Source organism: Arthrobacter sp. efr-133-TYG-104, assembly GCF_030208915.1.
Lineage (GTDB): Bacteria > Actinomycetota > Actinomycetes > Actinomycetales > Micrococcaceae > Arthrobacter.
On the sequence record NZ_JARVTA010000012.1, the window covers coordinates 56357 to 113461 of the forward strand.

55 protein-coding genes and 1 riboswitch (2 of these 56 only partly in view) are annotated in these 57105 nt (G+C 63.3%); of the genes, 32 read left to right on the forward strand and 23 right to left on the reverse strand.

Annotation, left to right across the window (positions count from 1 at the left end; translation table 11 throughout):
• Positions 1–136 carry the end of a succinyl-diaminopimelate desuccinylase gene (gene dapE, locus QRN04_RS10455; RefSeq protein WP_284975961.1) on the forward strand. It extends 989 nt beyond the left edge of the window, so the window shows 136 of its 1125 coding nt (coding positions 990–1125); the start codon falls outside the window, past its left edge; it ends in the stop codon at positions 134–136.
• Between the two features lie 20 nt (positions 137–156).
• Here dapE and QRN04_RS10460 read toward each other — a convergent pair whose 3' ends face one another.
• The 4 genes from QRN04_RS10460 to QRN04_RS10475 form a co-directional block, all read right to left on the reverse strand.
• Complete coding sequence (locus QRN04_RS10460; RefSeq protein ID WP_284975962.1) at positions 157–1008, reverse strand: amino acid ABC transporter permease; 852 nt, start codon at positions 1006–1008, stop codon at positions 157–159.
• Positions 1005–1655, reverse strand: a complete 651-nt coding sequence (locus tag QRN04_RS10465; protein ID WP_284975963.1) for an amino acid ABC transporter permease — start codon at positions 1653–1655, stop codon at positions 1005–1007. The genes QRN04_RS10460 and QRN04_RS10465 overlap by 4 nt, the downstream gene beginning before the upstream one ends.
• Positions 1656–1750: 95 nt before the next feature.
• Positions 1751–2629 (reverse strand): glutamate ABC transporter substrate-binding protein, encoded by an 879-nt coding sequence (locus QRN04_RS10470; RefSeq protein ID WP_284975964.1) that lies wholly within the window; start codon positions 2627–2629, stop codon positions 1751–1753.
• 52 nt (positions 2630–2681) lie between these two features.
• Positions 2682–3437, reverse strand: a complete 756-nt coding sequence (locus tag QRN04_RS10475) for an amino acid ABC transporter ATP-binding protein (RefSeq protein ID WP_410549250.1) — start codon at positions 3435–3437, stop codon at positions 2682–2684.
• 182 nt (positions 3438–3619) lie between these two features.
• Between QRN04_RS10475 and QRN04_RS10480 the strand changes: the two genes are divergently transcribed.
• The 4 genes from QRN04_RS10480 (at position 3620) to QRN04_RS10495 (ending at position 6506) form a co-directional block, all read left to right on the forward strand.
• Positions 3620–4459, forward strand: coding sequence for an LOG family protein (locus tag QRN04_RS10480; RefSeq protein WP_284975965.1), 840 nt, complete (start codon positions 3620–3622; stop codon positions 4457–4459).
• Positions 4460–4477: 18 nt separating this feature from the next.
• Positions 4478–4819 (forward strand): DivIVA domain-containing protein, encoded by a 342-nt coding sequence (locus QRN04_RS10485; RefSeq protein ID WP_284975966.1) that lies wholly within the window; start codon positions 4478–4480, stop codon positions 4817–4819.
• A gap of 80 nt (positions 4820–4899) precedes the next feature.
• Positions 4900–6114 carry a hypothetical protein gene (locus tag QRN04_RS10490; protein WP_284976018.1) on the forward strand — a complete coding sequence of 405 codons (1215 nt, stop codon included), beginning with the start codon at positions 4900–4902 and terminating at the stop codon, positions 6112–6114.
• 224 nt (positions 6115–6338) lie between these two features.
• The gene (locus tag QRN04_RS10495; protein WP_284975967.1) at positions 6339–6506 is read left to right on the forward strand and encodes a DUF3117 domain-containing protein; all 168 of its coding nucleotides are present in this window, start codon (positions 6339–6341) and stop codon (positions 6504–6506) included.
• Positions 6507–6579: 73 nt separating this feature from the next.
• Here QRN04_RS10495 and QRN04_RS10500 read toward each other — a convergent pair whose 3' ends face one another.
• Entirely contained in the window at positions 6580–7212 is a 633-nt protein-coding gene (locus QRN04_RS10500; RefSeq protein ID WP_284975968.1) for an O-methyltransferase, read from the reverse strand.
• 204 nt (positions 7213–7416) lie between these two features.
• On the opposite strand from QRN04_RS10500, the gene sigE reads away from it, so the two are divergent.
• Genes sigE through QRN04_RS10515 form a run of 3 tightly spaced genes read left to right on the forward strand, consistent with a single transcriptional unit; the run spans position 7417 to position 9383 of the window.
• Positions 7417–8040, forward strand: a complete 624-nt coding sequence (gene sigE, locus QRN04_RS10505) for an RNA polymerase sigma factor SigE (RefSeq protein ID WP_284975969.1) — start codon at positions 7417–7419, stop codon at positions 8038–8040.
• A gap of 7 nt (positions 8041–8047) precedes the next feature.
• Positions 8048–8962 carry a hypothetical protein gene (locus tag QRN04_RS10510; RefSeq protein ID WP_284975970.1) on the forward strand — a complete coding sequence of 305 codons (915 nt, stop codon included), beginning with the start codon at positions 8048–8050 and terminating at the stop codon, positions 8960–8962.
• Between the two features lie 31 nt (positions 8963–8993).
• Positions 8994–9383, forward strand: coding sequence for a twin-arginine translocase TatA/TatE family subunit (locus tag QRN04_RS10515; protein ID WP_284975971.1), 390 nt, complete (start codon positions 8994–8996; stop codon positions 9381–9383).
• A gap of 18 nt (positions 9384–9401) precedes the next feature.
• On the opposite strand, the gene QRN04_RS10520 is transcribed toward QRN04_RS10515, so the two are convergent.
• From QRN04_RS10520 to QRN04_RS10530, 3 genes are read right to left on the reverse strand one after another with little or no spacing between them, the layout of a single operon-like run.
• Positions 9402–10529 carry an Mrp/NBP35 family ATP-binding protein gene (locus tag QRN04_RS10520; protein ID WP_284975972.1) on the reverse strand — a complete coding sequence of 376 codons (1128 nt, stop codon included), beginning with the start codon at positions 10527–10529 and terminating at the stop codon, positions 9402–9404.
• Between the two features lie 2 nt (positions 10530–10531).
• Positions 10532–11248, reverse strand: a complete 717-nt coding sequence (locus QRN04_RS10525; RefSeq protein WP_284976019.1) for a DUF1003 domain-containing protein — start codon at positions 11246–11248, stop codon at positions 10532–10534.
• A 28-nt stretch (positions 11249–11276) separates the two neighbouring features.
• Positions 11277–12560 (reverse strand): magnesium transporter MgtE N-terminal domain-containing protein, encoded by a 1284-nt coding sequence (locus QRN04_RS10530; RefSeq protein WP_284975973.1) that lies wholly within the window; start codon positions 12558–12560, stop codon positions 11277–11279.
• Positions 12561–12636: 76 nt separating this feature from the next.
• Between QRN04_RS10530 and QRN04_RS10535 the strand changes: the two genes are divergently transcribed.
• Positions 12637–13464 (forward strand): general stress protein, encoded by an 828-nt coding sequence (locus tag QRN04_RS10535; protein WP_284975974.1) that lies wholly within the window; start codon positions 12637–12639, stop codon positions 13462–13464.
• Between the two features lie 3 nt (positions 13465–13467).
• On the opposite strand, the gene QRN04_RS10540 is transcribed toward QRN04_RS10535, so the two are convergent.
• The gene (locus QRN04_RS10540; RefSeq protein WP_284975975.1) at positions 13468–15051 is read right to left on the reverse strand and encodes an aminopeptidase P family protein; all 1584 of its coding nucleotides are present in this window, start codon (positions 15049–15051) and stop codon (positions 13468–13470) included.
• Between the two features lie 80 nt (positions 15052–15131).
• Between QRN04_RS10540 and QRN04_RS10545 the strand changes: the two genes are divergently transcribed.
• Positions 15132–15977: a PHP domain-containing protein gene (locus tag QRN04_RS10545; protein WP_284975976.1), complete on the forward strand. Its 846-nt coding sequence runs from the start codon at positions 15132–15134 to the stop codon at positions 15975–15977.
• 49 nt (positions 15978–16026) lie between these two features.
• The gene (locus QRN04_RS10550; RefSeq protein ID WP_284975977.1) at positions 16027–16635 is read left to right on the forward strand and encodes a MarC family protein; all 609 of its coding nucleotides are present in this window, start codon (positions 16027–16029) and stop codon (positions 16633–16635) included.
• On the opposite strand, the gene QRN04_RS10555 is transcribed toward QRN04_RS10550, so the two are convergent.
• The 4 genes from QRN04_RS10555 to thiE all read right to left on the reverse strand — a co-directional run bounded on the left by QRN04_RS10555 (position 16573) and on the right by thiE (position 21646).
• The gene (locus QRN04_RS10555) at positions 16573–17499 is read right to left on the reverse strand and encodes a DNA-methyltransferase (RefSeq protein WP_284975978.1); all 927 of its coding nucleotides are present in this window, start codon (positions 17497–17499) and stop codon (positions 16573–16575) included. The two genes, QRN04_RS10550 and QRN04_RS10555, sit on opposite strands and share 63 nt — an antisense overlap.
• Positions 17500–17507: 8 nt before the next feature.
• Positions 17508–19151, reverse strand: coding sequence for a DEAD/DEAH box helicase (locus QRN04_RS10560; protein ID WP_284975979.1), 1644 nt, complete (start codon positions 19149–19151; stop codon positions 17508–17510).
• 232 nt (positions 19152–19383) lie between these two features.
• Positions 19384–20895, reverse strand: a complete 1512-nt coding sequence (locus QRN04_RS10565) for an RNB domain-containing ribonuclease (protein ID WP_284975980.1) — start codon at positions 20893–20895, stop codon at positions 19384–19386.
• Between the two features lie 67 nt (positions 20896–20962).
• Positions 20963–21646, reverse strand: a complete 684-nt coding sequence (thiE, locus tag QRN04_RS10570; RefSeq protein ID WP_284975981.1) for a thiamine phosphate synthase — start codon at positions 21644–21646, stop codon at positions 20963–20965.
• Between the two features lie 26 nt (positions 21647–21672).
• A riboswitch (TPP riboswitch) is annotated at positions 21673–21789 on the forward strand.
• Between thiE and thiO the strand changes: the two genes are divergently transcribed.
• The 3 genes from thiO to QRN04_RS10585 all read left to right on the forward strand — a co-directional run bounded on the left by thiO (position 21782) and on the right by QRN04_RS10585 (position 24126).
• Entirely contained in the window at positions 21782–23062 is a 1281-nt protein-coding gene (gene thiO / locus QRN04_RS10575; protein WP_284975982.1) for a glycine oxidase ThiO, read from the forward strand. Its footprint overlaps the riboswitch before it by 8 nt.
• The gene (gene thiS / locus QRN04_RS10580) at positions 23059–23295 is read left to right on the forward strand and encodes a sulfur carrier protein ThiS (protein WP_284975983.1); all 237 of its coding nucleotides are present in this window, start codon (positions 23059–23061) and stop codon (positions 23293–23295) included. The genes thiO and thiS overlap by 4 nt, the downstream gene beginning before the upstream one ends.
• A 3-nt stretch (positions 23296–23298) precedes the next feature.
• A complete protein-coding gene (locus QRN04_RS10585) occupies positions 23299–24126 on the forward strand; it encodes a thiazole synthase (RefSeq protein WP_284975984.1) in 828 nt (275 codons plus the stop codon).
• Positions 24127–24253: 127 nt separating this feature from the next.
• Here QRN04_RS10585 and QRN04_RS10590 read toward each other — a convergent pair whose 3' ends face one another.
• Genes QRN04_RS10590 through QRN04_RS10600 form a run of 3 tightly spaced genes read right to left on the reverse strand, consistent with a single transcriptional unit; the run spans position 24254 to position 25626 of the window.
• Positions 24254–24556: a cytochrome c-type biogenesis protein gene (locus QRN04_RS10590; protein ID WP_284975985.1), complete on the reverse strand. Its 303-nt coding sequence runs from the start codon at positions 24554–24556 to the stop codon at positions 24254–24256.
• A 60-nt stretch (positions 24557–24616) separates the two neighbouring features.
• A complete protein-coding gene (locus QRN04_RS10595; RefSeq protein WP_284975986.1) occupies positions 24617–24841 on the reverse strand; it encodes a DUF3107 domain-containing protein in 225 nt (74 codons plus the stop codon).
• A gap of 50 nt (positions 24842–24891) precedes the next feature.
• On the reverse strand, positions 24892–25626 hold the full coding sequence (locus QRN04_RS10600) for a TetR/AcrR family transcriptional regulator (RefSeq protein WP_284975987.1): 735 nt from the start codon (positions 25624–25626) through the stop codon (positions 24892–24894).
• A gap of 6 nt (positions 25627–25632) precedes the next feature.
• On the opposite strand from QRN04_RS10600, the gene moeB reads away from it, so the two are divergent.
• Both moeB and QRN04_RS10610 read left to right on the forward strand, forming a co-directional pair.
• Positions 25633–26835 (forward strand): molybdopterin-synthase adenylyltransferase MoeB, encoded by a 1203-nt coding sequence (gene moeB, locus QRN04_RS10605; protein ID WP_284975988.1) that lies wholly within the window; start codon positions 25633–25635, stop codon positions 26833–26835.
• A 47-nt stretch (positions 26836–26882) separates the two neighbouring features.
• Complete coding sequence (locus tag QRN04_RS10610) at positions 26883–27872, forward strand: SDR family NAD(P)-dependent oxidoreductase (protein ID WP_284975989.1); 990 nt, start codon at positions 26883–26885, stop codon at positions 27870–27872.
• A gap of 16 nt (positions 27873–27888) precedes the next feature.
• Here QRN04_RS10610 and QRN04_RS10615 read toward each other — a convergent pair whose 3' ends face one another.
• Complete coding sequence (locus QRN04_RS10615; RefSeq protein ID WP_284975990.1) at positions 27889–29211, reverse strand: glutamyl-tRNA reductase; 1323 nt, start codon at positions 29209–29211, stop codon at positions 27889–27891.
• 192 nt (positions 29212–29403) lie between these two features.
• On the opposite strand from QRN04_RS10615, the gene hemE reads away from it, so the two are divergent.
• From hemE to QRN04_RS10665, 10 genes are all read left to right on the forward strand, one after another.
• Positions 29404–30519: a uroporphyrinogen decarboxylase gene (gene hemE, locus QRN04_RS10620; protein WP_284975991.1), complete on the forward strand. Its 1116-nt coding sequence runs from the start codon at positions 29404–29406 to the stop codon at positions 30517–30519.
• A 5-nt stretch (positions 30520–30524) separates the two neighbouring features.
• The gene (hemG, locus tag QRN04_RS10625) at positions 30525–32003 is read left to right on the forward strand and encodes a protoporphyrinogen oxidase (protein ID WP_284976020.1); all 1479 of its coding nucleotides are present in this window, start codon (positions 30525–30527) and stop codon (positions 32001–32003) included.
• Positions 32004–32081: 78 nt separating this feature from the next.
• Positions 32082–32783, forward strand: coding sequence for a hydrogen peroxide-dependent heme synthase (gene hemQ / locus QRN04_RS10630; protein WP_284975992.1), 702 nt, complete (start codon positions 32082–32084; stop codon positions 32781–32783).
• A complete protein-coding gene (locus QRN04_RS10635) occupies positions 32780–34003 on the forward strand; it encodes a ferrochelatase (protein WP_284975993.1) in 1224 nt (407 codons plus the stop codon). The genes hemQ and QRN04_RS10635 overlap by 4 nt, the downstream gene beginning before the upstream one ends.
• Complete coding sequence (gene hemC / locus QRN04_RS10640; protein WP_284975994.1) at positions 34000–34998, forward strand: hydroxymethylbilane synthase; 999 nt, start codon at positions 34000–34002, stop codon at positions 34996–34998. Before QRN04_RS10635 ends, hemC begins: the two co-directional genes overlap by 4 nt.
• Positions 34985–35860, forward strand: a complete 876-nt coding sequence (locus QRN04_RS10645; RefSeq protein ID WP_284975995.1) for a uroporphyrinogen-III synthase — start codon at positions 34985–34987, stop codon at positions 35858–35860. Before hemC ends, QRN04_RS10645 begins: the two co-directional genes overlap by 14 nt.
• Entirely contained in the window at positions 35857–36837 is a 981-nt protein-coding gene (gene hemB / locus QRN04_RS10650) for a porphobilinogen synthase (protein ID WP_284975996.1), read from the forward strand. The genes QRN04_RS10645 and hemB overlap by 4 nt, the downstream gene beginning before the upstream one ends.
• Positions 36837–37913, forward strand: a complete 1077-nt coding sequence (locus QRN04_RS10655) for an LLM class flavin-dependent oxidoreductase (protein ID WP_284975997.1) — start codon at positions 36837–36839, stop codon at positions 37911–37913. Before hemB ends, QRN04_RS10655 begins: the two co-directional genes overlap by 1 nt.
• A 67-nt stretch (positions 37914–37980) precedes the next feature.
• Complete coding sequence (gene hemL, locus QRN04_RS10660) at positions 37981–39300, forward strand: glutamate-1-semialdehyde 2,1-aminomutase (RefSeq protein ID WP_284975998.1); 1320 nt, start codon at positions 37981–37983, stop codon at positions 39298–39300.
• Positions 39301–39424: 124 nt separating this feature from the next.
• Positions 39425–40702, forward strand: coding sequence for a glycoside hydrolase family 3 N-terminal domain-containing protein (locus QRN04_RS10665; RefSeq protein ID WP_284975999.1), 1278 nt, complete (start codon positions 39425–39427; stop codon positions 40700–40702).
• Between the two features lie 91 nt (positions 40703–40793).
• On the opposite strand, the gene QRN04_RS10670 is transcribed toward QRN04_RS10665, so the two are convergent.
• The 4 genes from QRN04_RS10670 to QRN04_RS10685 all read right to left on the reverse strand — a co-directional run bounded on the left by QRN04_RS10670 (position 40794) and on the right by QRN04_RS10685 (position 44310).
• Entirely contained in the window at positions 40794–41531 is a 738-nt protein-coding gene (locus tag QRN04_RS10670; protein ID WP_284976000.1) for an amino acid ABC transporter ATP-binding protein, read from the reverse strand.
• On the reverse strand, positions 41528–42292 hold the full coding sequence (locus QRN04_RS10675; RefSeq protein ID WP_284976001.1) for an amino acid ABC transporter permease: 765 nt from the start codon (positions 42290–42292) through the stop codon (positions 41528–41530). The genes QRN04_RS10670 and QRN04_RS10675 overlap by 4 nt, the downstream gene beginning before the upstream one ends.
• A 12-nt stretch (positions 42293–42304) precedes the next feature.
• Positions 42305–43255 carry an ABC transporter substrate-binding protein gene (locus QRN04_RS10680; protein ID WP_284976002.1) on the reverse strand — a complete coding sequence of 317 codons (951 nt, stop codon included), beginning with the start codon at positions 43253–43255 and terminating at the stop codon, positions 42305–42307.
• Between the two features lie 344 nt (positions 43256–43599).
• Positions 43600–44310, reverse strand: coding sequence for a 3'-5' exonuclease (locus QRN04_RS10685; protein ID WP_284976003.1), 711 nt, complete (start codon positions 44308–44310; stop codon positions 43600–43602).
• 89 nt (positions 44311–44399) lie between these two features.
• Between QRN04_RS10685 and QRN04_RS10690 the strand changes: the two genes are divergently transcribed.
• The 3 genes from QRN04_RS10690 to QRN04_RS10700 are packed head-to-tail and all read left to right on the forward strand — an operon-like array spanning position 44400 to position 51699.
• Positions 44400–44816 carry an MGMT family protein gene (locus QRN04_RS10690; protein WP_284976004.1) on the forward strand — a complete coding sequence of 139 codons (417 nt, stop codon included), beginning with the start codon at positions 44400–44402 and terminating at the stop codon, positions 44814–44816.
• Complete coding sequence (locus QRN04_RS10695; protein ID WP_284976005.1) at positions 44813–48190, forward strand: ATP-dependent helicase; 3378 nt, start codon at positions 44813–44815, stop codon at positions 48188–48190. Before QRN04_RS10690 ends, QRN04_RS10695 begins: the two co-directional genes overlap by 4 nt.
• Complete coding sequence (locus QRN04_RS10700; protein ID WP_284976006.1) at positions 48187–51699, forward strand: ATP-dependent helicase; 3513 nt, start codon at positions 48187–48189, stop codon at positions 51697–51699. Before QRN04_RS10695 ends, QRN04_RS10700 begins: the two co-directional genes overlap by 4 nt.
• Positions 51700–51703: 4 nt before the next feature.
• On the opposite strand, the gene QRN04_RS10705 is transcribed toward QRN04_RS10700, so the two are convergent.
• Entirely contained in the window at positions 51704–52939 is a 1236-nt protein-coding gene (locus QRN04_RS10705; protein ID WP_284976007.1) for a macrolide 2'-phosphotransferase, read from the reverse strand.
• A gap of 177 nt (positions 52940–53116) precedes the next feature.
• Here QRN04_RS10705 and nudC point away from each other — a divergent pair, with 177 nt between their 5' ends.
• From nudC to QRN04_RS10720, 3 genes are read left to right on the forward strand one after another with little or no spacing between them, the layout of a single operon-like run.
• On the forward strand, positions 53117–54097 hold the full coding sequence (nudC, locus tag QRN04_RS10710) for an NAD(+) diphosphatase (protein WP_284976008.1): 981 nt from the start codon (positions 53117–53119) through the stop codon (positions 54095–54097).
• Positions 54094–56226, forward strand: coding sequence for an ATP-dependent DNA helicase UvrD2 (locus QRN04_RS10715; RefSeq protein ID WP_284976009.1), 2133 nt, complete (start codon positions 54094–54096; stop codon positions 56224–56226). The genes nudC and QRN04_RS10715 overlap by 4 nt, the downstream gene beginning before the upstream one ends.
• A complete protein-coding gene (locus QRN04_RS10720) occupies positions 56226–56849 on the forward strand; it encodes a M48 metallopeptidase family protein (protein ID WP_284976010.1) in 624 nt (207 codons plus the stop codon). Before QRN04_RS10715 ends, QRN04_RS10720 begins: the two co-directional genes overlap by 1 nt.
• A 39-nt stretch (positions 56850–56888) precedes the next feature.
• Here QRN04_RS10720 and QRN04_RS10725 read toward each other — a convergent pair whose 3' ends face one another.
• A protein-coding gene (locus tag QRN04_RS10725) for a zinc-dependent metalloprotease (RefSeq protein ID WP_284976011.1) crosses the window boundary here: on the reverse strand, positions 56889–57105 show its final stretch. 1235 nt of this gene lie beyond the right edge of the window; the window shows 217 of its 1452 coding nt (coding positions 1236–1452); its start codon lies off the right edge, out of view; it ends in the stop codon at positions 56889–56891.

The following is a 57105-nucleotide window of genomic DNA, read 5'->3' on the forward strand; positions in this document are numbered from 1 at the left end:
GTTCAGTGAACTCGGCATCCCGGCGGTGAACTTCGGACCCGGCGATCCGCTGCTGGCCCACAAGGACAACGAACACGTCGACGCCGACGCCGTCCGGGAGTGCCTCCGGGCACTGCGGACATGGCTGGGGCAGTAGCCGAGCCGTTTGGACTGGCGCTACTGCGGCGCGTTGACGTCCAAGTCGACTGTCTTGATGGCGGAGGCCACGCCACCTGCGGCTTTCTTGGTACCGCGCCGTTCGATCATGATGGCAAGCCGGGAAACGGACAGGTTGATCAGGATGTAGATTGCCGCGCCTACGAAGAACGCAGAGAACAGCAGGCTGGGTTCAAGGTCGGCTATCAGTTTGACCTTCCTCAGCAGTTCCTCGTACGCCACGATGTAGCCCAGCGACGTGTCCTTCAGGAGGACCACCAACTGCGCAATCAGCGAGGGAAGCATACGCCGGATTGCCTGCGGGAATTCGATGCTCATGCGTGACTGGAAGCTGCGCAGGCCTATGGCCAAACCGGCCTCCCGCTGCCCCTTGGGCAAGGACTGGATTCCGGCCCTGAGGATCTCGGCAAAGATCGCGGCGTTGTACAGGACGAGGCCGCTCACGACGGCGGTGAAAGGGCTCGTGGCGAAGACCAGGAGTACAAAGAGGATCATCAGCACCACGGGCATGCCGCGCAGGAATTCGAGGACCACCTGGGTGGGGATCCTGACCCATGGGATCAGCGAGATCCGCAGGAGGCAGAAGGCGACTCCCAGGGGGAAAGCGATGATCGCGGCGACACCTGCGGCTTGCAGCGTGGCAAGGACGCCGAGGCCCAGTTGGGTCCACACGTCAGCGGCGTACTCGTTGACGAAGACTTCCCACCGGGAGGAGTTGAAAATCCCCTGCGACGAGAGGATGACAATAGCCCCCACTACGCCGGCGGCAATGATGACGGAACCGATGATCGAACCGATGAGGGAGATACGCCGGGCTTTGGGACCGGGAACGTCGTAAAGAACTGAAGTCATCGGGCGATCGCCACCTTTTTCTCAATGAAGTGGGCCAACAAGCCCAATGGGACGGTGATCAGCAGGTAGAAGAAGGCCACACCGATCAGGATCCACATGACGGCGTCGCCATGGCTGTTGGTGAGTTGAAGGCCATAACCGAAGAGCTCCATGACGAAGAAAGCGCCTGCAACGGATGAGTTCTTGACCAGGGCGATCATGATATTGATCAACGGCGGCACCACTGTTCGAAGGGCCTGGGGAAGGATGACCAAGCCAAGTACCTGGGTGAATGTCATGCCGATGCTGCGGGCTGCTTCGGCCTGTCCTACAGGGACGCTGTTGACGCCGGACCGCACGGCCTCGGCGACGAAGGCCGCGGTGTAGGTGCTCAGTGCGATGATGGCGGCCACTTCGAATTGCTCGAACTTGATGCCCAGCCTTGGAAGCACGATCGCCGAGAAGAAGAAGATGATCGTCAGGGGAGTGTTCCTGGCGACTTCAACATAGAAGGTGCTGAAGCCCCGCAAAGCCGCTACCGGCGAAACGCGCATGGCGGCCAGGATGGTACCGACAATCAGGGCGATGACGCCGGAAATGACGGCGAGGAAGAGGGTGCGGAGGAATCCGTCCCAATATTGGGGGAGGCTTTCGAAGATGGCGTCCATGGCTTCTTTCGGCTACGGCGGAAAGGTGAGTGAATCCGTAGAATCTGTGGTTGCCGCCGTTCCCGTTCAAGGGCTGGCGGCAACCACAGGATTCTTTAGTAGCGGCTGATCGTGGGCAGCTCAGGAGCGGTCTTGATGACCTTTCCGGCCGTTGCTTCCCATGCCTTCTTGTACGTGCCGTCCTTGCCGAAGGCCTCAAGCTGATCGTTGATCCAGTTGCGGAACACGGTGTCGTCCTTCTTGAGTCCGATGCCGTACGGCTCCTTGGTGAAGGTCTGGTCCGAGGCCAGCTTGAAAGCGTCCGGCTCCTTGTCCACGTACCCTGCGAGGATGACGTTGTCCGTGGTAACGGCCACAACTTGCTTGTTACGCAGCGGTTCCAGGCAAGCAGTGTAGTTAGCGGCCGGAACCAGATCCGCGCCGTACTTGTCAACGATGGTCTTTGCCGGCGTTGAACCTGTTACGGAGCACACCTTCTTGCCCTTGACGTCCTCGGGCTTGGTGATGGAGTTGTCGTCCTTGTTCACCAACAGTGCTTGCCCTGCTTGGTAGTAGGGGCCAGCGAAGGACACCTTCTGCTTGCGGGCATCGGTGATCGTGTAGGTCGCAATAACGATGTCAACCCGACCTTGTTCGATGAAGGACTCACGGTTGGCCGATACGGTCTCCACCCATTCGATCTTGTCGGCGGGGATGCCCAGCTTGGCGGCGATGCTCTTGCCGATTTCGACGTCGAAACCAACCGGCTTGCCGTCCAGGCCCTTCTGTCCGAACAACGGCTGGTCGAACTTGGTGCCGATGACGATCTTGCCGGCCTTGTTCAACTTCTCCATGGTGGTGCCGGCAGCGAACGAGGGCTTGTCAACGGGGGCCGGCGCGGAGCCGCTTCCGCCACCGCAGGCGCTCAGTGAGAGGGCAAGCGCGGCGGATGCGGCAACCAGGAGCGACTTCCTCCGGGTGATAAGTGACTTCATGACGTTCCTTTCATTGGGTGGCCTAGGGGGCCGGGTGCAAGCGATGGGGAAGCTAGTGGGTCAGTAGCTTGGAGAGGAAGTCCTTGGCCCGGGCGCTCTTCGGGTTGGTGAAGAACTCCTCGGGTGTGGCATCCTCGACGATCTGGCCGTCGGCCATGAACACGACGCGGTCAGCAGCCTTCCGGGCGAAGCCCATCTCGTGGGTGACCACGATCATCGTCATGCCTTCCTTGGCGAGCTGGATCATGACGTCGAGGACCTCGTTGATCATCTCGGGATCCAGGGCCGACGTGGGCTCGTCGAACAGCATCACCTTCGGCTTCATGGCCAACGCGCGGGCAATGGCCACACGCTGTTGCTGGCCACCGGAGAGCTGGGCGGGAAGCTTCGGGGCCTGGTGTCCGACGCCGACGCGTTCGAGGAGTGCCATGGCCTCCTTTTCAGCGGCGGCTTTGGCCATTCCCTTGACCTTGATGGGGCCCAGAGTAACGTTCTCGAGGATCGTTTTGTGGGCGAACAGGTTGAAGGACTGGAACACCATTCCGACGTCGGCACGCAGGCGGGCGAGGTCCTTGCCTTCTTCGGGGAGCTTCTTCCCGTCAATGGCGATATCGCCGTCGTCGATTGTTTCGAGCCGGTTGATGGCACGGCACAGGGTCGACTTGCCGGAACCGGACGGGCCGATGACCACCACCACTTCACCCTTCCGGACGTGGAGGTTGATGTCTTTGAGGACGTGGAGTTGACCGTAGTGTTTGTTAACACCATTCAGGGAGACCAGCTCATCGCCGGACACTTGTGTAGTCATACCAAGAATCTAGCGAACGAAGTTCTTCCTATGACCGTGGTCACGGCACTTGTCCAAGATCGTGATTGAACAGAAACCTTATTTCCAGATTAATTCCAGCCTTAAGTGGTGGCGGCCCGGGCGTCGGCAACGGGACGAGTCATTGCGCAGGGGCTGCGGCCGATAAGCGCTAGCCTTGGGCAATGAGTATGAGCCAGCACCCAGTTCCTCGTCCGGACGCCAACGGCGGCGTGCCAGCCGGCCAAGCACCCCTCCCTTCTGACATCGCCCCGGCGAAATACAAGGGCCCGCTGGAACTTCGCCGCAAACAAGCTGATTCCGGCATGTCCGATCAGCACTTGTTGGATTCAAACGGGGCTGATCAGTTCATCCATACGGATCCGTGGCGGGTGCTGCGGATCCAAAGCGAATTCGTTGAGGGTTTTGGTGCCTTGGCAGACCTCGGCCCGGCCGTCAGCGTCTTTGGCTCCGCGCGCACCAAACCAGGAACGGTCTACTACGACATGGGAGTGGAGGTGGGGCGCAAGCTTGCTGAAGCGGGCGTTGCCGTCATCACCGGCGGCGGTCCGGGTTCCATGGAGGCAGCCAACAGGGGCGCCGTGGAAGGCAACGGCGTGTCGGTGGGGCTCGGTATTGAACTTCCGTTCGAACAAGGCCTCAACCAGTGGGTGGATCTGGGGATCAACTTCCGCTACTTCTTTGCCCGGAAGACCATGTTCGTCAAGTATGCACAAGGGTTCGTGGTGCTGCCGGGTGGTCTCGGTACCTTGGATGAGCTCTTCGAAGCAATGGTGCTGGTGCAGACCCGAAAGGTCACCTCGTTCCCCATCGTTCTGTTGGGCGTCCGTTTCTGGGGGCCGATGCTCGAGTGGATTAAGGGCACGTTGGTGGAGGAGGGGATGGTCTCCGAAAAGGACCTGGACCTGATCCAACTGGTAGACGATCCTGCCGACGCAGTTCACCGCGTGCTCCACGGAGCACCCCTCCCGCCGGCGGCCAACGGCAACCAACGCCCTGAATAGCCGCGTCTTTCTGGCACCATGGACCCTGTGAGCTTTTTCCTGGTGTTTCTCGCGATCGTCCTTGTTGGAGCCGCGCTCTATTTCGGGGCGGGCATCGTGCAGGGACGTTCCCTGGGGTCCGGCTTGGATGATCCGGTGCCGAACCTGCCTCCTGTGTTGCTTGCCCACAATCCGGAAGCGCGCGACGTCGATGCCGTTCGCTTTGCGCTGGGGCTGCGGGGTTACCGGATGGACCAGGTGGACCAGGTCCTCGATGAACTGCGTGACCAGTTGCAGGCAAAAGACCGTGAAATCGAGAGGCTGCAAGCGTTGGTGGAGGCACTTCCCGAGGACAGCGCCTCCGCCCCTGGCCCGCAGTGATGAAAGCTGCGGCGCGCCCGGCGGGTCAAGAGGGCGTCACGGACGCGCTGTCCCGTTTGCTGTCAACCACGGTGTGGCGGATGTCCGGTTGGCCGTGGTGGCTGCACGTCGCGGTGGTCTTCGTGGCAGCACGGCTGGTGAGTGCGTGCATCTTTGCCGCCGCTGCCCTGCACCAAGGGACCAACCCGTGGTTCGCCCCTGCGCCTGATTACTGGAACTTCATCACCATTTGGGATGGGCGCTGGTATCAAACTGCCGCTGATGAGGGCTACCCGTCCGTCCTGCCACTGGATGAAACCGGAGTGGTCAAGGAGAACACCTGGGCGTTCTACCCGCTGTTCCCGCTGCTGGGCCGAGGGCTGGGCGCCCTAACGGGGCTAGGTACCTTGCAGTCTCTCACCACCGTTGCGATGGTGGCGGGCTTGGGTGCGGCGTTGGTCATCTACAAGCTTTTCCTCGAGTTCACTGGCAGGCGCACCGCACTATGGGGAGTCGTCTTCGTATCCACCTTTCCGGTGTCGGCGATCCTTCAAGTTCCGTACGCCGAATCCCTGAACCTGCTGCTGCTCGCTGCGGCGCTGCTGCTGGTGGTACGTGGCCGATACCTGAGTGCCATCCCGGTGGTTCTGCTGATGTGTCTTTCCAGGCCCACAGGTGTGCCGTTCGCGTTAATGCTGGGACTACTGCTGGTGGGGAAGTTGTGGCAGCGTTTCGGACCCAACCAGGTGGAACGTCGAAGAGAACAGGCCGAACAAGCCGGTCAAGCCGACCAGCCGACGTCGCTGGTCCGCTTGGTGCCGTTGACAGTCCTGGCGGGAGTTGCCGCGTTGGGAGCTCTGGCCTGGCCGGCCATCGCGTGGGCTGCCACGGGGGACCCGACGGCCTACACCCGCACTGAAACTGCTTGGCGTGGTACGGACTTGGTGCCGTTCAAGCCGTGGTTCGACGCCGGCCAAATGCTGCTTGGACCGGTCGCCGGGGTAATTGCGCCCTTTGTCTTCGTTGGGCTTTTCGCGCTTGTCATGGTCTCCAGGCCGGTCAGGGCTTTGGGAACTGAACTGCGGCTCTGGTGCGCCTGCTACATGGGCTACCTTCTGGTCTTCCTGCAACCGCAGACGAGCACTTTCCGGATGCTCCTGCCCATGTTCCCGCTGGCACTTGGCGTCGCCTTCCTTTCGAAGTCCAAGGCCTACCGGGGCACGGTGGTGGTGATGTTCATCCTGCTCCAGATAGTGTGGATCGTCTGGCTCTGGGCTTGGGCCCAGCTGCCCGGCGGCGGTGATTACCCGCCCTGACGTGGCGTTATAGGGCCCGGACGCAGTAAGTACAGAGTCCGGACGAATATGCCGTTGATTTCGCTACCGGGCGTTAAGTACGGGATAATGGGGTAAGAGCAAGAAGAAGCACCCTAACAGGTGCCCGGCCAAGGCGGCCGCCCGTGTGCCGCCGGCTGGAATTGCGATGAGCATCCAGCCCGCCGGGTTGGCGTGACATAGGACAAATGGAGGGGATTTTCCTAATGGCGGCTATGAAACCACGAACTGGCGACGGCCCTATGGAAGTTACCAAAGAGGGACGCAGCCTGATCATGCGTGTGCCGCTCGAAGGTGGAGGCCGGCTTGTGGTCGAGCTCAACGCCGCCGAAGCGGAGAACCTCAGGGAATGCCTCGTAGGCGTTACTGGCTAGGACCTTACCAGCCAGCTTCATAGGGCAGGGCCCGGCGCGAGCCGGCGCCCTGTTTTGCGTTGGGAAGTCCCCGCTACTTCTTGACTGCCACCAAGAGTCCGTCTCCTGTCGGGAGCATGGCTGAGGCGAGGCGGTCGTCGTCGCGAATCGACCTGCCGATCTGGCGGAGGACCACCGTGGTGGCGTCCCGCGCCGCCGGGTTGGAAACCCGGTCTTTGTCCAAAGCATCATTGATCACCAGCGTTCCGCCGGACTTGAGCAAACGGACAGCCTGCTCAACGTAGACGGGGAAGTTTGGCTTGTCTGCGTCGATGAAGACGAGATCGTACGCGGCATCGGTAAGCCTGGGGAGGACGTCCGCCGCGCGACCGGAAATGGTGCGCGTCCTGTTGGCCGGACTGCCGGACTCGAGGAAGGCCTCGCGCGCGGCCTTGAGGTGTTCGACGTCGAGGTCGATGGTGGTCAGGACTGCCTGCGATCCCAGGCCACGCAAGAGGCACACACCCGAGACTCCGGCGCCGGAGCCGACTTCAACCACGGTCTGCGCCTTGGAAGCGGCCGCCAGCACTGTGAGCACCGCACCTACACCCGGGCTCACCGGGGTGACGCCGAGCTCGTACGAACGTTCCCGGGCCCGCAACAACACGTCATCTTCGGCCGGCAGATCTTCTGCGTAGGACCAGCTGCTTGACTTGTCGGCACTCATGAAGGGATTCGCTCTCCGCGTGTAGGGGTGTTGTACCAGAGTACTGTGTCCCGCGTGCCGGCCGGGTTCGCGCCGTTTCGCCGAGCGTGGAAAATGTTGGTTGATCAGGCAATTCCCAGACAAATCTGGGATGATACTTGTCCGGTCATCCATGAGGTGGACGGCACCGGGCTACGGTGTACCACAGTTTGAGGGGAGTGGACGATGCCGGCATCGCATGCTGAGCCAGTCCAAACATCGGAAAGCCTTGAGGCAGTTGCTGAGTGGGTGATGCCCAGCTGGGAGGACGTGGTGGCCAACCACTCCGCCAAGGTCTATCGCCTTGCCTACCGCCTGACAGGCAACAAGTTCGACGCCGAGGACCTCACCCAAGAGGTGTTCGTCCGGGTGTTCCGGTCACTTGAGAATTTTAAGCCTGGCACCTTGGATGGTTGGTTGCACCGCATCACCACCAACTTGTTCCTCGATCAAGCCCGGCGCAAGAGCCGGATCCGTTTCGACGCCCTTGGAGAAGATGCCGAGTCCCGCCTTCCCGGCCGCGAGCCTGGCCCGGAGCAAAGCTACGAACACAACAATCTTGATCTTGACGTCCAGCGGGCATTGGAAGAACTGCCGCCGGATTTCCGTGCTGCTGTGGTGCTGTGTGATCTGGAAGGCCTCTCTTACGACGAGGTTGCTGAGGCCTTGGGCGTGAAGCTGGGTACCGTCAGGTCCCGAATCCACCGCGGCCGGACGATGCTGCGCGAGAAGCTGGCCCATCGTGATCCGCGCCCCGTCACCACGCGCAAGCCGCGCCTAAAGATGCCGCGCATCGCTGGGCTTCACTAGGACTCCAATGCCTCGTCGCCATCTCCGGCTTGGCGCGCTCCGCCGGTCGTCGTGGCGTGCCCTACGCCACACCCGCAATCCCACGCACGTCGCTGCGTGTGCCCGGTGCCAGGCCGCCCACCTCCGCGAACAGCAATACTTGGAACGGTTAAGGGGTTCCACTGTGCCCGAAGCCAGCCAAGACCTCGCCGCACGCTTGATCCAACAGACAGCATCGCTGGCCAACCAGAGGGATACTCTCTGCAGCGCGCGATCGAGGCAGCCACACGTCCGCCGGTCCCTGCGGATCACGGCAGTCTTTGCTGGAACACTGGCGCTCAGCGCAGGAGCGCTTGCCGCCACCGCCTACGCTGTGGGGGGCGACGCGGAACCACCCGCCCGCACCGCTGCCAGCGACGCCGCGCCACTGGCCGGAGGTATGGCGACGGGCCCGGCCGAGCTCATTTTCGACTCCACTCCCACGCCCAATACTGCAAGCCTGAGCCCTGAGCAGATTGGTCTTTTACGGGCCAATGGCTGGGCCTGCCCGGAGATGGCCCAATTGGGTTTCCACGTCATCGCGGCCCGCGCCACTGAGGTGGATGGGAACCCCGTCGTCGAGCTGGATCTCGAAAACAATGGCCACTCGGCTACGGTTCTGGAGGAACACATGCAGGGCCAGGATCGAGGCGGCTCCGGGCAACATGACCCTGCGCGGCTTTCCATTACGCAGGGATCACCCTGGGAGGCCGTCTACACAACGCCGTCCGCCATCATCAAGTACACTGCCGACCTGCCGGCAACCCAAGCCGCGGACGCAGTTCCGGAACTGGTCAGGGCAGGGGACTCCATGAGCCTGGCATCAGCAGCGCGTCCATCCGAAGCCGGTTACCAGAGGCTGCTGCGAGGGCTTGAGGCCCTCCTGCGTCCGGCTGGTTTATGAGCGGCACCACAGACAAGGTAATCTTCGAAGCGTGTTTGGAATCAATGGCCCGGAGTTCATCGTCCTCTTGATCATCGGCGTGCTCGTCATCGGTCCCAGCCGCCTACCCGAATACACGCAGAAGCTCGCAAACTTGGTCAGGGAAGTGCGCCGGATGGCCTCCGGCGCACGCGAACAGATCAAAGAAGAAGTCGGCATCGACATCGATGACGTCGACTGGAAGAAATACGATCCCCGGCAGTACGATCCGCGCCGGATCATCAAGGACGCCCTGCTCGAAGACGATCCCAAGCCTGTCAGTGCCGGAGCACCAGCCGCTGCCCCGGCGGTCGCTGAACCAAGCAGGCCGAAGGCTCCCGAACGGATCATTCAGCGACTTGCGGACGGCGAAGCAGCACCGTTCGACACCGAAGCCACCTAAGGGTCCCGGCTCAAGAAATCAGCGGGGTGCAATCCCCAGCTTCAACCCGGACAGCCCCCGCGGACGAGTTGCCAGCTTAGCTGCAATGCTGGTCAGTGCCGCACCGGCCGCGCTTTCCCCGGCTCCGAGGACCACCGGCTTTCCGGCATCCCCGCCTTCGCGCAGGCGGATGTCCAAGGGGATCTGGCCCAGCAGCGGGACATCCGTGCCCACCGCGCGGCTCAACCGTTCAGCCAGTACCGCTCCGCCGCCGCTTCCGAACAGCTCCATGCGGCCGCCGTCGGGCATGTCCAGGAAGGACATGTTTTCGATGACCCCGGCCACCTTCTGCCCGGTTTGGGTGGCAATGGTTCCGGCACGTTCGGCGACGTCGGCGGCGGCTGCCTGGGGCGTCGTCACCACGATGATCTCCGCTGTAGGAAGCAATTGCGCCACTGAGATGGCGATGTCGCCCGTGCCCGGCGGGAGGTCGAGGAAGAGCGCATCGAGGTCCCCGAAATAGACGTCCGTGAGGAACTGCTCCAAGGCCCTGTGCAGCATGGGCCCGCGCCAGGCCACCGGCTGGTTGCCCACCACGAACATGCCGACGGACACGACTTTGACACCGAAAGCCAAGGGAGGCAGGATCATGTCGTCCACCTGCGTGGGCTTCTGCGTGATGCCCATAAGTCCCGGTACAGAGAATCCGTGAACGTCGGCGTCCACGATGCCTACACGCAGGCCTTGGGCCGCGAGGGCGCACGCCAAGTTCACAGTAACCGTTGACTTGCCCACCCCGCCCTTGCCGCTGGCCACCGCGTACACCTTGGTGAGGGACCCAGGCTGCGCGAAAGGTATGACCCGCTGGGCGCCCGGACCCCGGAGCTTGTCCTTGAGCGCTTGGCGTTGGGCGGGCGTCATCACCTTCAGTTCAACGTCCACGGCCGAAACGCCAGCGACGCCGGAGAGCGCTTCAGTGGCGTCCCGGGTGATGGTGTCCCGCAGCGGACAGCCGGCAATGGTCAGCAGGACTGCCAGGCGGACTGTGCCGTCCTCGGCAGCCGACACCGACTCAACCATGCCGAGCTCTGTGATGGGGCGGCGGAGCTCCGGGTCGATGACAGTGGCCAGCGCAGCGTCCAGGGCTTGGGAGGATATGTGGCCCACGCCTAGGCCAAGCTTTCCGGAGCGTCGGGCGCGTCGGGAGTTTCGGGTCTTCTCAAGGGCTTGCCCGTGGAATGCTGCGGGCCTGAGCCCTTGGGGCGAACCTTGGGGATCTGTTGGGTTCGCGGACTGCGGGATTTATCCCGCTTTTCCTTGATCCGTTCCTTCACTTTCTCGCGCGGGGATTCCGTTTCGTCCGGAGCGGTTTCATTTTCCCGCAGTTCTTCCTGGGCATCGATGATGTCTTCCAACAAGCCGCGCAGCTCTGCACGGACGTAGTCGCGCGTGGCCACTTCCCGCAGGGCGATCCGCAGCGACGCCAGTTCCCGAGTCAAGTACTCGGTGTCGGAAAGGTTCCGTTCGGCACGCTGGCGATCTTGCTGCAGGGACACCCGGTCCCGGTCATCTTGCCGGTTCTGTGCAAGGAGCAAGAGGGGAGCGGCGTAGGAGGCTTGGAGGGACAGCATCAACGTCAACAGGGTGAAACCAAGCTCCACGCGGTCGAACTGCCACTCGGTGGGGGCAAAGGTATTCCACACAAGCCAAAAGACGCAGAACACCGTCATGTAGACGAGGAACTGCGGTGTACCCATGAACCGCGCGAAACCCTCCGTTGCCTTGCCGAAAGCGTCCGGGTTGGGGGACAACTTGGGTAGGAACCGCTGGCGACCGGTCAGCGGAGTGTCAAGGCTCCCGTAGCTGTTGCCTGCTTGGCGTGCGATGGCCTTGGGGGAACGGGTGGAGTTGTTCTCAGCCAATGCGGCCTCCGAGTTTCCTTATTGGGGCGTCATCATCATGGGCGCGCCAGTCATCCGGCAACAAGTGATCCAACACGTCGTCAACAGTCACCGCCCCCACAAGGCGCCCATCGTCGTCGACGACGGGAAGCGAATTGAGGTTGTAGGTGGCCAAGGTGCGGGCGACTTCGCTGATGTGCGCCTGATCGGACAAGGGCTCAAGGCTCTTGTCGACGAGGTTTCCCAGCGGCTCCGGCGGGGGAAAGCGCAAAAGTTGTTGGATGTGCACCACGCCCAAGAACCGGCCAGTGGGCGTTTCGAGGGGGGGACGGGTAATAAAGATGGAGGAAGCCAAAGCGGGTGAAAGTTCCTCCCGCCGGACGTGTGCCAGCGCCTCCGCCACGGTGGCTTCCGGGGGGAGGATAACCGGGACCGGCGTCATCAATCCACCGGCTGTGTCTTCGTCGTATTCAAGGAGACGGCGGACGTCCTCAGCCTCCTGCGGCTCCATCAGTTGCAGGAGTTCCTCGGCCTGTGCCGAGGGAAGCTCTGCCAGGAGGTCGGCGGCGTCGTCGGGATCCATCTCCTCGAGGATATCCGCGGCGCGTTCAACGTCCAGGGCAGAGAGAATCTCCACCTGGTCATCTTCCGGGAGTTCCTGCAGGACATCGGCGAGCCGCTCGTCCTGCAGTTCGCTGGCTACTTCGAACCGGCGCTTGTCGCTCATCTCCTGGAGGGCTTCGGCGAAGTCGGCCGGTTTCAGGTCCTCGTGGGTGGCCACGAACTGCGTTGCCGCCTGGGGCTCGTTCGGCGCTTCGGTGCGCGCGTCGGCCCAGTCGATAATGAGCGTTTCATTGCGCCGGAGCCTGCTGAGCGGTGACATGGAATGCCCACGGCGGACGAACAATTTGCTGACGAACCAGTCTTTTGAACGGTGCTGGTCCATGGCGATGTCCTCGATGGTGGCATCCCCGCTGCCATCGGCCAAGGTGACGCGGCGATCGAACATCTCCGCCACAACCAACATTTCGGCCCCGCGCTGCTCGAAGCGCCGGAGGTTGACCAAGCCCGTGCAAATGATCTGGGTTTGGTCGATGGAGGTGATCCGGGTCATTGGTACGAATACCCGTTTTTTACCCGGAACTTCCACAACGATGCCAACTACATGTGGAGCCCCGCGCGTACCGCGTGAGAGCACCACGACATCACGCAGCCGGCCAAGACGGTCGCCCAAGGGGTCGAAGACGTCCAGTCCGAGCAAGCGCGCGACAAAGACGCGTGAAGGATGTGTGCTCATGTTCATAGGCTACCGAGTCTGCACTCTTTTAGCTGAATTCCAGCCGCTTCCCATGTCGATGCGACACAATGAAGCTATGTCTAACATTTTTGGTGCTCCCAAAGCCCTTGAGGAATCCCGCAGTGTGCCGCAAGGAGACACTGTTGGCTCGTATACCTCGTATTTGGATGCCCAGAAGGCGGTGGACTACCTCGCGGACCAGCAATTCCCGGTTCAGCACGTCTCAATCGTGGGTAACGACCTGAAAATGGTGGAGCGGGTCACCGGCCGGCTGAGTTACCCGCGGGTGGCCCTGTCTGGTGCCCTGAGCGGCATGTGGTTCGGCCTCTTCGTCGGCGTCATGCTCTCTTTCTTCACGCCCGCCGGCGGGCCGTTTTCGATTATCACCTCTGTGTTGATGGGCGCAGCCTTCTTCATGCTGTTCGGCATCGTCACCTACGCCACCCAGCGTGGAAAGCGTGACTTCACATCCACCAGCCAAGTGGTGGCCACCAATTACGACGTCATCGTCGCCTTTGAAGCTGCCCACGAAGCACGCAGGTTGCTCCAGCAACTGCCGATGAACTCATCCCAAGCCGGCGGCCGCCCAGGGCCCTACAGCACACCGAGCGCACCGTTCCAGCAGCCGGGCCGGGCCCCTGAACGTCCCTCGACATGGCACGACCCCTACGGCCAGCGCACCCCGGGTAACGATGGCTCGGGCGCTCCCACAGGCCAGAATGTGCCTACGGCAGGGGCAAGTCCAGCGGACCAGGCTACGCAAAAGCCCGCTTCGGGCGCCGTTCGGTACCCGGACCTCCCCGACGGTCGACCCCAATACGGGGTCCGCGTGAACGAAGGTAATGCAGCACCGCAGGGCGACGCCCAGCCGCCTGCTGCCGGGGAGAACCCCCGGCAGCAGTAGTGGTTAGCCCGCGGCCTCTTGGTAAATCCCGGCCATCCATGATTCGACGTCGTCGACCGTACGGGGGAGGGCGGCACTGAGGTTCAGCGGGCCGTCCGCGGTCATCAGAATGTCGTCCTCGATCCGGACGCCGATGCCACGGTACTCCTCGGGAATAGCCAAGTCCTCGTTCTTGAAGTACAGTCCGGGCTCGATGGTGAAGATCATTCCCTCGGTGAGGACCCCGTCCAAGTAGAGTTCGCGCTTGGCTTGTGCGCAGTCATGGACGTCCAGGCCCAGGTGGTGGCTGGTGCCGTGCGGCATCCAGCGCCGGTGCTGCTGGCCCTCGGGGCTGATCGCTTCTTCGACAGAGACCGGCAACAGGCCCCACTCCGCCAGGCGTTCGGCGAGCACCGTGGTGGCAGCAGTGTGGATGTCGCGGAACTTGACGCCCGGACGCGCAGCAGCGAATCCGGCGTCGGCGGCGTCGAGGACAGCTTCGTAGACTTTGCGCTGAACGTCGGTGAACGTGCCGGTGGCTGGCAGGGTGCGGGTGACATCCGCGGTGTAAAGGGAGTCGGCCTCCACCCCGGCGTCCAGGAGGAGGAGCTCCCCGGCCTTGACGGGGCCTGAGTTCCGGGTCCAGTGGAGCACCGTGGCGTTGTTGCCGGATGCCGCTATGGTGTCATAGCCCAACTCGTTGCCTTCTTCGCGTGCCCGGGCAAAGAAGGCACCTTCAACAACACGCTCACCGCGCCGGTGGGTCAGCGCGCGCGGGAGGGCGCGGACGACGTCGGCAAAACCTTCGACCGTGGCGGCCACGGCGATCTTCATCTGCTCGATTTCCCACTCGTCCTTGACGAGGCGCAATTCGGAGAGTGCTTCGCTCAGCTTTTCATCAAGGGCGTCGAGTTCACCGAGGTCGAGGTTTTCCGGGTCTTTGGCGGTGTTGAAGCGGGCCGTGTCTACCAGGGCATCGATGTTCTCGTCGACTCCGCGGACCAGCCGGATGGAGATCCCGCCGATCTCCGGAGCACCGACATTCTTGGTGATACCGACCTCCAGTTCGGAGATGTCAGCGGTGGGGAGGCCCAGCCGGGCCTCGAATTCAGCGAGCGTTGGGCGTGCACCGATCCAGAACTCACCTGAGCGCGAGTCGGCATAGAACTGTTCTGTATCGCGCCCGGCGAGCGGCCGGAAGTAAAGCGTCGCCGCGTGGTGGCCGCCGTCGTCGCCCTTTCCTTCACTGACGGGCTCGAGGATCAATACGGCGTCGGGCTCGTGGTCCAAGCCCAGCCCGGTGAGGTGCGCGAAACCGGAGTGCGGGCGGAACCGGTAATCGCAATCGTTGGAGCGTACCTTCAGTGGTCCCGCCGGTATGACCAGCCGTTCGCCCTTGAACAGTTCGGAGATGGCACGACGGCGGCGGGCAGCGTGGTCAGCGACGGCGTCGCGCGCAGGGGTCACCTGCGGAGCGGGCGCCCAGTTGCTGGCCATGAAGGCCTTGAAGGCCTCGGATGTGGGCCGCTGGGAACGGTTGTTCACGCGTTCTTGCAGGGGCTGGGAATTTGCGGAGTCCATGTTTTGGGTGTTTTCGGCATCGTTCACCGTTACATCGTCCCACCAGTGAGTTGATGTGGCCAACGCCGCACCGGCGTATGCGGCCGCGCATCCAATAGGCTGGGAAAGTGAGGATCGACCTGCATACACACTCCAATGTTTCCGATGGAACCCAGACCCCGGCGGAGGTGATCGTTTCCGCCGTTGCGGCGGGGCTCGATGCCGTGGCATTGACGGACCACGATTCCACGGACGGCTGGGAGTCCGCGGCTGCAGCGGCGAGGGACAGAGGGATTGCGTTTGTTCCCGGGATGGAAATTTCCTGCAGGACAAAGGAAGGGATCAGCGTCCATCTGCTGAGCTATTTGCACGATCCCGCGCACCCCGGCTTGCTGGAAGAGATCACCAAGTCCAAGGACGCCCGCCTGACCCGTGCCGAGCACATGGTCAGCCTGCTGTCCGAGGATTATCCGCTCACGTGGGATGACGTGATCCACCACGTTGCGCCCGGGGCCACCGTGGGCCGCCCGCATATCGCCGACGCGCTGGTCGCTGCCGGAGTTGTTGCGGATAGGACGGAAGCGTTCACGTCGATCCTCACTTCCCATTCACGGTACTTCGTCCAGCACTACGCGCCGCACCCGGCCCTCGCCGTCGAGCTCGTCCGTGCAGCGGGCGGCGTGCCCGTCTTTGCGCACCCGGTGGCGTCATCGCGCGGACGGATCGTGGGGGAGGGCGTTTACCAGGAGATGATCGACGCCGGATTGCTGGGCGTGGAGGTGGACCACCGCGACAATCCCGAAGAAGGACGCACGTTCCTTCGCGAACTGGCCGCGACCCATGGACTGCTGGTCACCGGTTCATCGGATTACCACGGGGCCGGCAAGCCGAACCTCATCGGCGAGAACACCACGCGACCGGAAGTCCTTGCCCGGATAGAGGAATTGGCAACCGGCAGCAGGGTAGTCCGGTGAGGCAGGGTAGTCCGGTGAAACACGATACCTGCGCCAGAAGGGTGCCCTGATGGATGTCCAACTACTCGCATCCGTGATCGTCACGCTTTTCGTCATTATGGACCCGCCCGGAACGGTGCCCATTTTCATGTCCCTGACGGCTCAAATGTCAGCGAAGGACCGGAACCGTTCTGCCTTCCAGGCCCTTCTGGTAGCCACGGGCGTCATTGTGCTCTTTGCCATTTTCGGGCAGTCGATCCTGAACTACATGCACATCTCGTTGGCCGCCCTTCAAGGGGCGGGCGGCTTGCTGCTGGTTCTGATTGCCTTGCAGTTGCTCACGGGGTCCACCAGCGGCGAGGAAAACGCCGCCAAATACAAAAATGTGGCGTTCGTGCCCTTGGGAACCCCGCTGATGGCCGGGCCCGGAGCGATCGTGGCGGTCATGGTTTTCGTGCAGCAATCCCACGAGGTCTCGCAATACCTTGCCGTGGGATTGGGGATCGTGGTGGTGCTCGCCTCGCTGTACCTGGCCATGCGGTTCGCTGGACTGGTTCAGCGGGCCCTGGGCGAGAACGGCGTCGAACTGGTGACCAGGATCGCTGGTCTGTTGCTCTCAGCCATCGCCGTGCAAATGATTGCCAACGCCGTGCAGGCGTTCGTCAAAAGTGCTGCTTGAAACCGCTGGATGGAAGGCTGCTTTGGCGCCCAGCCGTTTGCGCATGACGTCGATCGCCTGTTCATTTTGGTCGACGCAGACGAACTTCCGTCCCAGTTTGGCCGCCACCGCGCCCAAGGTTCCTGATCCTGCAAAGAAGTCCAGGCACCAGTCGCCTTCACGGCTGGAGGCCGAGACGATCCTGCGGACCAAACCTTCGGGCTTCTGCGTGGGGTAGCCGGTTTTCTCGCGGCCCGTCGGCGACACAATGGTGTGCCACCAAACGTCCGTCGGCAGCTTCCCCAGCTCGCGTTTGGCTGGCGTGACGAGCCCCGGGGCCATGTACGGTTCCCGGTCGACCTCCGCGTTGTCGAAGTGGTACCTGGCCGGGTTCTTGACGTACACGAGGATGTTGTCGTGCTTGGTCGGCCAGCGGTTCTTGGCGCGGGCGCCGTAGTCGTATGCCCAGATGATCTCGTTCAGGAAGCATTCCCGGCCGAAGATGGAATCGAGCATCACCTTGGCGTAGTGCACCTCGCGGTAATCGAGGTGAAGGTACAGCGTGCCGTCATCGGCCAAAAGCCGCCAGGCTTCCAAGAGCTTGGGTTCCAGGAACGACCAGTAGTCGCTGAACGCGTCGTCGTAGCTGTGCAGGGCGCCCTTAATGGTGTCGTAAGAGCGACCCTTGAACCCGACCCGGTCGCCGTCGCCGTCCGCGTTGCGGACCATCCGCGTTTCCTGTCGGCGTTGGACCCGCCCGGTGTTGAAGGGCGGGTCAACATAGATGAGAGTGAAGGCGCCGTCCGGCAGGGTTGGCAGGAACTCCGCGTTGTCCGCGTGCACCACCAGATTGCTGCCGTCCGGCGCCCAAACAGTGTCAGTCATTGAGGACTTTAGGCCTCGGAGTTGCCGGACTGGGTGCCTGCGGATTCACCGGAAACCACTTCACCGTTGCGGCGGCGCGTGCGCGTACGGCGTGCGCGTACCGGCTTTTCTGCGGCGTCCCCGGAAACCGGTGCCTCGGCGGCAGCTGCCGCTGGAGCGGCTTCGCCTTCGGAGGTACGACGACGGCGGGTGCGGTTGCGTCCGGCATCGCGGCCCCGGCCGCCGTCACGCCCGCCGTCGCGGCCCGAACCGCCCGAGCGTGAGTTCTTCTTGCCCGTTTCCCCGAGGTCCTCGAGAACTTCCGCATCCACACCGGCAAGAACCCGCTTGTTCCGCGGGAGGCGGCCCTTGGTGCCCTCGGGAATGTCCAGGTCCGAGTACAAGTGCGGCGAGGAGGAGTAGGTCTCGACAGGCTCGGGAACGCTGAGTCCCAAGGCCTTGTTGATCAGGCCCCAGCGGGGCATGTCGTCCCAGTCCACGAACGTGACGGCAGTGCCCTTGTTGCCTGCGCGGCCGGTCCGGCCAACGCGGTGCAGGTAGATCTTTTCGTCTTCCACGCACTGGTAGTTGATGACGTGAGTGACGTCGTCGACGTCGATGCCGCGGGCGGCGACGTCGGTAGCGACGAGGACGTCCACCTTGTTGTTGCGGAAGGCCCGCAAGGCTTGTTCGCGCGCGCCCTGGCCGAGGTCACCGTGAATGGCTGCCGCAGCGAAGCCGCGGTCCACCAACTCCTCGGCGACCTTCGCTGCGGTGCGCTTGGTCTTGGTGAAAATGATGGTTCGTCCGCGGCCGCGGGCCTGCAGGATACGTGCCACGACCTCGGTCTTGTCCATGCTGTGCGCACGGTAGATGAGCTGGCGGATGTCGCGCTTGGTGAGGCCCTCGTCGTCGGGATCGGCTGCGCGGATGTGGGTCGGCTTGGTCATGTAACGGCGGGCCATCGCGATGACGGGGCCGGGCATGGTCGCCGAGAAGAGCAGGGTCTGGCGAACCGCGGGGGTGCCGGCGATGAGTGTCTCGACGTCGGGAAGGAAGCCCAGGTCCAGCATTTCGTCTGCCTCGTCAAGGATCACCATCTTGACGTTCTTCAAGCTCAGGTGCTTCTGCTTATAGAGGTCGATCAACCGGCCGGGTGTACCGACAACAATCTCGACGCCCTTTTGCAGCGCGTCCACCTGGGGCTCGTAGGCCCTTCCGCCGTAAATCGTCGCGATGCGTGCATTGCGTTGGCGTGAGGCGGTCTGGAGGTCGTTGGCAACCTGGACCGCGAGCTCACGGGTGGGGACGATCACCAATGCCTGCGGTGCGCCGGGAACTGCGAGCTTGGAGTAGCCCGGGTCATCGCGTCCTTCAACCCGTTGCAGGGCAGGGATGCCGAATCCCAACGTCTTTCCGGTACCCGTTTTGGCTTGGCCGATGATGTCGTGGCCGCTCAGGGCCACGGGCAAGGTCATGGCCTGGATGGGGAAGGGATGCGTGATTCCGGCGTCGGCCAAAGACGCGACGATGTCGGCGCGGACGTTGAAGTCGGCGAATGTCTTCTCTTCGATCTCGTGGGGCGTCTCGGTGGAGACGATGGTTTCCTCGGGTTCGAGAATTTCGGTGCCGGTGGAGTCGGTGAGGACTTCATGGGTATGCAATTCACTCACAGGGAGTTTCCTTATTCATTTAGGCATTGGCGCTGCATGCTCAACGGGGGCAGCGAAGCCGTTACCGGAGCACGAACGGGCGCACATGCAATTCCAGTGGAAGCCGATCGCGGGCTATCTAGTTACTGGCACTGGTGACCAGCCGGTATATCTCAAGATCGCGTAGGGGCGGGCTTGTTGAGTTCAAAATCATCTGAATCAACGACCGGGCATCCATTACTACTGGCTCAGTCTATCCTCTGGCAGCCTCAAAGCCCGGATCGTTCGTTCCATGGCTTGGCGGGAGCAACTCGAACCTGATCTCGCGATTGGCAATGTCGGCCTGCGTTAGGCGCACCCTGACTTTGGTCCCTGACTCCATTTCACCGTCGCATCGGGCCGTCACGGCCGGATCCGCGATCTGGACGAGGCCGGAAGGGCCGTTCCCGTTGCCATTTCCGTTTCCGTTGCCTGCTTTGGACCCCGAGATCACCACAGCATCGAATTCCTGGCCGATGAGGTTTGCCACGAGCGCCGCCTCTACAGTGTCAACAGCCAACCGTTCGAGCCGGCCTGCGAGCTGGTCCGAGGTCGCCATGATCTCCGGCAGCGAGGGGAGCGCTTCACGGGCCCAGGCCGGGATTTCCCGCTTGTTGCTGAGGGCCTCGCAGATGACCAGGACGAATCTGTCCACGAGCCTACGGAGGGGCGCCGTGGCGTGGGCATACGGTGCGCCGATGGCCGCCTGGAGGACCTCTGCGGGAACATCGCCGTCGAAGGGAGTGTAAGCGGCCCCACGGAACAGGGAGCCGGCCGAATGGAGGATGGCCAACTGCTTGGGGTCGCTTGCGTCAAGGGTCCGCAGATACTCGCCATAGCTCACCTGGCCGTCCCAAGGCTTGCCGAGGGCCTGTGTTTGCCTCCTGAAATGCAGCAGCGAGCGTTCGTCCGGGGCCGGCATGGTCCGCAGGATCCCCACCTTGCCTGCCAGCATCAGTTGCGCAGCAGCCATCCCTGTCATGAGGGAAATCTGCGCGTTCCAGTCTTCCACCGGCAAAGAGGGGGCCGCTACGATCTTGTACCCGCCGCCGTCGTTCGCTTGGACGATTTCCTGTTCGGGCATGTTCAGGCTGGCCCCGCCACGCAACCGTTCCAGTTCCACCCGCTTGAGGCCGACCTCTTTGAGCAGTTGCAGCGTAGCGGGTGCGGTCCCGGCGTCGATCTGTTGCTGGACGCCGTGGTAGTTGAGTTTGGCCCGGCTCCGGACCGTGGCGCGATCCACCGTGACACTGACGACGTCGGCCGCTTGGTCGAGTGCGAAGTTCCACACGAAAGCCCCGCAGTCCTGTCCCTCGAGCAGACTCCCGGCCTGTTCGCTGATGATTTCCGGGTGCAGTGGAATGCGTCCGTCCGGTGCATAGAAGGTCTGGCCCCGGTGCCGGGTCTCCGCGTCAAGGGCGCCGCCGGGCACGACGAAAGAGGGCACATCGGAGATGGCGTACAGGACCTTGTAGCCGTCTCCGGCACGGTCGATGAACAGCGCTTGATCGAGGTCGGTGGAGGTCGCGGGATCGATGGTGACGAACGGAACATCCCGCATGTCCGCTGCCGGCAGCTGGTGGTTTTCCACCGCTTTCCGGGCCTCGGCCACAGCCGCATCCGGATAGGGGCCCGGCAGTTCCAATTCGGTTCGCAGCGCGGCCAGCGCCGCAGCGAGCTGGTCTGTCGGGTCGATGACGTTGGGTGCTATCCGATGATGTGACACGAAAGTCAGGTTAGCCCGAAACGGGCCCGGAGTCTCGAAACCGGTGCACCGTCAATTTGGTGTGCGGTTAAGCGGCGTCCAGCGCTTCGATCAGTGACTTGGCTGCCGTCGTCGGATCATTGGCTTCGGTGATGGCGCGGACGACGACGACGCGGCTGGCCCCCGCGGCCACCACGTGTTCCACGTTGTCAAGATCGATGCCGCCGATCGCGAACCAGGGCAGCGGTTCGTTCCGCCCGGCCTTCTCCTCCACACGCTTCACGGCTTCTGCGGCATATGTGACCAGCTCCAGTCCGACGGCGGCACGGCCAGGTTTGGTCGGCGTTGCCCAGACCGGGCCGACACAGAAATAGTCCAAGGCTGCCGTGCTCGCAGAAGCGTTGATGGCCGCATCGATCTGTTGGGGATCGTGGCTGGAAAGGCCGATCGCTGTGTTGCCGCTGAGAAGCCCGCGGGCAGCATCCAAGGGAAGGTCTTTTTGCCCGATATGGAACACGGGAGCCCCGGAAACACTGGCGACGTCCGCCCGGTCGTTCACGGCCCATAACCGGCCGTGACGCTCGGCAACCGAACGGAGGATCGCAAGTTTTTCCAGTTCCTCGGCCGCTTCCAGGGTCTTATCCCGCAGTTGGATGATGTCCACGCCGCCCTGGAAGGCCGCGTCCACGAAGTCTTCAAAGTCGCCCTGCCGCGCCCGCGCATCAGTGCACAAGTAGAGGCGGGCAGAGGCAATGGCTTGGTGCTGGGTCATGGAACCACAGTAGTTCCTCTAAACTGGGCACGTACTGCGGGAGCCGGAAAACGTCATATGACCGTCCGGCTGAGAGGGCTTCAGCGCCGACCGCTTGACCTGATCCGGCTAGTACCGGCGTAGGGAAGGAAACAGATGGCAGAATCCAGCCACATCCCGGGCGGCGAAGGGCCCCTGCATGCCGACGTCGCCGTGGTCGGTGGGGGAGTCATCGGCCTGGGCATCGCCCACGAAGCCCGTCGACTCGGCCGCTCGGTGGTACTCATCGACCCCCGCCCCGCTACCGGGGCGACCTTTGCTGCCGCCGGAATGCTGGCCCCGGTCAGCGAATTGCACTACCAGGAGGAAGCCCTCCTGGAACTTATGCTCGAATCCTCCCGCTTGTGGCCGTCGTTCGCCGCCGGCCTCTCTACAGCGGGCGGGAGCACCGGTTACCGCACGACGTCGACCCTTGCAGTGGGCGCGGACGCGGCGGATCGTCGTGCGCTGATGGATCTCCGCTCCGCGCAGCTCGCCGCCGGCCTGGCGGTGGAACCCATGGCCTTGCGGCAGGCGCGGGAGCGTGAGCCGCTGCTGAGTCCACATATTTCCTGCGTCTTTGATATTCCATCCGACCATCAGGTGGATCCACGGAAGCTGGCGGCCTGCCTCCTGGCCGGGCTGGCCAGGCATTCACCGGCAGACACCACCTGGGTGGCCGGAGCTAGAGACGGATTCGGGGCGGCGTCCGCAGCAACAGGCCTGATGCAGGACGGCGAACGCGTCACCGGCGTCCAACTCGACTCCGGATCGGTTGTTGTGGCGGAAGAGACGGTGCTGGCCAACGGGCTGGGCGCCCGGCAGTTCCCCGGACTCCCGGACGGGCTGGCACTGCCGCTGCGTCCTGTGTATGGCGACATCCTCAGGCTTCGGGTACCGGAGCACCTCCGGCCTTTGGTCACCTCAACCATCCGGGGAGTGGTCCGTGGCGTGCCCATTTACATCGTTCCCCGGGACGATGGAACGGTGGTCATTGGGGCGACACAAAGAGAAGACGGATTATCGTCGGGCACCGATGCCGTCTCCGCCGGCGGTGTGTACCAACTCCTGCGGGACGCCCAAGCACTGGTTCCGGCGGTGGCCGAACTCGAACTCCTGGAGGTCACAGCCCGCGCCAGGCCGGGCACCCCGGATAACGCACCGCTCCTTGGGCGCGTCGCCGGCTCCAAGGGTGACATTGAAGGGCTGGTCATCGCCACCGGATTCTTCCGCCATGGTGTCCTCCTGACACCAGTCGCCGCCAAGATAGTGGGCCGATTGCTTGATGGCTTCTCGGACCCCCGCTGGTCAATCTTCCGGCCCGACCGGTTCGATCCGCAGCGATCTGCCCTCACGCATTCTGAAAACACTCAAACGCTCAACCTAGGATCGGCATGAACATCAAACTCAACGGTGCAGACCACGCCGTCGCGGAGGACGCCTCCGTTAGCACGCTCGTCACCGCCATCACAGGGCGGGTCCTGGACCACCGCGGACAGGCTGCCGACGGAGGCAAGCTCGGTGTCGCCGTCGCCCGTAACTCCGAAGTTGTGCCCCGCAGCCAATGGGCTGCAACGGCGCTCGCCGATGGGGACGACGTAGAACTTGTTACCGCAGTCCAAGGAGGCTAAAGCATGACAACGGCATCAACCGCAGCGCAGGAAACAACAGCAGCGCCGTCTTCCGGCGATCACGATCCCTTGGTAATCGACGGCGTCACGTTCGGCTCACGCCTGATCATGGGCACAGGGGGTGCGCCCAGCCTGGACGGGCTGGGCGCCGCCCTTTTGGCTTCCGGCACGGAACTGACCACTGTCGCCATGCGGCGGTATTCCCCAGCGGAAACCGGCTCGCTGTTCCAACTCCTGGTGGACAACAACATCAAGGTACTGCCCAACACGGCAGGGTGCTTCACGGCAAAAGATGCCATCATGACAGCGGAGCTGGCCCGTGAGGCATTGGAGACCGACTGGGTGAAACTGGAGGTCATTGCCGATGAGCACACGCTGCTTCCGGACGGCGTGGAGCTCGTGGACGCCACCGAACAGCTGGTGAACCGCGGCTTCAAAGTCTTTGCCTACACCAATGACGATCCCGTCCTGGCCCTGCGGTTGGAGACGTTGGGAGCCACAGCCGTGATGCCGCTGGGTGCTCCCATCGGAACGGGCCTGGGCATCCTGAACCCCCACAATATTGAACTCATTGTTTCCCGCGCGTCCGTTCCCGTGGTCCTCGACGCCGGCATCGGGACAGCCTCGGATGCGGCGCTCGCCATGGAACTAGGCTGCGATGCTGTCCTCCTGGCCACAGCCGTCACCCGGGCCCAGAATCCGGTGCAGATGGGCGCGGCGTTCAAACACGCAGTCATGGCGGGAAGGTTGGCGCAACGCGCCGGCCGCATCCCCAAACGTGAACATGCCCTCGCGTCATCGGCCATGGAAGGCCGGGCCGAGTTCCTGTAGAGGCGCCGAAAAGTGTTTAAAGGTGCTCAATAGCGGAGGGCCATCACCCATAAGGTGATGGCCCTCCGCTATTGAGCTGAACCGGGGCTAGATTAAGCTGAAGCGGCTGGATCAAGCCGAAGCGCGGCTAGAGCCGCAATGCCCGGGTGAGCGCAGCAGTGTCGAGCTTGGTCCGCGTACGTCCCAGGAAGATCGCCACGGCAACCGCGGCGATGGTTCCCAACACGATAGGCCCGACCCAGGGAATCCACGTCAGGCCCGGCTGGTAGCCCCAGCCGACGCTGATGAAGATGATCCAGGCCAGGGCCCCAACGGTGGTCGCGATGCCGGCCGGCAGCACAGTCCCGTATCTACTGTGACGCTTGTCAGCTCCCCACACGATGAAACCAGCGGCAATGGTAGCCAAGACCACGATGACGAGGGAAAGCATGGGCGCTCCTTGTGGGACTGCTGCTGGGTAGGACTGCTGCTGGGTAGGACTGCTGAGCTTCTAGAGTGCGCCGAAGCCGACGCGGCGGACCTCTTCAGCTCCAATTTCGACGTACCCCAAGACGTTGCCGGGGACAATGATCTGGCGGCCCTTCTCATCCGTGAGACGGAGCTCTGAGCCCTTGGACACTGCCTCGGCCACAATCTTGGCCACAGAGTCAGCATCGAGGGCCGATTCGAGTACGATTTCGCGGCCGACGTTCTGAATGCCGATCTTTACTTCCACAGCAAGGCCTCCAAGCCAATCAAGTGTTAGGTCTGTCTTCTATTTGTAGCCTAGGACTCTTTAGGGAAACGACTGATTCCGCGCCAAGCTAAACGATAGATCAGGTCGCTGGCCACATCGAGGTCCAGGTTACCGTCGGTTTCCAGCCAGTACCGGGCGCTGACCTGCGCCATGCCGGCGAGCCCACGCCCGAGGAGCTGGGCCTCCAGGGGAGGCAGTTTGGTGTCTTCGGCGATCACGTGCGCGACGGCGTCGGCAAAGGTCTTGTTGAACGTCTCCAGGCGCGAACTGACATCGGGATCGTTGATGAGGTCCGATTCGAACACCAAACGGTGGGCTTGGTCGTCGTCGGCAATGAACCTGTAGTACGCCCGCATGACGGCCTTGACGCGCTCTTTGTTATCCGTAGTGGAGTTCAGGGCGCTGAGCATGAGCTCGGTCAGGGTAGCCAGATGGCTGTCCAGGAGCGCCATGTACAGTTCGCGCTTGGACGGGAAGTGCTGGTACAGGACTGGCTTGCTGACGCGAGCTGTCTCTGCGATCTCATCCATGGCGGCCCCGTGGAAACCGTTGGACACAAAAACCTCCAGGGCGGCGTTGAGCAACTGTGCCCGACGTTCGTCCCTTGGCAACCTGGGTGACCGGGGCGATCCTGCCCGGTCCGGCTTCGCTGCTGCCCCATCGTTTGCCCGTGTGCCGTCAGCCACAGTCAGCCGCCTTTCCCTTGCAGTTATGACCACTCTACCGGTGGGTAATATGACCGGGCGGCTTCGGCGGGCATACATTGGGGTATGGCCTCAATTGTTGCTGCCCACTCCGCTGCGCCCGCTGTCCTGCCACCCCTAGTTGAACCGGCCGCCGGGCTTACGCCGGCCGAGGTTGAGCGATATTCGCGCCATCTCATCATTCCGGAAATTGGCGCTGTAGGCCAACGCAGGCTCAAGAACGCCAGGGTCCTCGTCATTGGCGCGGGAGGGCTTGGCTCACCCGCATTGTTGTACCTGGCCGCGGCGGGCGTAGGAACCTTGGGAATCGTTGACGACGACGACGTTGACCTCAGCAACCTGCAACGGCAAGTCATCCATGGCGTCAAGGATGTGGGGACCCCCAAGATCGAGTCCGCGCGCAAGGCTATCGCCGAGCTCAACCCCTTGGTCAACGTGGTCACCCACAATGTTCGCCTCGATTCCTCCAACGCGCTGGAGCTGTTCGCCCAGTACGATCTCATCCTCGATGGCGCGGACAACTTCGCCACCAGGTACCTCGTGAACGACGCCGCAGCCATTCTCGGCAAGCCCTACGTGTGGGGATCCATCTTCCGCTTTGACGGCCAAGTGAGTGTCTTCTGGGCCGAGCACGGCCCCAGCTACCGGGATCTTTATCCCGAGGCGCCTCCCGCAGGTTCGGTGCCGTCCTGTGGTGAAGGTGGCGTTTTTGGCATGCTCTGCGCCGCCGTCGGTTCCCTAATGGTGACCGAGGCCGTGAAGCTGATCACCGGCGTCGGGCGTTCACTGCTGGGCAGGGTGGCTCTCTTTGACGCCTTGGGCGGCAGCTGGCGGGAAATCAAGGTGTCCAAGGACCCGGAAGCTGAACCGGTCACCGAGTTGACCGACTATGAGGCCTTCTGCGGTATCACGCCTCCTGCACCGACAGACCGGGATCACACGGTCTCGGCCAAGGATCTCGCGGCCATGCTCGCCGAACGTGATGCAGGTGACCGGGACTTCGACCTGGTGGATGTACGCGAGTCCGGGGAACACAGCATTGTCAGTATCGACGGCTCTGTCCTCATTCCGCAGGGCCGAATCCTTTCCGGTGAAGCGTGGGTGGAGCTGCCGCAGGATAGGGACATCGTGTTCCATTGCAAGGCAGGGACGCGCTCGGCTGCCGTTTTGGAGGCTGCACGCAAGGCCGGCTATACCCGGGTCAGCCATCTCGACGGCGGCATCCTCGCCTGGGTTCGGGACATCGAGCCGGAGAAACCTGTCTACTGATCATTTACTGGTTGCCCACTCTCTGCGCCATCTGGGAAGCTCAACGCATGATCAACGAATCGAACATCACCCCGCAGTTGCCCATCCATTCCGGCTTCGGCCATGGCTCGACTGCTTCGGACGTTACCGCCGGCATTGATTTGTCGGGGAAGACAGCCATCGTTACCGGTGGCTACTCGGGCCTCGGCTTGGAAACCGTGAAGGCTTTGGCCTCCGCCGGAGCGGAGGTCACGGTTCCCGCCCGGCGCCCCGATCATGCCCGCACTGTGCTGGCCGCGGCAGGGGTGGGCAATACTGTGGTGGTTGAAGCCCTTGATCTGGCAGACCAGTCAAGCGTCAAGGATTTTGCGGCCCGGTTCCTGGCGTCGCACAGCACCTTGGACATCCTGATCAACAATGCAGCCATCATGGCCAGCCCGGAGCAGCGCGTGGGCCCGGGCTGGGAAGCGCAGTTTGCCACCAACCATTTGGGGCACTACACCTTGGTCAACCTGCTGTGGCCGGCCCTGGTTGCCTCCGGAAATGCCCGGGTTGTGTCGCTGTCCTCAACCGGCCACAAGCTGTCCTCGATCCGTTTTGACGACATCAACTTTGCCGGTGGCTACGACAAGTGGAAAGCCTATGGCCAAGCAAAAACAGCCAACGCCTTGTTCGCCGTGGAGTTGGACAGGTTGGGCCGGGACTCGGGCGTGCGCGCTTTCGCGGTCCATCCAGGGGGCATCATGACCGAACTCCAACGGCACCTGCCCAAGGAGGAGATGGTGGCCGCCGGGTGGATGGATGCCGAAGGGAACGTCCGCGAGGGCTTCAAGACGCCGGAGCAAGGCGCGGCCACCTCCGTGTGGGCGGCAACGTCACCGGCTTTGGACGGCCATGGCGGGGTCTACTGCGAAGATTGCGACATCGCCAATCCCACGGACCCTGAATCGCCCCTCGCCAGGTACCAAGGAGTGGATGCCCACGCGATCGATAAAGCCGATGCGCGGAAGCTGTGGGAACTCTCTGCAGAGATGACCGGCGTGAACGCGTTCGCCTAGCCAGTGAATTACCCGGTTATGCGGTCTCGGAGCGGAGTTCCTGGTGGTCCACCGGGCACTCCGCGGCCGGGGCGGGGGACTGCGGCTGCTCTACCTGAATTCCGTAAAGAGCCTCAAGCGCCGCGACGTACTCCTCCTGCTGGCCGTTCGCTGCAAGCTCGCGTGCGCGCACAGTGGGAATATGCAGGAGTTGCTTGACCATGCGGCGGAGCGCAAACTCCACCTCCTCGGCAGCAGCGGTGCAGCCATGCCGGGCGCGGACCTTTTCCATCTCTGCGTCCAGGACATTCATGGTGTGCCGGCGCAGTGCCACAATGGCCGTGTCCACTGAACGGGCTTCACGCTCGGACTCGAATGACTGGGCGGCCTTGGTCACTATGGAGCTGGCCTGCGTCAGGGATTCGGCTTGCTCCTGGGGTGCGGCAAGGCGCACGGACTCAAGGGTGAGCAGTTCGACGTCGTCAAGCTCGCCAACCGCAGGATCGAAATCGTGGGTGAGGGCAAGGTCGATGGCGATCAGCGTCTTGCCTGAGTTGGCACGGACACGGGCGAGGTCTTGAGCCTCGACTTGGTTGTCCGAGCCGCTGCAGCCAATCATGACGTCGGCCTCTGCAACGGCAGCGGGAAGGGAGTCGGCGTCGAGCGCCGTTCCGCCGCGCGTGGCGACGAATCCCTCGGCGCGTCCGGAGGACGAGTAAACGGAGATGTCCGTGCAACCGCGTTCACGCAGCAGGGACATCGTGGCGCCGGCATAGGCGCCGGTTCCGAAGACCACGACTTTCTTGGTTGACCAATCGTCGTTCTCAGCCAGATCCGTGGCGAGGTCCAAAGCAACGGAAACGATGGAAAGTCCGCGCGAACCAAGAGCGGTTTGGGCACCCACGTCCTTGGCGGTCTTGGAAGCAGCCTGGAAGAGCCGCACGAGGCCAGAGCTCGCAGTACCTTTTTGCTGGGCGCTGATGAGTGCCCGGCGGACTTGCCCGGCGATTTCACGTTCCCCCACCACAGCGGAGTCCAAGCCGGCGCTGACGGCAAAGAGGTGCCGGGTGACGTCGGGGCCCACGTGGGTGGAGAAGGAGCGGGAGACCATCTGCTCGTTGAGGCCGCTGAGTTCGCTGATCTGCGAAACGAGGGCTGAACGGGCCGCTTCAAGGTCGGCGGCGCTGGACGTTTCGCCGTACACCTCGTAGCGATTGCAGGTGGCCAATACCACTGCTCCGGAAACCTCGGGGGAATCCGTCAGGGTTGCAGAGGCAAGCTCGGAGGAACCGTTGCTCAGTTGAGCGACGGTTTCAAGATCGATGTCGGCGTGTGTAGCCACCAATGAGAAAAGAACCACAGCAAACCCATCATAGCTTTTTCGTAGGCTGGTAGAACAACTGGTAGAACAATACGGCGCCGTGGCAATCCACACGGGAGGCAGTGACGCCCGCCACGCCGTGGGCCGCATCCGAAGCCCGGTCCGGGCCTCAACCCGGACGTGACAGGCTGTCGTTATCTTTTACCGGCGATTTTGGGGACAATCGTAGGCATGACTTCTAGCCCGGCAGCACCCCAGAGTACGGCCACCAGCGTTCCAGCCGGAGTTCTCGGCGCAACCCATCCGCTGATGGATGGCCGCACCTCGGACTCTCCGCTGATCACGGCTTACCGTGGCGGCAAGCCCTCCCGCCGTCCCGTATGGTTCATGCGCCAGGCCGGACGTTCCTTGCCGGAATACCTCAAGGTCCGTGAGGGAGTCGCCATGCTGGACTCTTGCCTACGCCCTGAACTCGCGTCCGAGATCACGCTTCAGCCGGTACGCCGTCACGATGTGGACGCCGCAATCTTCTTTTCGGACATAGTTATCCCCTTGAAGCTGGCCGGCGTCGGCGTGGACATCGTTCCCGGCGTCGGGCCTGTCTTGGACAAGCCGGTCCGCACCGCAGCGGATGTTGCGGCCTTGCCCACGCTGACGTGGGAGGCCCTTGAGCCTATTCGTGAGGCCGTACGCCTGACGGTGGCGGAGTTGGGCTCCACGCCGCTCATCGGCTTCGCCGGTGCGCCTTTTACGCTTGCCGCCTACATGGTGGAAGGTAAGCCGTCCCGGGACCACTTGGGGCCACGGACCATGATGCACGCCGATCCGGAAACCTGGACGGCTCTGGCCAACTGGGCGGCCGACGCCTCCGGACTCTTCCTCCAGGCGCAACTCGAAGCCGGTGCCTCAGCCGGCCAGCTCTTCGACTCATGGGCCGGATCCCTGGGACTGGCAGATTACGTCAAGTACGTTGCACCAGCCTCGGCCCGCGCGCTGGACCATGTCCGCGGCCTCGGCGCACCCCTGGTTCACTTCGGTACCGGCACGTCCGAATTGTTGGTGGCCATGCGCGACGTCGGCGTGGGCGTTGTCGGCGTCGATTACCGCCTTCCGCTCGATGAGGCGAACCGTCGCCTGGGCGGCACCGTTCCCCTGCAAGGCAACATCGACCCGGCCCTCCTGTCCGCTCCGTGGCACGTCCTGGAGGCCCACGTTCGCGAGGTCATTGCCGCTGGTGCCCACGCCCCGGGCCACGTCCTCAACCTTGGCCATGGAGTTCCGCCGGAAACGGATCCTGCTGTTCTGACCCGCGTGGTGCAGCTGATCCACTCGATCCCCGCGGAATAGCCATGATGCGCGGGGAGCATGTCACCGCCAAAAACGGCACACACGGACCCACCGCAGTGGTGGTGGGTGGCGGAATATCCGGCCTGATAGCGGCGCGCGAACTTGCCATGGCCGGACATTCGGTCACCGTCCTTGAAGCAACCGGTGCCTGGGGTGGTTGCGTCGGCAGCCACATCGTAGCCGGACTGCACTTGGACAGCGGAGCGGAGTCCTTCGCCACCAGATCCAGCGCGGTCGCGGACCTCGCCCGCGAGCTTGGCCTGGGGAATGCCATCGTGGCTCCGCACCCCGGCGGTGCTTGGGTGCAACTTCCGGATGGGCCGCAAGAGCTCCCCAAAACCGGCGTTCTCGGTATCCCGGCGAACCCTTGGGATCCTGAAGTCCGGCGTTCGCTGGGGCTCATTGGTGCACTCAGGGCCTCCCTTGATCGATGGCTTCCGGCCTCCTTGGGAACTTCCGCTGATGTCACGAGCGTCGCGGCGCTGGTGCGGGCCAGGATGGGCCGCAGGGTGCTGGAGCGTCTGGTCGCACCAGTGGTCGGTGGCGTTCACTCGGCAGACCCTGCCCTGCTGGATGTGGACATGGTTGCCCCTGGCTTGCGTGCCGGTCTCCGGGCACAGGGATCCTTGGCTGCCGCTGTTGCTGCGCAACGACAAGCCGCCGGCAAGAAAGCCGCGCCCGGGCCTGGTTCCGCACCGGCAAAGGCGGGCTCCGCCGTCGCCGGTTTGAAGGGCGGCATGAACACTTTGGTGACAGCGTTGGTCGCCGACCTCCGCCGGCGCGGCGTCGAACTGCTGCTTTCCACGCGAGCCACCGGAGTACTGAAGACGCAGGACGGCTGGAGGGTCACCGCGGGTACCGAAACGTTCGACGCCGGCAGGCTGGTGGTTGCGCTCGACGGGCCGGCCGCCGTCGGCCTGTTGCAGGAGTCCCTGCCCGCCTTGTCCGTTCTCCGTCCGGCCCCGGGGCCTTTGGTGAGCCTGGTGACGCTGGTAGTGGACCTGCCTGAGCTGGATAGCCGTCCGCGTGGCACTGGAGTACTCGTGGCGCCGGAAACGACGGGCATCATGGCTAAAGCGCTGACCCACGCTACGGCAAAGTGGGATTGGCTTGCCGATGAAGCTGGTCCCGGCACGCACGTCCTCCGCCTGTCCTACGGGCGCCGCGAGGAGGCGGGAGGGTCGGCCGACATCGTCCTGGATGACGAGTCGCTGCTGGAAGCGGCCTTGGCGGACGCTTCCGCGCTGTTGACCGTTCCCGTGTCCCGGACGGACATTGTGGGTTGGGATGTGGTTCGTTGGGCGGGGGCGTTGCCCTTTGCGGCGGTCGGTCACAAACAGCGTGTTGCTGAGGTGCGCAAAGTGTGCGCGGAGGTGGGAGGCCTGACGCTTGTTGGCGGGTGGCTGGCTGGAAATGGCTTGGCCGCAGTGGTGGCAGATGCACGCGCCCAGCTTGCCGTCGACCGCCTGGCACCTTCCCGCTGAGTATGATTTACATCACTTCTACGCCTTGTAGAACTAGTTCGTTTCGACTTAGCGGCCAGCGCGGGGCAAACTTGAACCATGAGCCACACTTCTGCCGAATCTGTCACTAAAACTGCCGGGCCTGAAGAGCAGTTCTTCACGCTTTGGACCGTCTTCAAGCGCTCGGCCGACGTCCTGCGCAGCGGCGATGCTGCCCAGGAATTCGAGGCCCTCACAGAATCGCTCGCAGAGGGCGGAGTGGTGCTGCGAGGCAGCTATGACGTGTCGGCAATGCGCTCGGATGCGGACATCATGGTGTGGCTCCACGGAGCGCGGCCGGAAGACCTGCAAGCCGCCGTCCGTTCCATCCGCCGCAGCAAGCTATTCGCGGGCACCGAGATCGTCTGGTCCGCCATGGGTGTGCACCGTGAAGCCGAATTCGCCAAGAATCACGTGCCGGCATACGCCCGCGGCGTTGAGCCCAGCACTTGGCTCTGCGTCTACCCCTTCGTCCGCTCTTACGAGTGGTACATCCTGCCTGCAGAGGAACGTGGCAAGATGCTCCGTGACCACGGCATGCTCGGCCGTGACTTCCCCCAAGTCATCTCCAACACGGTCTCCTCCTTCGCTTTGGGTGACTGGGAGTGGATCCTCGGCCTTGAGGCACCGGAACTAGTCGACCTCGTTGACCTGATGCGCCACCTTCGCGCCACTGATGCCCGCAACCACGTCAGGGAAGAGATTCCGTTCTACACCGGCCGCCGCGTGACGGCCGCCGAGATTGCCGAGGTCCTGGCATGAGTGAGCTCACCATTTCCACTGAGCCGAACCAGGTAACCGAGCGTGGCCGGCAGGAACCCAAGCAGTACGACGCCGTGTTGCTCGCCTCTTTCGGTGGTCCCGAAGGCCAGGAAGACGTGATCCCGTTCCTGCGCAACGTCACCCGTGGCCGCGGCATCCCCGATGAGCGCTTGGAAGAGGTCTCCCACCATTACCGCGCCTTTGGTGGAATCAGCCCCATCAACCAGCAGAACCGTGAGCTGAAGGCTGCGATCGAGGCAGAACTGTCCAAGCGCCGGATCGAGCTGCCCGTACTGTGGGGCAACCGGAACTGGGAGCCCTACATCGCCCCGGTCCTGCAGGACGCCTACGACGCCGGCCACCGCCGCATCCTGATGCTCACCACAAGCATCTACTCCTGCTACTCCAGCTGCCGCCAGTATCGGGAAGACATCGGGCTGGCACTGACGGAAACCGGCTTGGACGGCAAGCTCCAGGTGGACAAGATCCGGCAGTACTTTGACCACCCGGGCGTGGTTCAGCCGTTTATCGAAGGCACCACGGCAGGTCTGGCAGAGGTCCGCGGCAAGCTTGCCGCTGCTGGGGAAACCGACCCCGACTCGAAGATCCGCGTGCTGTTCGCCACGCACTCCATCCCCACCCGGGACGCAGAAGCTGCGGGAAAGTCCGACGATGAGCCCCGCGAGTTCGCCGAAGGGTCCGCCTACGCCGCCCAGCACCTGGCCAACGCCAAGGCCATCATGGACGCTGTTGCCCCGAACGTCGCTTGGGACCTCGTGTACCAGTCGCGTTCCGGTGCGCCACACATTCCCTGGCTGGAGCCCGACATCAATGACCACCTTGAGGAGATCGCTCCCCAGGGTGTGCGCGGCGTCGTCATCGTGCCCCTCGGGTTCGTCAGTGACCACATGGAAGTTGCCTGGGACCTCGACACCGAGGCACTGGAAACGTGCAAGAACCTCAACATCGAAGCAACCCGCGTTCCAACCCCTGGTACCCATGCTGCCTTCGTCTCCGGCCTGGTGGACCTCATCTGTGAACGCACGGCGGAGAACAATATTGCCGAACGCCCCCACGTCACCGATCTCGGGCCGTGGTACGACGTGTGCCGTCCCAACTGTTGCGAGAACTTCCGTGGTGCCAAGCCGGTCATCGCCGAGGTTGGCACCAGGATCGGGCTCGACCACGACGGGTACCCCGCAGCCGAGGCAGCCAAGTGACAGTTCGCATCGGCACCAGGGCCAGCAAACTGGCTTTGACGCAGACGCAGCAGACCGCCGATAAGTTGGCAGCTGTTGGTGGCTTCCCGGTAGACCTGGTGCACATCAGGACCGAGGGCGACGTCAAAACCGGGTCCCTCTCCCAGATGGGAGGCACCGGCGTGTTTGTAGCGGCTTTGCGTGACGCGTTGTTGGTCGAGACCTGCGACGTTGCCGTGCACTCCCTCAAGGATCTCCCAACGGGGGCAGCACCCGGTTTGAGTATTGCTGCAACGCCCAAACGTGTGGATGTCAGGGACGTGCTGTGCGCACGCGACGGCATGACGCTCGCTGAACTTCCGGGCGGAGCGAAGGTGGGTACCGGTTCACCACGCCGGGCAGCCCAGCTGAGAGCCGCCCGCCCGGACATTGAAGTCCTCGATATCCGCGGCAACGTGGACACGCGCCTGGGACGCGTCCCGGGGCTGCCTGGAAACACCACGGCTGAGGTTGTTCCCGGCAAGTCCTGCGACCTCGACGCCGTGGTCCTCGCCGCTGCTGGGTTGGAGCGAATGGAGCGCCTCGACACCGTGAGCGAGTTCTTCGATACCGATCTCATGCTGCCCGCGCCCGGTCAAGGCGCGCTCGCCATCGAGTGCCGCACGGCGGACTCGCCTCCCCAGCCAGGATCCACCGAGGGTTCCAATGCTGTGTTGGCCCAGGCCTTGGCGGCACTGAACGACGACGACACCCGGCTTGCCGTCACGGCCGAACGGGCAGTGCTTGCCAGGCTTGAAGCGGGGTGCGCGGCCCCTGTGGGCGCCTATGCGTTCCGCAAGGGAAGCATGCTGCACTTGGAAGCGGCCGTGTGCGCCGTGGACGGCACCAAGATCGTGCGCGAAAAGAAGGCGACGGACGGCCTGACCGTTGTGGGCGCGACGTTGCTGGGCATCGAAGTGGCGGAGTTGCTGCTGGCGGCAGGTGCCGCGGAGATCGCGGATCTTGCCGCTTCCTAAGCCTTCGGCTACCTCAGCTGTGACCGGTCGGCGCATCCTGATCACCAGGACCGCCGACCGGGCCCAGCACCTGGCCTCACTCCTCGGAAACCTGGGCGCGGAGCCCCTGCTGCTGCCACTGATCGACTTCGAGCGGGCCCAAGACCAAGCATCCCTGGACGCCGCTATGGACTCGCTTGCCGCCGGCGGCTTTGACTGGCTGGTGGTCAGCAGCAGCACCACGGTGCGTGCGCTGATGGAGAACGCGGCGGGACGCGGCGTCGCCCTGGCCGACCTTATTCCCGCTCGAACCCAAGTGGCCACCGTTGGCCCCTCGACCCAACGCGCCCTCGAATCCGTTGGCCTCCGGGTTGCCTTGGCGCCCTCGGAGACCCAGTCCGCCGAGGGCCTGCTTGCCGTGTGGGATCCTGCACCGGCACGGGTCTTCCTGCCGCAGGCCGACCTCGCCGCACCAGGCCTTCGGCAGGGATTGGCAGCACGGGGCGCGGACGTCACCTCCGTCACCGCGTACCACACCGTCGATTACCCGGCGAGCGAAGAACAGCGCCTGACTGCTGAGCTGCCGTCCGGCGTCGTGCCTTCCGAAACAAATACCCCTGTCCTCACGCCGCTTCAGGCTGGCCACGAGCTCGAGGCCGGAAGGATAGATGCTGTTGTAGCTGCGTCGCCCAGCGCCGCGCGTCGCATCGCCGGCCTTTTTCCCCAGCTGGCTGGCTGCCGCTTCATCGCGATAGGACCTCCGACGGCGGCAGCGGCCGCCGGGCTAGGCATCACTGTTGCGGCCATCGCCCCACAACCAACTCCGGACGGCATCGTGTCCGCCCTCGAATCTGTTTTCGCCAACGAAGGGAACCTGCCATGAGCTTTCCGAACCACCGCCCCCGCCGCCTGCGCACAACACCTGCAATGCGGCGGCTCATTGCCGAAAACCGCCTCGCGCCGGCGGACCTGATCCTTCCTGCCTTCATCCGCGAGGGCCTCACCGAGCCCAGTCCCATCAGTTCCATGCCCGGCGTTGTCCAACACACCACGGAGTCGTTGAAGCGGGCGGCTGCTGAGGCCGTGGAGCTGGGTGTCGGTGGCATCATGCTGTTCGGTGTACCTGCAGTGCGCGACGCGCAGGGAACCGCTTCGCTTGACCCGGACGGCGTCCTGAACAAGGCCATCCGCGATGTCAGGGCCGAAGTGGGTGATGACCTGGTGGTGATGAGTGACGTGTGCCTTGACGAGTTTACCGATCACGGCCACTGCGGAGTCCTGGATGATAACGGATATGTGGATAACGATGCCACGCTCGCCATCTACGGACAGATGGCTGTGGCCCAGGCTGATGCCGGTGCGCATGTCCTGGGGCCTTCGGGCATGATGGACGGACAGATCGCAGTGATCCGCCAGGCCCTGGAAGAGTCCGGGCACAAGAACACGGCAGTCGTGGCCTACGCGGCAAAGTACGCGTCCGCTTTTTACGGGCCGTTCCGCGAAGCCGTTGATTCCCAATTGAAGGGGGATCGGCGGACGTACCAGATGGATGCGGGCAACCGCCGCGAGGCCATCCTGGAAGTTGAGCTGGACCTTGAGGAAGGCGCGGACATGGTCATGGTCAAGCCGGCCATGAGCTACCTGGATATCCTGGCTGACGTTGCTGCCATGAGCCCTGTGCCTGTCGCGGCCTACCAGATCTCAGGTGAGTACGCCATGATCGAAGCGGCAGCCGCCAACGGCTGGATCGACAGGCGCGGCGCGATCACTGAGTCCGTGCTGGGCATCAAACGGGCCGGAGCGGATAACATCCTTACCTACTGGGCCACCGAATTGGCAGGCTGGCTGAAGGAGTCCTGATGAGCGCCGTACCCACCGATCCCGCGGCCCCCGTTGCTGCCAACCGGATCCTGCTTGGAGTGAACACTTTTGGTGACGCAGGGCTCGACGCCGACGGGAACCCGAAGGAGCACGCGCAAGTACTGCGTGAGTTGCTGGAAGAAGCCAAGTTGGCTGACGCCGTCGGAATCCACGCTTTTGGCGTGGGGGAGCACCACCGCCGCGATTTCGCGGTGTCCGCGCCTGAGGTCTTCCTTGCCGCCGCCGCTGCGGTGACGTCCCGGATCCGGCTTGGCTCTGCCGTGACGGTGCTGAGCTCGGATGACCCCATCCGCGTCTTCCAACGGTTTGCCACGTTGGATGCGCTGTCCAACGGCCGGGCCGAAGTGATGCTTGGCAGGGGCTCGTTCGTCGAGTCGTTTCCACTGTTCGGCCTGGACCTGGCCGATTATGAGGTCTTGTTCGAGGAAAAGCTTGAACTCTTCGACAAAGTGCGCGCCCAAAAGCCCATCCACTGGGAAGGGCGGACCCGTCCCAACGTTAGCGGGCTCCAGGTGTATCCACGGCTGCAGCACCATCTGCTGCCAGCGTGGATCGGCGTGGGAGGGACGCCCGAATCCGTACTGCGCTGCGCCGAATATGGCTATCCGATCATCTTCGCGATCATCGGAGGGGAGCCGCGCCGCTTCGCCCCGCTGGTTAACCTCTACCGGGACGCGATGGCAAAGTACGGCCACCCGAGGAGGCAAATTGCCACCCACTCCCCAGGATTCATTTCGGACACCGATGAGGCCGCCCGCGAGGAGCTATTCCCGCACTGGCTCGCCCAACGCAACCGGATCGGCGCGGAGCGCGGCTGGGGCCCGGGCAACCGCAGCGAGTTCGATGCAATGTGCGGCCCCGAGGGTGCGCTCTACGTTGGATCTCCCGAAACGGTCGCCCAAAAGATTGCCCTGCTCAAGCGCAACCTCGGAGTGGACCGCTTCGACCTCAAATACAGCAACGGCACACTGCCACATCAATCCATGATGCGGTGCATAGAGCTATACGGCACCGAAGTGGCGCCCCGGGTTGCCGAGTTACTGGCCGCAGCCTAGTCACGGCGCTGCCCGGTGGTTCTGCCACTGGCCGTATTGCTCCTGAATCACTGAAAGAATAGGAACCATGACTTCAAACACCCCTGTCTCCGATCAGCTGTTCGACCGTGCCCGGTCCCTGATGCCCGGCGGCGTGAACTCCCCGGTCCGTGCGTTCGGATCAGTGGGCGGTACTCCGAAGTTCATGGTTTCGGCCAAGGGCGCCTACCTCACCGACGCAGACGGCAAGGACTACGTGGACCTCGTGTGCTCGTGGGGACCAGCGTTGCTTGGCCACGCTCACCCTGCCGTGCTCGACGCGGTGCACGCAGCCGTGGACCGGGGCCTTTCCTTCGGAGCTTCCACCCCGGACGAGGCCAATCTCGCTGCCATCGTCAAGGAGCGCGTCGCCGCCGTCGAGCGCCTCCGCATGGTCTCCACCGGCACTGAAGCCACCATGACGGCGGTACGTTTGGCCCGTGGGTTCACGGGCCGCAACCTCATCATCAAGTTCGCGGGCTGCTACCACGGGCACCTTGACGGACTCCTCGCAGCGGCGGGCTCAGGCGTGGCCACCCTGGCGCTGCCCGGTTCCGCGGGCGTTACGGAGGCCACCGCGGCTGAAACCCTTGTGCTGCCGTACAACGATCTCGCTGCCGTCGAGGCCGCCTTCGCCACGCACGGGAGCAACATCGCTGCCGTGATCACTGAGGCCGCTCCGGCCAACATGGGTGTGGTGACACCGGGGGACGGGTTCAACGCAGGCCTCTCCCGGATTACCACCGAACACGGCGCCCTCCTCATCCTGGACGAGGTCCTCACCGGATTCCGTACCGGCTACGCGGGCTATTGGGGCCTGACCGGCCGTCAGGAAGGCTGGACTCCTGACCTGCTCACCTTCGGCAAGGTCATCGGCGGCGGAATGCCGACGGCGGCACTTGGCGGCCGTGCCGACGTCATGGACTACCTCGCGCCCGTGGGCCCTGTGTACCAGGCCGGTACGTTGTCAGGGAACCCGGTGGCCATGGCCGCAGGCGTCGCGACCCTCACGCATGCCACCCCAGAGGTCTATGAATTCGTCGATGCCCGCTCCGTGGAACTCGCCGACGCCCTGACCGGCGCCCTCGACGCGGCGGGAGTGGACCACTCCATCCAGCGGGCCGGGAACCTCTTCTCAGTGGCTTTCGGCACGTCCACCCACGGTGTGCACAACTACGATGACGCGCAGGCCCAGGAGACGTTCCGGTACGCGCCGTTCTTCCACTCCATGCTGGACTCGGGTGTCTACCTGCCTCCGTCGGTTTTCGAAGCCTGGTTCCTCTCAGCCGCCCATGACGACGCTGCGATGAACCGGATCGTCGAAGCTTTGCCGGCGGCGGCACAGGCTGCTGCGGCCGCCCCGGCCTAGCCTTCTCCTGGCCCCGGGCACCGGCTGATCCGGCCCTGCCCGGGGCAGCTTCGGTTCCCGGGGGGTAGGCTCGTAGGTGGAAACCCGACCCCAACGAAATTCACGGTTTACCATGCTCAAGACCATGTCCATTGCTTCCCTTGGCGTGAGAGTCGCTGCAGCTGGTGTCCTTTTGGCGATGGCTACGGGATGTTCAAGCAGCCCCGATAAACCCGGCCAGTCGCCGTCGGAGGTCCCCTCCTCCACGGGCCCAAGCAGCACGCAACCGGCGTCGTCAAGCGCTACGCCGATGGTTACTTCAACGGCATCCGCCGCCCCGCCGCCCCCTGCGCCGGTGGCCCCTGTGGCTCCGCCGCCAAGCTCGCCCACTGTGGCGGAGCAACACCTCGCCGCCTTGAGCCTCGAGCAACGGGTGGGCCAACTTTTCATGGTGGCAGCCAAAGCCACAGGCCCCGACCCGGCAACCTTCGATGCCCTGAAGCGCTACCACGTGGGCAACGTGTACCTGAGTGGTCGCAGCACTGCGGGCGCGGCCGCCGCTGCTTCGGTTGTCTCCTCCCTGACCGGCACTGTCGGCACTGACACAACAGGAGGGCTGCCGCTTTTCGTTGCCACGGACCAGGAAGGCGGCTTGGTTCAGGTTCTTTCGGGTCCAGGCTTCTCCACGATGCCCCCGGCGTTGGGGCAAGCAGGGGCCGGCCCGGCGAAGCTCAGGTCAAACGCGGCCGTCTGGGGCAAGGAGCTTCTCGGCGTTGGGGTGAACGTGAACCTCGCTCCGGTCCTGGACACCGTTACCAGTCCGGACTTTGCCCCCTCGAACGCGGCCATTGGACATTTCCAGAGGGAATACGGATTCGATCCGAAACAAGTTTCCGGACTGGGTAACGCCTTTGCCCAAGGCATGAAGGACGCAGGAGTCATGCCGGTGGTCAAGCACTACCCAGGGCTGGGAAGGGTGGTACCCAACACCGATGTCAGCAGCAACGTCCATGATTCGGTGACCAGCCGCACGGATCCCGACCTCGCTCCTTTCAACGCTGCGATCACCTCCGGGGCTCAGTGGGTCATGCTTTCCAACGCATACTACGACCGCATTGACCCAGCCAACATCGCTCCTTTCTCGCCGGACATCATCCAAACGATGCTCCGCGGGGATGCCGGATTTACCGGGATCGTCCTGTCTGATGATTTGTGCAGCGCGGGGCAGCTGAGGCCGTGGGCCGTGGCTGATCGCGCCCTGAAGTTCTTCGGCGCAGGTGGAACCATGCTGGTCTGCGCCGAGCCCTCCAGCATCCCGGTCATGCAGCAAGCGGTGGTGCAGAGGGCCCAGGCAGATCCCGCGTTCAGGGCAAAGGTGGACGCCGCGGCGTTGACGGTGCTGCGCGTGAAATCAGGTAAGTAGGCTCTCCGGAAAAAGCAGCAGGCCCCGCCCTCCAAACCTCACTTACGTGAAGCGTTGGGGTGGCGGGGCCTGCTGCGTGGTTGGATTTACCCTAAAGCACGTCCGACAGGAATCCTTGAAGCCGTTCTGTCCGGGGGCTGTTGAACAGCTGTTCCGGCGGACCGGATTCCACTACAACGCCAGCATCCATGAACGTTACGACGTCGGACACGTTGCGTGAGAAGCCCATCTCATGCGTCACTACCACCATGGTCATTCCGCCCTTGGCAAGGTCGGTCATGAGGGCCAGGACTCCCTTGACGAGTTCCGGATCCAATGCCGAGGTCGCTTCATCAAAGAACATGACCTCCGGCCGCATCGCCAAGGCACGCGCGATGGCTACACGTTGCTGCTGGCCGCCGGACAACGTGGCCGGCCGCGCGTCAGCCTTGTGCTTCAGCCCGACGAGGTCCAGTTGCTCAAGCGCCTCATTCCGGGCCTGATCTTTGGACATGCCGCGGATCTTACGCAACGCCAGCGAGACGTTCTCTGCAACCGTCTTATGGGGAAAGAGGTTGAACTGCTGGAACACCATGCCGATGCGTCGGCGCAACTCGTCGGGGTTGTCCTTGAGCACCGATTGACCATCAAGCAGAATGTCGCCCTGGTCAGGCTCAATCAATCGGTTCATGACACGGAGCAGCGTGGACTTTCCCGACCCCGAAGGGCCGATCACGGACGCCGTCGTGCCTTTCTCCACATGGAGGTCGATGCCACGCAGAACGTGGTTGGTACCGAACGAGAGGTGGATGTTCTTGGCCGTCAACGAACCGGACGTGAATTCACTCAAGACTGGGCTCCTTTTCCAACAACGGCTGCTGCGTCATCGGGTTCCTTCTTCTCCGGCCGTCCCACACGCATGCGGGCGTCGATCCAGTTCACGAAATGCGTCAGCGGGACGGTCAGAACCAAGTAGAACAGTGCAGCAGCAACATACGGAGACAGGTTTCCGCTGTTCGCCGCCGAGTCCTTGCCAATCTGGAAGATCTCACGTTCGGATGCCAACAAGCCAAGCATGAACACCAGGGACGATTCCTTGATCAACGCGATGAACTGGTTGACAAGCGCTGGCAGCACACGGCGAATGCCTTGAGGCACCACCACCAGGCGCATCGAAGGACCGTAACCGAATCCCAAGGCCCGTGTGGCCTCGAGCTGGCCCTTATCCACGCTCTGGATACCTGAGCGGAAGATCTCGCCGATGTAGGCGCCTGACATCAAGGACAAGGCCGCAATGGCCATGGGATAGGGGCTCGTGGAACCAGTGAGCTGCCTCATGATCGGGCTGAAACCGAATCCGATCACCAAGATGGTGAGAACCGGCGGGAGGCCACGGAGGATGTCCGTGTAAACGCGCGCAACCCACCGGGCAGGTGCGTTCCGGGAAATCCCCATCAGGGCGAGCACCATGCCGATGGCCGTGCCTATGATGCCTGAAATCACAGCCAGCACGAGGGTGTTGGGTAGGCCAACGGTGAACATCTTGGGGATGACTTGGCCCATCGCCTCCCAGTCAAAGAAGGTTTTGGCTAATTGGTTGAGGATATCCATGGAACGTCCGGGTTACTTGGCGGGGAGCTGGACGGCCTTGCTGCCCGGCTTCCAGCCTTGGGGAGTCTGCTCGGCGGCCGTGGGGCGGTCCTTGTACCACTGGGACGTCAGCTTCGCCCACGTGCCATCTGCGATGACAGCGTCCAAGCCCGAGTTCAGGGCATCGATCAGAGGCTGGTTGTCCTTGTTCACGGCATACGCGGTGAAGTTCTGGGTATTGACAACCTTCTCGGCGATTTTGGTGTTGTCGCCGGACTTGACCTGTCCTTCAGCCTGCTGGGACGGTGCGACCCAAGCGTCGATCTGGCCGTTCTTCACGTTGCCGTAAACGGTGTTGTAGTCGGGGTAGCGGACCGGTTCGAGCTTGAGGGTGTTGGTGACGTAGTCGTCCTGGACCGTACCTTGAACGACGCCGATGCGCAGACCCTCTTTAAGGTCTTTGAAGCCGGTTACCTTTGAATCATTCTTGGTCACTACGGCCATGTAGCCAAAGTCGTAACCGTTGGTGAACCCGACTGTCTTGCGGCGGGCGTCGGTGGTGGAGATCGAGGAGGAGCCGACGTCGAACTGCTTGTTCGCCACTTGCGACAGGAGAGCCGAGAAGTCGGTGGAAGCGAACTCGACCTTGAGTCCGAGCTTGGCGCCGATTGCCCGGAGGAGCTCGTTGTCGTAGCCCGTGAACTTTCCGGAAGGATCGATGAAGATGTTCGGCGGGGCGTCAGACAACGTCCCTACCCTCAGGGTTCCATCGGTGATCAGGCCAAGCTTGGACTTATCGATCTTGTCCAACGGTGTCACGCTGGCGGTGGTGAACTTGTCCAGGGTCTTCTGGTCGCTACCGGCGAGGGCATCGGTGGGGGAACCGCTCGGCTGCGAGGCTCCGCCGCCGCATGCTGCGAGGGAGAGCACCAAGACTGCGGCCACCGGGGCGGCAGAGAGCCACTTAAAGGCTTTGAATTTCATGAAGAAATCACTTTCATCGGGTCACGGAGACGTTCGGCAGGGGGCCAGGAAAGTGGCTGCCGCGAAGGTTGGGCTGCGTCGCTGGGCTTCAACCTGCCAAACTTAATTATGACATCAGGGCCCAGCGGGCCCTTGAATCGAACAAATGAGTGCTTTCACTCACTAATGCCGAATGATCCGCTGGCTACAGGGCGTATTGCCTAGTAGTCATTCCAGCTTGCGGTCTCGCCACGGAATCCCGCCCATAACAAACGGAGCTTGGCGTTCGCTGACCCTACTGTGACTTACGTCGCAACGCGTGAGCGCCCTGCGCCCTGGAAGCTGCGGCCCCGGAAGCCGTGGCCCTAGAAGCCGCCCCGGCCCGCATCTTCCGGCGGTAAAACAGGCCACTGGCCTTCGATCACTGCTGTGGGCTTGCTGCGCCGCAGGTACTGTTGGAAATCAGCGGCTTGGCTCGCCGCCCAGTCCACCTGCAGGTGGTGGAGCTTTGAGGCGGGCATCTGCAACGTAGGAAACTTGCCTGCCATTGCGTCCAACACCCGCAACGTGGCGAGGGCATCGGCAGCGGAAGTATGCGCGTTGTCCAAGTCCACCCCATACTCTTCGCACAGGGCGGTGAGGGTGCGCTTGCCCTTGCGGTACCGGTCCACTTGCTTGTTCATGACATAGGGATCCAGCACGGGGAACCGGGTCAGCTGCGGGACGCCCTGGCGCGCGGATTCAGCTGCAAGCACCGTGAAATCATAACTGGCGTTGAAGGCGATGACCGGGGTTCCGGCGTCGAACAATTCCTGCAGGACTGCTGCGACTTCCCGAGTGACCTCGGCAGCGGGACGGCCGGCAGCCCGGGCCATCTCGGTGGTTATCCCGTGAACTTCACTGGCCTCTGACGGGATTTCGACGCCCGGATCAGCCAGCCACTCATGCTCGGAGATGAGCTCCCCCTGCTGATCCACAACAGTGATGGAGGCAGTGACGATCCGCGCTGAGCGGGAGTTCTTTCCCGTGGTCTCGAGGTCAAAGGCTGCGCGGGGGAGGGTATTCCAGGAACTCATATTTTTACGCTACCGGGCGGCTCCGACAGTATTGGGCACGACACTCCCTCGGGACATGACCTGGTCTGTCGAAGCGGTAGGTTGGACTGATGCGCATGGAGTACGTCACAGCGGCCCTCGCTGTCGTGGATCTCGTTCCGGCCGGTGCTGCCGTCGCCTATGGGGACGTCGCCGAGCTTCTGGGCGCCGGCGGTCCTCGGCAAGTGGGTGCCGTGATGAGCCACTACGGGAGTTCGGTCCCGTGGTGGCGGGTCCTGCGCGCCAGCGGGGAGGCGCCGCCCGGTCACGAGGCGGAAGCGCTCAAGCATTACCTTGCTGAGTCCACGCCACTTCTTGGTTCCTATCAAGCGTTCCTCAGGACAGGCGAAGGCCGTTGGCGGGTCGACTTGACGGCCGCGCGGTGGGCCCCGAGTGAAGCCGACTTCGACTACCTCGATGTGATCTCCGACCAGTTGCAGCGTGAGCTCCATAAATTGTCAGTGCCGGATGATGAAATGACTGTGTGACCGCGACTCCTGCCAAACCCCGATCCGCATCGGCATCATTGCGTCTGCTTCCGCCGCGCGAAACAAGCTTCGTGGCACCTGTCCTTTCCCCGGATCAGCGTGCCGTGGTTTCGCTCGGTCGGGGGAGCGGACCAATACTTGTCCCCGGTGGCCCCGGAACCGGCAAGTCCACCGTCTTGGTTGAAACCGCCGTGCGCCGGGTGCATCACGAGGGCGTGGACCCGGAGAGGATTCTCATCCTCGCTCCTGGCCGCCACGCTGCGGCGGCCCTTCGGGACACTTTTACCGGACGGTTGGATCGCAGCCTCAGTACCACGCCGGCACGTACCTGGGCGTCGTACGCGTTTGACGTCATCCGCCGCGCCAAGGCGGAGGGCGTCCTGCCGTTGCCTCGGCCACCCAAGCTGCTCTCGGGCCCGGAACAGGACCTCATCATCAAGGAACTGCTCGAGGGGCACGTCCGGTCCGGGAATCAGTTGCCGTGGACGGCGGACCTGGCCGCAGCCTTGCCCACACGCGGATTCCGGCATGAGATCCGTGAGCTTTTTGATCGAATTATCGAGTCAGGACGGACCGCGGAAGACCTTGTGGGGCTTGCCTATGAATGCGGACGTCCCGATTGGATGGCCGCGGCAGAGCTCTACAGCGAGTACAGGGACGTCTTGGATCTGCGCATGCCCGAAGCCTTCGACCCCGCCGGAATCATCACCACGGCCCGCCAGATTTTCCAGGATTCTCCAGCTTTTCTTGCCGCAGAAAGGGAGCGCCTGCAGCTGATTCTGGTCGATGACGCCCAAGAGTCGAACCCGGCGGTGTTCGAGCTCTTGGCCGACATCGCCGAGGGCAAAGACGCGGTGGTCACCTTCTCGCCGGACACTGTGGTGCAAGGCTTTCGCGGCGCCCGCCCGGACTTGGTGGCCGAACTGCCATCGCTTCTGGGAGGAAACAGGGAATCAGTAGTCCACCGTCCGCTATGGGTCACCCACCGGCACTCGCCGGCGGTAGCAGAGGCGTGGGTGAGGGTGGCGGCCCGCATCTCCCAGCGCTTGGGCGGGCAACTCGCCAGGAGGCTGGAACAGCCGGCTGCCGGCGACGGGGACGCTGACCGCGCTCATGGTGGTGCGGTGGAAGGACACGTGCTGCCATCACCGGTCCATGAGATGCGTTATGTAGCCCAGCGCATTCTCGAAGCGCAGTTGCGCGAAGGCCGGGAGTTCAGCGACATCGCCGTTATTGTGCGCAACGGTGGCCTGATTTCCCAACTCCAGCGCTACCTCGCGGGCCAAGGCATTCCGGTCCGGGTTCCTGTTGCCGACTCTGCGGTGCGGGATGAAGTCGCGGTCCGGCCCCTCCTCGAAGCCTTTGCCATCGCACTGGATCCGGACAAGTTGACCCCTGAGGTGGCGGTTTCACTTCTGACTTCCCGCATCGGAGGAGCCACAGCAATCGAGTTGCGCAGGCTCCGGCAGTCGCTGAGGAGCGAGGAACTCCTCGGAGGTGGGGGTCGATCCAGCGATGTTTTGTTGGTCGAGGCCCTGCTCCAGCCTGGAGCCTTGGCCTCCCTGGGCATAGAAGGCACGTCCGCGCGCAGGTTGGCTCGAGTGATCGCCGCCGGAGTGGAGGCCGTAGGGACGCCGGGCGCAAATGCGGAATCAGTGCTGTGGGCCCTGTGGCAGGCGACAGGCTTGTCCTCCCGATGGGCGGAGGCAGCCATCGACGGCGGTCCAGCGGGCGCCCGCGCAGACCGCGACCTCGACGCCATGATGGCCCTCTTCCATACGGCCGAGCGGTTTGTGGACCAGCTGCCAGGCTCAGGGCCTGAACAATTCCTGGACTACTTACTGAATCAGGAATTGCCCATGGATACCCTTGCGGCGAGAGCCCAGCTGGAATCGTGCGTTGAGATCATGACACCGGCCAGCGCCGCTGGCCGGGAATGGCCCGTGGTTATCATCGCCGGTCTTCAGGAAGGCGTGTGGCCGAACACTCGGTTGCGGGGAGAACTCTTGGGCAGCACTTTGTACGCGGATGCCGTGGAACACGGGGTCGAACACGCCCTCCAGCGCGGCCCGTTGAGCAGGTTGCGTGATATCCGTTATGACGAGCTCAGGAGTTTTTCAACGGCGGTCTCCCGGGCGCGTCAGGTTCTCATCTGCACGGCAGTATCCTCCGAGGATGAACAGCCCTCGGCATTCCTTGACTACGTAGCCCCGTTGGGACCGGGGGAGTACCAACGCGACTACACCCCCGTGGACAGGCCCATGACCCTGCGTGCCCTTGTCGCTGAGCTGCGGCAACACGTCCAGTCAGCGACCGGTGCTGCCGCCACCGAACCTGGAACGGCGTGGGAGGCTGCGCGTGTGCTGGGCCGCCTTGCCACCGCCGAACCGCCGGTACCTGGAGCTGATCCGGACACGTGGTGGGGTTTATTGGACCTTAGCTCAAGGGAACCGGTGGTACCCGTCGGAGGAACAGTTTCGGTGTCTCCGTCCAAGGTCGAGACGGTGCACAAGTCCCCCTTGGATTGGTTTGTCCAAGCCGCAGGCGGAGAGCCTGCCACCGATTTCGCGCGGAGCTTGGGCACCCTGGTCCACAGCATTGCCCAAGAACTTCCTGAGGCCTCGGGCTCCGAGTATGTTTCCGAACTGGTAAAGAGGTGGCACACGCTGGGGATGAAGGACAACTGGGAAGGAAAGCTTGATTTCCAGCGGGCCGAGCTCATGGTCCGCAAGCTTGCCTCCTACGTGATCATGATGCGCAGTGAGGGCAGGAGCTTGCTTGCCGTTGAACAGGACTTCCAAGTCCAGCTTCCCGATGTCACCGTCCACGGCGATGTCACCGTCCACGGCGACGCCAGTGCCCAAGGCGATGCCACTGGAACGGATGAAGGCCCGGAAGTGGCCGCCCGCCATGCTGTCCTTCGGGGCCAAGTGGATCGTCTCGAAATCGATTCCGAAGGCCGGCTGGTCATCGTCGACCTCAAAACCGGTAAGCGCCAGCCCGGCAAGGCAGAGGTTGCCCGGCACCCGCAACTGGGCGCATACCAAGCTGCCGTCCTGATGGGCGCCTTCCGCGATGCGGGGGCGGGGGAATCCGAGCCTGAGGCAGTCACGCTTCCGAGCGACGTAGCCCCTGGCGGTGCTGTCTTGGCCCAGTTGGGAACCAAAGCCAAGAGTCCCTCCGTCCAGCAGCAGGAACCGTTGGACCCCAGCGAGAACTGGGCCGAGGACCTTGTGACGGAGGCCGCGACTTTGATGGCTGGCGCCACCTTTGAGGCCCGTCACGACCCCGGCAAAGCAGGATACGGCGGTCATGGGTGTCGCTTGCCCGATATTTGCCCGTTATGCGCACGAGGAAAGCAGATCACCGAATGAGTACTGAACTCCTGGCCGACGTCGCAGGCGGACATGGCGATGCCGCTGGCTTTCCAGAGCCGCGGTTTTCGCCGTCGGACGTTGCGGACATGCTGGGCGAGAAGAACCGCCCGACGCCGGAACAGGCTCGGATTATCGCCTCACCCCTTTCTCCGCGCTTGGTCATCGCCGGTGCCGGTTCCGGTAAGACGGCCACTATGGCTGACCGTGTGGTGTGGCTCGTTGCCAACGGCTGGGTGCGTCCGGAGGAAGTCCTCGGTGTCACATTCACGCGCAAGGCTGCCGGTGAACTTGCCAGCAGGATCCGTTCCAAGCTCGCCACTCTTCAGCGGGTAGCGTCCGGCGGCGGGGCTGCCATGGGGTTTCCGGGCGGGCGTCTGAGTGCTGACGACCTCGAACCCAAGGTTTCCACTTATCACTCCTACGCAAGCGCCATAGTCTCTGACCACGGCCTTCGACTCGGCATAGAACGGGACGTTGTTTTGCTCGGCGGCGCACAGTCATGGCAGTTGGCCAGCGAAGTCGTTGAATCCTACGACGGCGAGTACGAGCACTTCACCGTGGCGAAATCCACCTTGGTCAATGCCGTCCTGCAGTTGGCCGGCGAATGCGCGGAGCACCTTCAGGAGCCGGAAGGGGTGCGCAACTGGGTGCTGGAACGCGTTCAGGCTTTTGAACAGCTTCCCTATATGGCAGGGGCCCGGAAGAACCCGACGCAGGGTGCTGCGGACCTCGTGTCCATGTTGCGGACCCGTGCCAGCGTCGCGGACATGGTGGTTCGGTACCAAAGCGAAAAGAGGCGGCGTGGGGTGCTCGACTTTGGGGACCTGGTAGCTCTGGCCGCGCGGATCGCCAATGACGTTCCTTTGGCGGCCAGCACGGAAAGAGCCCGTTACAAGGTGGTGCTGCTGGACGAATTCCAAGACACGTCCCATGCTCAACTTGTCCTGTTTTCCCGGCTTTTCGGTCAGGGACATGCTGTTACGGCAGTCGGCGACCCAAACCAATCAATCTACGGATTCAGGGGCGCCTCGGCAGGACAACTCTTTCACTTCGTTCAGGAATTCCCTGTGCGGCAGGTCGATGCCCAGGCCGGAACCGAGACGTACGCGGTGGCTCCGACCTCATACCTGACCACGGCATGGCGCAACGGCAGGAACATACTGGCCGCGGCCAACACCATCGCATCGCCGCTTAACCGCGCCATTACGCTGGCCGGACCGGCTGGTGAGCGGGGATCCGTGGCTACCGTTTCTGTTCCTCCGTTGGTACCGAGCCCGGTGGCTGTTGAAGGGCGCGTGGTGATCGGCCGTTTCGGTACTGACGAGGACGAAGCAGCCGCAATTGCCCGCGATGTCCGCCGATACCGCCGGACCGTTTTCGAGGAAGAGAAAGATGGGTCAGCGGTCAGGCCCACCATGGCGGTGCTGTGCCGGCGTCGGGCGCAAATGGAGTGCATCCGCCGAGAATTCGAGCTTCAGGGCATCCCTTACGAGATCGTCGGTTTGGGCGGATTGCTGGACACGCCGGAGATTGTGGACCTGGTCGCGACCCTGCGGGTTCTTGCAGATCCGGGCCGCTCAGATGCGCTGACGAGGCTTTTGGCCGGGGCCCGATGGCGAATCGGGACAGCGGATCTCATGGCGTTCGCGGACTGGTCCCGGCACTTGGCTCGCCGCCGCGCCGTTGCCGGAGGTTCCGTTGACGGTTCCGCTAAAGAATCGGGCACTGGTGTGGAAGCCGTCACGCTCGAAAGCGACATCACCGATTCTGCAAGCCTCGTGGAGGCACTTGACTTCCTCCCCAAAAAAGGCTGGTCGTCAGGACACGGCAGGTCCTTGAGCGACGCCGCATTGGAGCGCCTCAGCAAGCTATCTTCAGAGCTGAGGTTCCTTCGAAGCTACATTGGAGACGATCTCAGTACCCTCCTGGGAGAGGTTGAGCGGGCAATGCTCTTGGACATTGAGGTCGCTGCCAAGCCCGGCATCAGTATTCATCAGGCTCGTCGGAACCTGGATGCGTTTCAAGATGCTGCCGCGGGTTTCCTGCAAACTTCGCAGCGCATTGACCTGCTGGCGTTCCTCTCGTGGTTGGAAGCAGCGGCCTCCGAAGAAGGCGGCCTGGATGTCGCCCCTGCAGAAACCAACCGCGAAGCTGTCCAGTTGCTGACAGTCCATGCCTCCAAGGGCTTGGAATGGGATGTCGTCTTTGTTCCCGGGATGAATTCGGGCTCCTTTCCCAGCAACAGGGACTCGCGCTGGAGCAGCGGCTCGGCTGCCTTGCCGTGGCCGTTGAGAGGCGATCGAGCCGATCTCCCGCAATGGGATCTTGACCAGCCGGACCAGAAAGGGTGGTTGGACGCCGAAAAGGACTTCAAATCGCGGGTCCAGGCTCATGGGGAAGCGGAAGAACGCAGACTTGCGTATGTCGCTTATACGAGGGCGAAACACGTTCTGTGGGTCTCGAGTGCGGCGTGGAACGGGTCGCGCTCCGGAATGGCCGAGCTATCTCCGTTCATTTCGGAACTAGCTCCGCTGACAGTTCAAGGCGATGGCGGCGGCTCCGTGCTCCCGGCCTCCGACGGGAGCGCCGAGATTCACGCGGACTCGGTTGCCGAAGAAGCCCTGCCGGAATCCAGCCCGCTGACGACAATCCATGAAGTCGCCACTTTCCCATACGACCCCCTTGAGGGTCCGTCGGATCCCCGAACAGGGGCACGCCTGAGGCTCCTGCCTGGTCGTAGGGCCGCCATGGACAGCGGAGCAGCGATGGTCCGGGCTTTCATGGACGGGACCGCACCGGATGACCCCGTCGGTGGCCAACTTCCTGCAGGTACTGAGCGTTGGTCCCAAGAAGCAGAGTTGTTGTTGGACCGGCAGAGACAGGGCAGGGCAACCCAGGACGTTCACTTGCCCAGCCACGTCTCCGCTTCACTGTTCGTCGAACTTGGCGCAAACGCCGGAGAAGTACTGTCCCGGCTTCGCAGGCCGGTTCCCCGCGAACCCGGGATCTCGGCGCGCAAGGGGACCGCATTCCACTCATGGGTCGAAGAGTTTTTCGGCACCACGGGCATGCTTGACCTCGATGAGGCACCGGGTTCGGACTCACACATTGATGAAGCCTACGGACTCGAGGAGATGGTCGCTTCCTTCAAGGAATCCGAGTGGGCCCAGCGCGCCCCCGTTTATGTCGAAGTACCCGTGGAGACCAAGATCGGAGATATCGTAGTTCGCGGCCGCATCGACGCCGTGTTCCAAGATGCCGACGGCCGCTGGCAGCTCATCGACTGGAAGACCGGACGACGACCCTCGGGGCAACAGCTGACGGAACGAGCTGTGCAGTTGGCGGTGTACCGGCTGGCCTGGGCCCGGCTGAGGAAGGTTCCCCTTGAAGATGTCAGCGCCGCCTTCTACTACGTGGCAGAAGGATCGCTGGTGCGCCCGCACGACCTCGGCGGCGCCGATGAGCTCGAGCGGATCGTTTCCCAAGCACTGAGTAACAACGGTTAGGACGTCAGGAGTCTTTCGTGGCCTCGGTGCTGTTGACATCCTTTAGCTGCACAACGTTAATCGCGGCCGTGGAGGTCGAATCCTGGCTGCTGGTGCCGGCATCCGGCTTCCTGGCAGCCTCGTCAAAGTCACCAGCCTCGTCGACGTCATCGGGCTCGGCAGCAACTACGGGCTCGTCCGGTATGGCTGCCACCGAAACTGCAGGGCCGACGTCGGAAATCGGGACAACCGTGACTGTCGGTTGCTGGGGAGGCGCCGCGGCGGCGTCCTCGGCAGCCTGCCGGTCTGCCTCCTCAGCTGCAGCACGCGCGGCCGCTTCGCGCTGCTCCTGCTTCTCGATATCGGCGGCCAATGATTGAAGCATTGATTCAGCTTCCGACGTCATCCCCTCGTGGCCGGCCGCCATGGCTTTGACCAAGTATTGTGCCAGCGCGAACTCGGCGAGCAGCGCGGCCCTCCGGAGCAAGTGCGAATCCGGTGTCTCGCGGCGGGCCTCGGTGTAGTGATTGAGCACCGCCTGGATGAAGGCTGATTCGTTGGACGCCACAAGCCAGGCAAAGTCATCCGCTGGGTCGCCGATCCGCAGATCGGTCCAGCCGGTAACCGCAGTCACTGTGTCGTCCTGCACCATCAGGTTGTCCTCATGGAGATCCCCATGGACCACCGAGGTGTTGAAGCGCCACAGTGCCACATCTTCCATGGCGTGTTCCCACCGGCGTAGAAGCGTCGCCGGAATTTTGCCTGTTGTCGCCGCCTGGTCAAGCTCGTTGAGTTTCCGCTGGCGGAACTCGTTGGCGGAGTAACTGGGAAGGTCGGCATTGATCACCAAGGAGAGGGGCAGATCGTGAATTGCAGCCAGCGCCGAGCCGATTTCCTTGGCCAGGGCAGCGCTGCCCGCCGAAAGGTCCTCAATGGAGAACAACGAGCCCTGCAGGTGCGCATACACAAAGGTGGTGAGCTCGCCCTGGCGTACTGTCCCGGCGATGGTGGGGAGATGGAAAGGAAGCTCTGCTCGGATCGCGGGACTGAAAGCCCGCAGAACCATGAATTCCGTTTCCAACCGCGTGCTCGCTTCGGGATGGCGCGGCGAACGGACGCGCCAGCGTTTCCCGTCGGCGTCCAGCAGGAGCGCCGAGTCGAAGTCGGCGTCGTCGTCGGGGGAGTAGGCTGTGCCAGTGGGCGCCAAGCCGGGCACTGCCGCGGTTGCCACAGCAGCTAGTTCAAGCGGAGTTCTTCTCACGCCTTCCACGGTAGGGTGGCTGGCGCCTGTGGCCATGATGCAGTGCGGCGAGTCTCCAGATCTGCAGGAAATCTACCTTGCCCACCCACGGAAGAACCCACGGAATGCCTTGGATATGTCCACAAGCCTTAGGCTGCCCAAATGTTTTTTGACGGTGGTAATCAGTACGGTAGGTACATGAGCTATACGGAACCATCGGCATTGGCAAACCACCTGACGGACACCGTTCTTCCCGTGCCCCCGGCCGTGGTGGATCGGGGGTCGGCCGTCAGGATGAAGCCGGGCATGGTGTCGGAGCTCATTTCGTCGGGAACGGCCAAAGCTGTGCTGATCTCCCAGCGTAAAGCGGTGGTTACTGCGGGCGGCCTGTGGTTTGGCGAGGCAGCAGAGCTGTGGGAGGCGCTGGCAGCCGCAGGGCGCGAGTCCGTCTATCTGGGCAGAACCTTGCTACCGTCGTCATTGGCGGTCGGTACGCCGGTGCTGTTGTTCACGCTCGCCGAGCCGGTTTCCCCGGGCACCGCAACACTACCTGCCGATGCCGAGTGGGCGGGTTTCCGCGAGGTCGCCGGACGTCTGGACGCCACTGACACGGCCCTTTTCATCGAGGCCAGCGCCATTTCCAACTGGCATGCCACGCACCGGCATTGCCCGCTGTGCGGTAGCCCCACGGAGGTCGAATCCGGCGGCTGGGTGCGGCGATGCCCCCAAGACAACTCAGAACATTATCCGCGAACGGATCCGGCGATCATCGTTACCGTGGTCGGCCCTGACGGCCGCCTCCTCCTTGGCGGCGGAGGTCCCGTCGATGCGAAAAACTATTCGACGCTGGCCGGGTTCGTTGAACCAGGTGAGTCCCTGGAACAAGCGGTGGTCCGTGAAATTGGCGAAGAAGTCGGAGTCCGTGTCACCGCATGCCAGTACTTGGGCTCGCAGTCCTGGCCGTTTCCGGCGTCCCTCATGTTGGGATTCACAGCAACAACGGAGGACACCGTCGCCAAACCCGACGGTGTGGAAGTCACGCGGTCCCGCTGGTTCAGCCGTGAGGAACTGCAAGCTGCCGTGTTGAGCGGGGAAATCACCATCTCGACACGGTTGTCGATTGCGCGTTCACTGATCGAGCACTGGTATGGCGGCTTCATTGAAGACCTTCAGCCGTGACGGAAGAAACGTTCGACGCCGGGAGCTCGCTTGAGGAGCGCATCCTGGGAGGCCTTGATGAAGAACAACGTGAGGTAGCCAGCACCCTGACGGGTCCGCTATGCGTACTTGCGGGGGCGGGCACCGGGAAGACGCGTGCCATCACCCACCGGATTGCGTACGGCGTCCACTCCGGCGTCTATAGTCCGCAACGGTTGCTGGCAGTGACCTTTACTGCGCGTGCGGCGGCCGAGATGCGGAGTCGGCTTAGGGACCTTGGCGTGGGCGTGGTTCAGGCCCGCACGTTCCACGCGGCCGCTTTGCGCCAGTTGCAGTTTTTCTGGCCCCAGGCCATCGGCGGAACGTTGCCAAGCCTTTTGGACCACAAAGCCACCATGATTGCTGAAGCCTCCCGCCGGCTTCGGCTCAGCACTGATCGGGCATCGATCCGGGACCTCGCTGCCGAGATCGAATGGGCCAAGGTGTCCATGCTCACCCCGGCCAACTACTTGGAGAATGCGGTGGGCAGGGGAACTCCCGGTGGGTTCGACCTCACTGCCGTGGCGAGGGTGTTCCAAGCCTATGAAGACCTCAAGACCGATCGGAACGTCATCGACTTTGAAGACGTTCTCCTCATCACCGTGGGAATCCTTCAGGAGGACCCAAAAGTCGCAGCGACGGTGCGGGAGCAGTACCGGCACTTCGTCGTAGACGAATACCAGGACGTGTCGCCTCTGCAGCAACGGCTCCTGGACCTGTGGTTGGGCGGGAGGGACGAGCTTTGCGTAGTGGGCGACGCCTCCCAGACGATCTATTCCTTCACTGGAGCGTCACCGAAACACTTGCTTGGTTTCAAAGCTCAGTTCCCCAACGCCACTGTGGTCAAACTGGTCCGCGACTACCGTTCCACCCCGCAGGTGGTGAAGCTGGCCAACGAGCTCCTTGGCGCGCGTCGCAGCGGCGGACCCGTGGCGGATGCTGCATGGGCGGCTCCCCTGAAGCTCGTGGCCCAGCGGCCGTCGGGCCCGGCACCCCGATTCATGGAGTGCCCGGACGATGAGGCGGAAGCCGCCGTCGTCGCCGGACGAATCCAGGAACTGCTGACCGCGGGTGTGAAGGCGAGCGAGATTGCGATCCTGTTCCGCACCAACGGACAATCCGGAGCTTACGAGCAAGCTTTGGCCTCTGCAGGTATCGGTTATCAACTTCGGGGTGGCGAAAGGTTCTTCGCCCGGAAAGAAGTGCGTGATGCCATCTTGCAGTTGCGCGCGGCAACCAGGGCAGTAGCTGAGGGACCCTCAGTGCCCCTGGGGCAGATCGTCCGTGACATTGTGGCCTCATTGGGTTACACCGATACTGCACCGCATAGCGGGGGAGCGCTCCGGGAGCGCTGGGAATCGCTGGCCGCACTGGTTGCCTTGGCAGACGAGCTTGCCGTTCACCGGGGAGAATCCTTCACGCTCGCCGAATTCGTCAATGAGCTCCAGGAACGTTCCTTGGCGCAGCACGCGCCCACTGTCCAGGGAATCACCCTCGCTTCGTTGCACTCCGCGAAAGGCCTCGAATGGGATGCCGTGTTCTTGGTTGGCCTCAGCGAGGGACTTATGCCGATTTCCTTCGCTGACACGCCCGAGGACGTTGACGAGGAACGGCGGCTGCTTTACGTGGGCATCACCCGTGCACGCGAGCACTTGAACCTTTCATGGTCCACTGCCCGCACGCCGGGTGGCCGTGCAAACCGGAAGCCCTCCCGGTTCCTGGATGGACTGCGGCCTGACTCTGTCGCATCTGCCAGCGCTCGCAGTAAAACAGGGCCCGTGCGTCCAAAAGCTGCGGCCCCGGCCTCATGCAGGGTCTGCGGCAGCATGCTAGCAACGGGTGCGGAGCGCAAGATTGGGCGTTGCAACCAATGTCCACCCAGCTATGAGGAACAGACATTTGATGCCTTGCGGCAGTGGCGCAAGGACGTAGCGCAAGCTGCCGAGGTTCCCGCTTATGTTGTGTTTACGGATGCGACCCTGACTGCAATCGCTGAGGCGCGGCCCTCGTCGCTGGAGGAACTTGCGGGCTTGGCCGGTGTTGGCCCTTCCAAGCTTGAACGCTACGGCGAGGCCGTCTTGGAAGTTCTCAGCGAAAGCGCTGTCCTCTGATGGCCCGATCAACCAGCTCAGACTCACCCGTTCACCAGCTGACAGAGGATGGTTCACCCGTCGTCGTGCGTCGCTCTGCGCGACGACGCCGGACCGTAGCTGCCTTCTGGGAAGACGGCAAAGCCGTGGTCGCCATTCCGGCCAGCTTCACGCGGACCCAGGAACGGGAATGGGTGGGACGCATGCTGGCCAAGTTGAAGAATCAGGGGGAAGGGGCCGGCGGACGCGGCAAACGTCGTCCAGCCACCGACGAAGCCCTCGCTGAGCAGGCCGCACTGCTGTCGCGGACTTACCTCGGCGGCCGCGCAATGCCGACGTCGGTGCGTTGGGTTGGCAACCAGAACTCACGCTGGGGTTCGGCTACTCCGGCTGATGGCAGCATCAGGTTATCGAGCAAGCTCCAGCCAATGCCGCAGTCGGTGATCGACTACGTCCTCGTCCACGAGCTGGCGCACCTCCTGGTGGCCGGTCATAACGCCGACTTTTGGAAGTTGGTTGAGGCTTACCCTGAAACCCAGCGCGCCAAAGCTTTCCTGGACGGAGTAGCTTACGCAACATCCCGGGGCCTCGGACCGGACCCCGGCACCGAGGCACCTACTCCCGAGCCTCCAGCACCACACTGAGGGCAGGGCCCCGAGTACCTCGTGCCAGGGAGAAAATGCCTAGTTGGCCGGCGGTTCGGGGTCAGTCCCGGATTCGGGCTCGCCCTTTTTTCCGTCGTCGCCTGAGCCGTCGTCGCCCGTTCCCTCATCGCCCGGTTCGGACGTTGTTTCAAAACCGCCGCTCAGCAGCTTTTGCAGGGCATCGTCAACTTCACTGTCGCTGGCTTCGGCGAGACGGCGTCGTTCCGAGAACCCCTTGGGATCGTCGAGGTCGGCA

Coding starts and splice junctions, on each gene's coding strand:
- QRN04_RS10460 (WP_284975962.1), bottom strand. CDS start 1,008: ATGACTTCAGTTCTTTACGACGTTCCCGGTCCCAAAGCCCGGCGTATC.
- QRN04_RS10465 (WP_284975963.1), bottom strand. CDS start 1,655: ATGGACGCCATCTTCGAAAGCCTCCCCCAATATTGGGACGGATTCCTC.
- QRN04_RS10470 (WP_284975964.1), bottom strand. CDS start 2,629: ATGAAGTCACTTATCACCCGGAGGAAGTCGCTCCTGGTTGCCGCATCC.
- QRN04_RS10475 (WP_410549250.1), bottom strand. CDS start 3,437: ATGACTACACAAGTGTCCGGCGATGAGCTGGTCTCCCTGAATGGTGTT.
- QRN04_RS10480 (WP_284975965.1), top strand. CDS start 3,620: ATGAGTATGAGCCAGCACCCAGTTCCTCGTCCGGACGCCAACGGCGGC.
- QRN04_RS10485 (WP_284975966.1), top strand. CDS start 4,478: ATGGACCCTGTGAGCTTTTTCCTGGTGTTTCTCGCGATCGTCCTTGTT.
- QRN04_RS10490 (WP_284976018.1), top strand. CDS start 4,900: ATGTCCGGTTGGCCGTGGTGGCTGCACGTCGCGGTGGTCTTCGTGGCA.
- QRN04_RS10495 (WP_284975967.1), top strand. CDS start 6,339: ATGGCGGCTATGAAACCACGAACTGGCGACGGCCCTATGGAAGTTACC.
- QRN04_RS10500 (WP_284975968.1), bottom strand. CDS start 7,212: ATGAGTGCCGACAAGTCAAGCAGCTGGTCCTACGCAGAAGATCTGCCG.
- sigE (WP_284975969.1), top strand. CDS start 7,417: ATGCCGGCATCGCATGCTGAGCCAGTCCAAACATCGGAAAGCCTTGAG.
- QRN04_RS10510 (WP_284975970.1), top strand. CDS start 8,048: ATGCCTCGTCGCCATCTCCGGCTTGGCGCGCTCCGCCGGTCGTCGTGG.
- QRN04_RS10530 (WP_284975973.1), bottom strand. CDS start 12,560: ATGAGCACACATCCTTCACGCGTCTTTGTCGCGCGCTTGCTCGGACTG.
- QRN04_RS10535 (WP_284975974.1), top strand. CDS start 12,637: ATGTCTAACATTTTTGGTGCTCCCAAAGCCCTTGAGGAATCCCGCAGT.
- QRN04_RS10550 (WP_284975977.1), top strand. CDS start 16,027: ATGGATGTCCAACTACTCGCATCCGTGATCGTCACGCTTTTCGTCATT.
- QRN04_RS10555 (WP_284975978.1), bottom strand. CDS start 17,499: ATGACTGACACTGTTTGGGCGCCGGACGGCAGCAATCTGGTGGTGCAC.
- thiE (WP_284975981.1), bottom strand. CDS start 21,646: ATGACCCAGCACCAAGCCATTGCCTCTGCCCGCCTCTACTTGTGCACT.
- thiO (WP_284975982.1), top strand. CDS start 21,782: ATGGCAGAATCCAGCCACATCCCGGGCGGCGAAGGGCCCCTGCATGCC.
- thiS (WP_284975983.1), top strand. CDS start 23,059: ATGAACATCAAACTCAACGGTGCAGACCACGCCGTCGCGGAGGACGCC.
- QRN04_RS10585 (WP_284975984.1), top strand. CDS start 23,299: ATGACAACGGCATCAACCGCAGCGCAGGAAACAACAGCAGCGCCGTCT.
- QRN04_RS10590 (WP_284975985.1), bottom strand. CDS start 24,556: ATGCTTTCCCTCGTCATCGTGGTCTTGGCTACCATTGCCGCTGGTTTC.
- QRN04_RS10600 (WP_284975987.1), bottom strand. CDS start 25,626: ATGTATGCCCGCCGAAGCCGCCCGGTCATATTACCCACCGGTAGAGTG.
- moeB (WP_284975988.1), top strand. CDS start 25,633: ATGGCCTCAATTGTTGCTGCCCACTCCGCTGCGCCCGCTGTCCTGCCA.
- QRN04_RS10610 (WP_284975989.1), top strand. CDS start 26,883: ATGATCAACGAATCGAACATCACCCCGCAGTTGCCCATCCATTCCGGC.
- hemE (WP_284975991.1), top strand. CDS start 29,404: ATGACTTCTAGCCCGGCAGCACCCCAGAGTACGGCCACCAGCGTTCCA.
- hemG (WP_284976020.1), top strand. CDS start 30,525: ATGCGCGGGGAGCATGTCACCGCCAAAAACGGCACACACGGACCCACC.
- hemQ (WP_284975992.1), top strand. CDS start 32,082: ATGAGCCACACTTCTGCCGAATCTGTCACTAAAACTGCCGGGCCTGAA.
- QRN04_RS10635 (WP_284975993.1), top strand. CDS start 32,780: ATGAGTGAGCTCACCATTTCCACTGAGCCGAACCAGGTAACCGAGCGT.
- hemB (WP_284975996.1), top strand. CDS start 35,857: ATGAGCTTTCCGAACCACCGCCCCCGCCGCCTGCGCACAACACCTGCA.
- QRN04_RS10655 (WP_284975997.1), top strand. CDS start 36,837: ATGAGCGCCGTACCCACCGATCCCGCGGCCCCCGTTGCTGCCAACCGG.
- hemL (WP_284975998.1), top strand. CDS start 37,981: ATGACTTCAAACACCCCTGTCTCCGATCAGCTGTTCGACCGTGCCCGG.
- QRN04_RS10665 (WP_284975999.1), top strand. CDS start 39,425: ATGTCCATTGCTTCCCTTGGCGTGAGAGTCGCTGCAGCTGGTGTCCTT.
- QRN04_RS10675 (WP_284976001.1), bottom strand. CDS start 42,292: ATGGATATCCTCAACCAATTAGCCAAAACCTTCTTTGACTGGGAGGCG.
- QRN04_RS10680 (WP_284976002.1), bottom strand. CDS start 43,255: ATGAAATTCAAAGCCTTTAAGTGGCTCTCTGCCGCCCCGGTGGCCGCA.
- QRN04_RS10685 (WP_284976003.1), bottom strand. CDS start 44,310: ATGAGTTCCTGGAATACCCTCCCCCGCGCAGCCTTTGACCTCGAGACC.
- QRN04_RS10690 (WP_284976004.1), top strand. CDS start 44,400: ATGCGCATGGAGTACGTCACAGCGGCCCTCGCTGTCGTGGATCTCGTT.
- QRN04_RS10700 (WP_284976006.1), top strand. CDS start 48,187: ATGAGTACTGAACTCCTGGCCGACGTCGCAGGCGGACATGGCGATGCC.
- nudC (WP_284976008.1), top strand. CDS start 53,117: ATGAGCTATACGGAACCATCGGCATTGGCAAACCACCTGACGGACACC.
- QRN04_RS10720 (WP_284976010.1), top strand. CDS start 56,226: ATGGCCCGATCAACCAGCTCAGACTCACCCGTTCACCAGCTGACAGAG.